Origin of the sequence: Acetatifactor muris (assembly GCF_024623325.1) — a bacterium.
Taxonomy (GTDB): domain Bacteria; phylum Bacillota; class Clostridia; order Lachnospirales; family Lachnospiraceae; genus Acetatifactor; species Acetatifactor muris.
The window spans coordinates 1-42,253 of record NZ_JANJZD010000039.1; the positions used below are offsets into that span (position 1 = coordinate 1).

Here is a 42,253-nt window from a genome sequence, read left to right on the forward strand (position 1 = left end):
AGAAATACCGGAAGTCCCCCTGGAGAGTACAGGGTAGATAGGGGTAAGGTGAAGGTACAGTAATGTACAGAGCTGATACTTACTAATCGGACGAAAGCTTAACCAGGAAGGTAAGAAGAGAGTTTTGGGTGTTTGGATACAGTGTTCGGTTTTGAGGGTACAAAAATTTATTTCGTAGTAAATGAAATTTTATAGAAGACCGGAGAGAAGAGTAGATTTTCTACTCTTTTTTTACATTATAGAAGGGCTGCGGAAAGGCAGGGATTATATCATGCGTATTATGCTGGTGGAAGATAATGAAGCTATCATTATGGGACTGGAATATCTGCTTTCTCAGGAAGGATATCAGGTGTTGACTGCCAGAACAGTGGCGCAGGCTTCGGACTTTTTAAACAGGGAAAACTGTGAGCTTGTGCTGCTTGACATCGGACTTCCCGACGGGGACGGACTTGCATTGTGCAGACGAATCCGACAGGAATGGCAGGTTCCCGTAATCTTTCTGACAGCCAGAGATGAGGAAGACGATGTGGTGCGGGGACTGGACATTGGTGCGGAAGATTATGTGATCAAACCTTTCCGCAACAGAGAGCTGGTATCTCGTATTAAGAGAGTATTGAGCAGAAGCGGGAAAGGAAGCAGAACTTTTTCCTGCAGAGATATTCTTCTGAATCCGGAGACAGGGAGGGTGTATCGCAATGACAGAGAAATATCGCTGACAAGGCTGGAATATAAAATTCTTTACAGCATGATGTCCTGTCCGGGAAAACTTTTTACCAGGGATGAAATACTGGCTGATATATGGGATGTATCCGGTAATTTTGTAAATGATAATACACTGTCGGTTACCATGAAGAGGCTTCGGGAGAAGCTGGGAGATACCGACGGCCAGATTATCAGGACAGTGCGGGGGATGGGATACAGGCTGGAAAGATAATGAAACAGGTAAAAGGTAAGGATAAAGCAGGAATGAAGATTATCTGGAACAGAGAATTAAAAAAGATTGTCCTGGCAGCTGCCGCGGCATTTCTATTCAGCAGCTTTCTGGTCAATTTTCTTGTGGGAAAGTATGTTGCCGACGCCAGAACAGAATACAATGAAATGCTGGCTGCCCTGTTCGGAAGTGTGATGCAGGCATACCCTGATGTGAAAGAGGAAGAAGTGATAGAAGTTTTAAACGAAACCGGAAATGGAAACCGAGGGGCAGATATTCTTGCACGGTACGGCGTCTATGAGGACTATGGTGCTTCTTCCTTTGCAGAAAAAGAGGGGCAATTTCTTTTTGTGACGGTATGGGCGAATGGTATTCTGATTTTAGTCTATCTGCTGGTGGGCGTATTGTTTTTTCTCTATCTCGGAAAACGCCAGCAGGAAATCGCTCATCTGACGGAGTATATGATTGCTCTGAACAGAGACCGCTATGAACTGGAGATGGAAAACAATGAGGACGACGAGCTGAGTGGTCTCCGAAATGAACTGTATAAGCTGACCGTCTTACTGAAGGAGCAGACACAGGAAGCCCTGGAGCAGAGGCAGGCACTGGCGGATACCATGGTGAATATTTCTCATCAGCTGAAAACGCCGCTTACCTCGGTAACGGTTCTTGCAGATAATCTGTCTGATAATCCGGATATGGACAGAGAGACAAGACAACATTTTCTGGCGGAGATTACCCGTCAGATCACCGGTATGTCCTGGCTGATCACCGCAATGTTAAAAAGGGCCCGGCTGGATGCCGACGTTGTGGAGCTGGAGAATACGAGACTTGGCGTAAAGGAATTGGTGGAGGAGGTGATTGAGCGGCTGGAACTTGCGACAGAGTGGAAAAATCTTACCATATCGGTGAACATTTCCGAGGATGCGCAGTTTATGGCAGACAGGAAATGGATGTCGGAAGCATTGATGAATATTGTGAAAAATGCGCTGGAGCATAGTCCTGTGGGCGGCAGAGTGGAAATAACAGGGGAAGAAAATGAGATTTATACGCAGATATTCATCAGAGATTACGGTAAGGGGATTACAGAAGAAGAAAGGAAGAAGCTTTTTCAACGCTTTTATAACGGAAGTTCTGTCAGGGAAGACAGTGTGGGTATCGGCCTGGCGCTGGCGAAGGAAATTGTGGAAAAAGAGGGTGGAAGTATTTTCGTGGATTCCAGCCCCAACCGTGGGACTACTTTTACTCTGAGATTTATGAAGTCTTAACTTAAAATTCTTTTGAAATGTCACGGAAATGTCATTTAAGTTTTTTATACTGATAGCAGATTTGATTTCGTGACAGGAGAAAGGAGAGATGAAAGAATGGAACGGAGCAATTCTCTGGAAATTCTGAGGACAGAACACTTATTTAAACGGTATGGAAAGGGGAATAATGAGGTCATTGCGGTAAATGATGTATGCATTTCTGTGGCCCAGGGAGAATTTGTGGCAATTGTGGGAAGCTCGGGCAGCGGAAAGTCCACACTGATGCACATGCTGGGAGGAGTGGACAGACCTACCTCCGGAAGAGTGCTGATAGAAGATAACGACATTTACAGAATGAATGACGATAAGCTTGCCGTGTTCCGCAGGAGACAGGTGGGTTTGATTTATCAGTTCTATAATCTGATTCCCGTGCTTACGGTGGAGGAAAATCTGACTTTGCCCTGTGAATTGGATGGGAGAAAGCCTGATTCGGAGATGGTGCAGGATCTGGCAGGACTTCTGGGACTGAAAAAACGGCTGAATCACCTTCCAAATGAGCTTTCCGGCGGTCAGCAGCAACGTGTGGCCATTGGCAGAGCTCTGATTACCAGGCCCGCCATTTTGCTGGCGGATGAACCTACAGGTAATCTGGATACCCGCGCAGGTAACGAAATTATGGAGCTTTTAAAAGTATCCAACCGAAGATACCGGCAGACGGTGATTATGATTACCCATAATCCGGAGCTGGCAAAACAGGCAGACAGGATTCTGCGTATTGAGGATGGGTATGTGTCCGAAGGACGGAGAGGAGCGGGAGCATGAGAAGCAAAGGAAATGTGCTGAAACAATGTTGTTACCGCTCACTGAGAGAGAATCGGAAACGCACTGCTGTGACGATTGTGGGCATTGTCATGGCGGCCGCACTGATAACGGCAGTGGCCTGTATGGTGGTAAGTTTCCGGGCAAGTATGATAGCCTATGAACGGCTGAAGAACGGAGATTTTCATTATTGCTTTCAGGAAGTGCCGCAGGAATATCTGAAATATTTTCCAAACAATCAGTATATCCGGAAATACGGACTGACAGAGGAAATCGGATATGCAGTGCTGGAAGGGAGTCAGAATCCCGATAAGCCTTACCTTTATCTGTCAGCCATAGACGAGACGGCGGAGGGCACACTGGCATTGCAGCTCACAGAGGGAAGAATGCCGGAGAACGCTTCCGAGCTTGTAGTGGGCAGGCATATTCGCAGCAATGGTATGGTAGATATGGAAGTGGGAGACACGGTGAAGCTTTCCGTTGGAGACAGAGTGTCGGAAGGACACAGGATGCCCCAGGAGACTCCCTATCTGGAAGGGGAGGAAGCGCTGGAAAACGTCAGAGAACAGACTTATACTGTTGTTGGCATTGTGGAACGACCCAATACGGAAGTGGAGCCCAGAATTGCGCCGGGGTATTCCGCATTTACCTGTCTGGAGGAACCTGAGAAAGCGAAAGTACTGAATGTATATGCAACTTATACCAGGCGGGGACTGAAGCAGGCAGACCAGGTGACAGCGGGAATTCTCGGTGTCCCGGTGGAGCTGTATCAGAACTACTATAATGGCAGACTGGAATTATGCACAGAGGAAGAGATTCTGCAGATTCAGAAGGCTGCAAAGCGTGTATTCGAAAATTACTGGCTGCTGAAGTGGGAGCTTCTGATTTTTTCCTCCACCACCATGAATCTGCTATACGGAATGTCGGCAATTGCCATTTCGATTATCATTGTTACCAGTGTCTTCTGCATTCATAACAGTTTTACCATATCTCTGACAGAGAAGACAAAGCTTTATGGCAGACTTGCTTCCGTGGGCACTACTTCGGGACAGAGGCGGAAAATTGTCTATTATGAGGCGTGTTTTCTGGGAATTGCAGGTATTCCACTGGGAGTGTTGAGCGGGATAGCTGCTGCTGCGATTCTGGTGAAGGCAGTGGGAGGACTTGTGGAGGATGCGCTGGGCTTTCCTCTGGTATTCGCACTCTCCTGGTCTATGATTCTGCTGGCTGTGGCGCTGTCAGCGGTCACCATATTTTTCTCTGCATCCAGATCCGCCAAAAGAGCCGGAAAAATCTCGCCAATCAGCGCCATACGGGCAAATGATATGGTGAAGATACAGAGAAAAGAGATGCGCTGCCCTGGATTCATCGGGAAACTATTTGGTATCGGCGGCAAGATTGCATACAGGAACCTGAAACGTGCAAGGGTAAAATACCGCACTACCATAATCTCCATTGTAATCAGCGTGGCTGTCTTTATCGGTATGTCCACTTTTGTGGAACTGATGGAGCGTGCTTCTGATATTTACTATGAAAATATGACCTATCAGCTGCGGGTCAGTATTTATGACTGGAAATTTTATAACCAGGCTCTGGCTGTCACAAAGATAGACGGTGTGCAGGAGGCCGAAATAGTGCGGTCAGCATATTTTCAGGCACAGCCCGGGGATATCGCATACAGGGAAGAATACCGGAAAGCTTTCGACGAGAAGGAAGAGACAGAGGATGAAACGATAGTTGTGTGGTCGCTGGGAGAGGAAGCCTATAAGCGATATTGTGACAGAATCGGGGTCTCCGTGGAAGAGGCGGAAGACAGGGCAATCGTCATAGCGGAGTATTATTGGGAGACACTGGATGAGGACGGCACACGTTATGTGGAGGAAGGTAAGATCGCCGAATTCCGAAAAGGAGATATCATCCGGGGAAGCGGGCAGATGGAGGATGTGGCCATAGAGGTACTGGCACAGACAGAGGAAGAGATTCTGTATCAGGGCAACAGGAGCATCAATAATATTGTATTGATTGTCAGTGATCAGTGGATGGACGCACATCCGCAGCTTGACCGATATGATAATATAGAAATCTGCATCAAATGCGATGACGCATACAAAGTGGAGGAGAGCGTGCGGGATATGAAGCTGCAGCATTTTACCCTCACAAATTACGAGACGCAGTATAGAGCCGACCGGAGTATGCATCTGGTGGTGGCGATTTTCCTGTACGGCTTCATCACAGTGGTGGCCCTGATCGGGATTACCAATATTTTCAATACCATAACCACCAATCTGGACCTGCGGGCACCGGAGTTTGCCATGCTGAAATCCGTGGGAATGACCGGACGGGAATTCAGGCGCATGATTTGGCTGGAGGGCGTGTTCTATGGAGGAGGGGCCCTTTTGATCGGAATCCCCCTTGGAATTCTGCTGTCTGTCTGCTTTAACCGGGTCTTCGGAAGAGGCATTGTCATGGAGAAGCTCCATTTACCATGGATGGGAACGGGTGTCTCCATTGTGGCGGTGATTTTGCTGCTGTATGTTATTATGCATTATTCCATGAGAAAGATAAACCGGAAAAATATTATTGAGACCATTCAGAACGAGAATATTTGACAAGATTTGAAGATTATAGTTTCATTTTTCTTTCAAGTATGGTAGAATGGGTGTACAGAGTTTTTCGATTTGCTCTGAATGGCGGGGAACTGTTCCTACTTGGAAAGGTTCCGGGCAGGAAAGGATATGGTTAGAGATGGATAGTAAAATTTTGTTGGAAAACGGGACCAATGAATTAATGATTTTGGAATTTCAACTGGGGGATAATTGCTATGGCATCAATGTGGCAAAGATCAGGGAGATCACGAAATATGTGCCGGTGACTCCTGTTCCGAACGCACATCCCAGCATCGAAGGTGTCTTCATGCCCAGAGACGTGATGATTACCGCAATTGATCTGAAAAACTGCCTTGGACGCGGCCAGTCTGACCCGAAAGGATTGTTCATTATCACGAATTTTAATAAACTTGATATTGCTTTCCATGTGGATAATGTACTGGGAATTCACACTGTATCATGGACTGAAATCATTAAGCCGGAGGTTACCATTTCCAGTGCGGAAGAGGGGGTAGCCATCGGTATTGTCAAGAAGGAAGACAGATTGATTATCATTCTGGACTTCGAGAAGATTGTTACTGATATTAATCCCGAGACCGGACTGAAGGTTTCTGATATCAACGATCTGGGAGACCGTGAGAGAAGCCAGGTACCTATCCTGATTGCGGAGGATTCGGCTCTGCTGAACAAGCTGATTGTGGACTGCCTGAAGAAAGCGGGTTATGAGAATCTGACGCATACGGAGAACGGAAGGCAGGCTTATGATATTATCAGTCGGTACAAGGCTTACGGCACCCTGCGTGACCATGTACGGCTGGTTATTTCCGATATAGAGATGCCGGAGATGGATGGGCACAGACTCACCAAGCTGATCAAGTCGGATGAGGCCACCGCGCACATTCCTGTGGTTCTGTTCTCCTCTCTTGTAAATGATGAGATGAGAAGAAAAGGAGAATCCCTGGGGGCAGATGCACAGTTATCCAAGCCTGAAATTGGGAATCTGGTAAAAATAATAGATCAGCTTGTTGCGGAAAGACATTTGAATATGTAAAGGTCTTAAAAGCTGGGAGAAAATATCCCGGCTTTTTCTCTGTGTATGCAGGTGACAGCTCAGACAGCCGGGTTTTGTCTGACTGGAAAAGTGTGTGGAAATGGATGTGGATGAGCTGGAATGGAAAGGGAAAATATTCTGGAAAAGCTGGAACAGTCCGATATGATTCTGGTAGGGCTGGGAGAAGATTTTGATAATACACAATTTCTCTGTCAAAGGGAACCATACCGAAACGGAGTCGAAATCCTGACCAGGGCCGGTGCCGCCTGGCTGCTTCCGGCCTGGAATGAGTTTTGCGGTGAGGAGACAGGGGACAGAAGGGTTTCTGAAGCAATTGAGAAGGCAGCCGGCCTTCTGGAGGGAAAGAATTATTTCTGTGTTTCCGTGTCTACCAACAGTGGGATTCCTCACTTTTTTCAGAGGGAGGAAAGTGAATCACCGATGGGCGGCAGAGTGGTAATGCCATGCGGCTCCATTTTGAAGAAGCAGTGTTCGAAATGTTGCGCGGAGGCGCCGGTTCCGGTGACGGAGGAAGATAAGAGCATACTGGGGAGATTTTTCAGGGATTTATGGGAAGGAAATTTTTCGGGAGAGGTGCCTTTTTTGACGGGGGTATGCCCCGGATGCGGCGAACCTTTTATCCTGAATACCGTATATGCGGAAAAGTATAATGAAAAGGGCTATCTGGAGCAGTGGCAGCGATACATGAAATGGCTGCAGGGGACATTGAACCACAGGCTGGTGATCCTGGAGCTGGGGGTGGGAATGCAGTTTCCCACGGTAATACGATGGCCCTTTGAAAAGGCTGCTTTTTTTAACAAAAAGGCATATTTTTACAGAATCAATGAAAAGCTGTATCATCTGACAAAAGAACTGTCGGAAAAAGGATGCGGAATTGCTGAGAATGCGATTGATTGGCTGAGACAGCTGTGTTAATATATAGAGAGAATGACAGCAGGCGGCGGACAGACGGCTGCGGAACTGAAATGGAGGAGAAAGTATGCCTTCGCAGGAGGATTATTTTGATAAGCTTTTAAAGGAACTGCCGGAAGAGGAAGATTCGGATGCCCGGGAGGGAGATGCGGACGAAGAGAGAGACACGCTGGATGACTTCCTGGATGATTTACCCGGGGATGACAGCCGGAGTGCTGATCTGGATATGGTCAGCGGACTGTCGGAAGAGGATATTGCGGCGCGTCTGTCCGCTGCGGCACAGAATGCCGAAGGACAGGGCGGAGAACGTCAGGACCTGCCGCCGGAAGACAATCTGTCAGGCGATGTGCTGGATATCCCGGAAGGCGCCGGTGACAGTGAGGTGCGGGAGATTCAGGATCTGCTGAAAAAATCCGACAGGAACGAAGCTATAGACAGCCGGGCAGATCACATGGGGGATGAAGACAGTCCGGTGGAGAAGCTGCTGGCGGATATTGAAAAGGGAGAAACGGAGGCCGGGGAAGCCCCCGTCAACAGGAAAGAAATGAAGGCTTTGGAGAAAAAGCGGCTGAAAGAAGAAAAAGCTGCCGCAAAAAAAGCTGCAAAAGAGGCGGCAAAAGCAAAGAAAGAAGAAAAGCGCAGGCAGAAGAAGCGCAGAGGCGCAGCGCAGGAACCGGAAGAGATCTCGGGGCAGAAGGATGGGGCGGGCATAGAGGAATATGATCTGCTTGCAGATAAGGATTTGCTCGACAGTATTGTATCCGGTGCAGAACATCTGGAGGAGGAAGCAGATGGTGCGACTGGAAGCGGAAGGCCGCTGATGCCTGATGAAGATACAGAGAGTTATCCGGAAGCGCAGCCGGACTCGCTGGAGGAGGCGGCTCCTGATATTATCGCGCTTGATATGGATGAGATAGACAATTATCTTCCCGATGTGTCCAAAGAGGTGCCGGAGAAGGAGGAAGCGCAGAAAAAAGGGCTGATGTCGAAATTTGTCAGCTTCCTGATGGAAGAAGACGAGGAGCCGGAAAATGAAGACGTCAGGATGTCCGAGGAGAATCAGGAAATCCTTGACGAGCTGGACAGGGAACAGGCAGGTAAAAACAAAAAGCCTAAAAAGGCGAAAAAGAAAAAAGAGAAGAAAAAGAAGGAACAGAAGCCCAAAAAAGTAAAGCCACCGAAACCGAAAAAGGTGAAGAAACCCAAAGAACCAGAGGAGTATCTCCCGGGCAGGAGGCTTACGTTTAAGAAAATGCTTCCCATATTTTTACTGGGGGCCACTGTGGGTGCGGTTGTCTTTATTTTTGTGAATCTGTCGGTGGGTTACACCATAAAGCGTGAGGCGGAAGCAGCCTTTGAAGCGGGAGATTACCAGACCTGCTATCTGAAATTGTTTGGCAGGAAGCTGAATGAAGAGGAAGCTGCGATGCTCGGAAAGTCGGAATGTATTCTCCATATGAGAATGAGATATCAGGAGTATCTGGCGGTTGCAAAGGAGGGATCGGACGCGGAGATACTGGACAGTCTGATTCAGATTGTAAATGATTATCCTGCATTGTATGAATATGCGCTGCAGTATAATGCGGCACCGGAAATTTATGAGATTTATACCGGAATATTAAATATTCTTAATGAGAGATACGGAGTCACGGAGGAGCAGGCCAGGGCAATTGCAGCTATCGATGGGAATATTACCTATACGAAAGCCATTTATGCCGTGGTGGAAGGCCGGGGATATGGCGCGGATACAGTGCCGGATGCACAATTGCCGCAGAATCCCACAGATGACATTCTGCAGCCGGGAGAAAGTGACATTTCCGGTGAGGTTTCAGATTTGCTGCCTGAGGAATCGGAGATAGGGTCAGGTGATTTTATGGACAGTGGGTCAGGAGAACTATGATTGGAATAATTGATTATGATGCCGGAAATATAAAAAGTGTGGAGAGGGCGCTGGCCTGGCTGAACCAGGAGACCGTGGTCTCCAGGGATGCGGAGACGCTTCTGCGCGCGGACAGGGTCATTCTGCCGGGAGTGGGGTCTTTCGGAGACGCCATGGAGAAGCTGCGGGCTTACGGTCTGGTGGAGGTGATACGGGAGTGCGTGGACAGAGGAACTCCTCTGCTGGGAATCTGTCTTGGGCTGCAGCTTCTGTTCGGAAGCAGTGAGGAAAGTCCGGGGGTGGAGGGACTTCATCTTCTGGATGGCAGAATTGTTCGGATTCCTTCTGCAGAGAGCCTGAAGGTACCCCATATCGGATGGAACAATCTGAGCTTTCCACGTGAAGGACGTCTCTTTACGGGGGTTGGTGCGGAAAGCGCTTATGTTTACTTTGTACATTCCTATTATCTTCAGGCCGACGACCGGGACATTGTGACAGCAACTACGGAATATGGAGTGAAGATGGATGTCTCGGTGGAAAAAGGGAATCTGTTTGCGTGCCAGTTTCATCCGGAGAAAAGCTCTGATCCGGGGATGCAGATACTTCGTAATTTTATTGCGGTGCCTTCACCGTGCAAATGAACAGGGCAGAATGATATATAGCCGGGGGTAAGAATGCATACGAAGAGAATTATTCCCTGTCTGGACATTAAGGACGGGAGAGTCGTAAAAGGAATCAATTTTGTGAATCTGAGGGATGCGGGGGACCCGGCGGATGTGGCGGCTGCTTATACGCAGGCAGGAGCAGATGAAGTGGTCTTCCTGGATATTACAGCTTCTTCAGACAGCAGAGCCACGCAGCTGGAATGGGTCAGAGCGGTGGCATCCAGACTGTTTATTCCGTTTACCGTGGGAGGAGGTATCCGTACTGTAGAGGATTTCAGAGAGATCCTGCGGGAGGGGGCCGACAAGATTTCGGTGAATTCTGCTGCAATTATGAATCCGGGTCTGATATCGGAGGCGGCGGAGAAGTTCGGAAGTCAGTGCGTGGTAGTGGCCATTGACGCAAAAAGGCGTGACGACGGGAACGGCTGGAATATTTATAAAAACGGCGGGCGCGTGGATATGGGAATGGACGCGGTGGAGTGGGCCGTGAAAGCGGAGCAGCTGGGGGCCGGTGAAATCCTTCTGACCAGTATGGACAGAGACGGCACCAAAAATGGATATGATCTGGATTTGACGGCTGCAGTTGCGGGGGCGGTGAGCATTCCAGTGATTGCTTCCGGCGGAGCAGGGAAACCGGAGCACTTTTATGAAGCTCTGACATCTGCCGGGGCCGAAGCCGTGCTGGCGGCCTCTCTTTTTCATTATAAGGAACTGGAGATTCGGACGCTGAAAGAATATCTCAGAAGCAGGGACGTCAGTGTCAGACTGTAGGAGGAAGACCAGGGCTTCCGCGAAAGGACTGAGATTTGGAGAGCAGGCTGTACAGTGAGGGAAAGGCAGTAAATGACCTGCGTGAAATTGGAAACGAAAGATAAGAAAGGATGGACAGGAAAATGGGAATGATTGAAAATGACTGGCTGGCAGAGATTGGGGCAGAATTTCAGAAACCATATTACAGGAAACTGTATGAATTTGTGAAAACAGAGTATAATACAACCCAGGTTTTTCCCCCGGCAGATGATATTTTCAATGCTTTTCACCTGACGCCGCTGAGCCAGGTGAAAGTGGTTATTATCGGACAGGATCCCTATCATGATGTGGGACAGGCTCACGGACTGTGTTTTTCTGTGAAGCCGGAGGTAAAGATTCCACCCTCTCTTGTGAATATTTATAAAGAGCTTCACGATGACCTGGGCTGTTATATCCCCAATAACGGTTATCTGGTCAAATGGGCCAGGCAGGGAATCCTGATGCTGAATACCGTCCTGACGGTACGTGCCCATATGGCAAATTCTCACAGGGGAAAAGGATGGGAGGAATTTACCGATGCGGCAATCCGGGCTCTGAATAAGCAGGACAGGCCTGTTGTCTTTATCCTCTGGGGACGTCCTGCCCAGATGAAGAAGAAAATGCTGGATAATCCGAAGCATCTGATTCTGCAGGCTGCTCATCCGAGTCCGCTGTCGGCGCATAACGGATTCTTCGGCAGCAGGCCTTTCAGTCAGACCAATCAGTTCCTGCAGGAGAACGGACTGGACCCCATCGACTGGCAGATAGAGAATATATAGGGCCATAACGGCAAATGTGCAGAACTTAAAGTGAGGAGAATACAATAACAAAATGAAAAAGAGCGCTTTTGTAACCAGAGAACAGGCAGAAGAAATTACAAAGGCATATCCGACCCCCTTTCATATTTATGATGAGAGGGGGATTCGTGAAAATGCAAGAAGACTGAAGAAGGCTTTTTCCTGGAATCAGGGATATAAGGAATTTTTTGCGGTAAAGGCTGCGCCCAATCCTTTTTTGATGGGGATACTGAAGGAAGAGGGCTGCGGGTGTGACTGCTCTTCTTATACGGAGCTGATGCTGAGTGACGCCGCAGGCGTGCAGGGAGAGAATATAATGTTTTCCTCCAATGAGACACCGGCGGAGGAGTATGCTTTGGCGGCAGCCCTGGGGGCCACCATCAATCTGGACGATATAACGCATATTGATTTCCTGGAACAGACGTTGGGCAGCCTGCCGAAGACTTTGAGCTGCCGCTTCAATCCGGGAGGATATTTCGCCATGGGAACGGAGATTATGGATAATCCGGGAGATGCGAAATATGGTTTTACCAGGGAACAGATGTTTGAGGGATTTCGGATTCTGAAGGCAAAGGGTGTGGAGAATTTCGGCATTCATGCGTTTCTGGCCAGCAACACTGTCTCCAATGAATATTACCCCACGCTGGCCAGACAGCTTTTTGAACTGGCAGTGGAACTGCAGCGGGATACGGGAGCACATGTTGCCTTTATCAATCTCTCCGGAGGAATCGGGATTCCCTATAAACCGGACCAGGAGGCCAATGATATCCAGGTGATAGGCGAGGGTGTCAGGAAAGTATATGAGGAACTGCTTGTGCCTGCGGGCATGGGGGATGTGGCAATTTATACGGAGCTGGGCCGTTTTATGACAGGGCCTTACGGACACCTGATTACAAAAGTTATCCATGAGAAGCATACACACAAGGAATATCTGGGGGTGGATGCCTGTGCGGTGAACCTGATGCGGCCGGCCATGTATGGGGCATATCACCACATTACTGTGCTGGGAAAGGAGGAGGAAGCCTGTGACCATCAATATGATGTGGTGGGTTCCCTCTGTGAGAACAATGACAAGTTTGCCATTGACAGAATGCTTCCCAAAACGGAAATCGGAGATTATCTTGCCATTCACGACACCGGTGCACACGGCTTTTCCATGGGATATAATTACAATGGAAAACTGCGTTCGGCGGAGCTTCTGCTTAGAGAGGATGGAAGCGTGGAGCTGATTCGCCGTGCGGAGACACCGAGGGACTATTTTGCCACATTTGACGGGTTTGAGGTCTATGACAGGCTGTTTCCTGGAGAGAGACGTGAAGCGGAACGGGAAAATCAGGGATAAAAGCAAATAAATTGTGGTCGGAATTTGGCAGACTGCGGAGAGGAAAGAATATGAGATATCCGAAATTTTTGCCGGAGGGCGGTACCATCGGCTATCTGGCGCCTTCTTTTGGCTGTAATACAGAGCCCTATCTGTCAGCATTCAGGCACGCGGCGGAGAAATGGGAGAGTATGGGATACCGGCAGGTATTCGGTCCCAACTGCTACGAGGGAGAAGGTGTGGGCATCAGTAATACACCGGAAAAGTGCGGGCAGGAGGTCATGGATATGTTCCTGTCCGGGGAAGCGGACTGCCTGATTTCCTGTGGAGGCGGGGAGCTGATGTGTGAGATTCTGCCTTTTGTGGACTTTGAAAAGCTGGCGCAGGCCGAGCCCAGGTGGTTTATGGGATATTCTGACAATACAAATCTCACCTTTCTGCTGGCCACGCTGGCGGATACGGCTTCCATTTACGGCCCCTGTGCAAACAGCTTCGGCATGGAGCCTTGGCACAGAGCTTTGTCAGATGCCTTCGAAATACTGAGAGGGCAGCGCAAGGTGGTGGAAGGCTATGACCTGTGGGAAAAAGAAGCGCTGAAATGTCCCGAGAATCCGCTGATACCCTACAATGTGACGGAGCCCAGAGCCATTCGGACTTTTTATGGAAGAGAGCGGACAGCGGAAGAAATTGTCTTCACAGGGCGGCTTCTGGGCGGCTGTCTGGACTGCCTGGTAAATCTGACGGGAACCCGTTTTGACAGGGTGGCAGAGTTTGCAGAGCGGTATCAGAGGGACGGAATTATCTGGTTCCTGGAAGCCTGCGATCTGAATGTATTTGCCATCCGCCGTGCCATGTGGCAGATGGAGGAGGCCGGCTGGCTGAAATATGTGAAAGGATTTCTGATCGGCAGACCTGCAAACGGGGAGCCGATGATGAATCTGAATGCTTATGACGCCGTGCTGGAAGTGGCCGGCCGCAAAAATGTTCCTGTGGTGATGGATGTGGACCTGGGACACCTGCCGCCCATGATGCCCTTGGTGGTGGGAAGCATGGGAGAAGTCACTGTGCGTGGGAACGATATTCGGATTGGTTTCCTGGATTTGGAATGATGTCGGAGAAGAATACGGGAATCAAAAGAGATGGTGGGTTTGAACCCGAACAGAAAACTAAAAGTGCTGAAACACCTGATTTTAAGGGTGTTTCAGCACTTTTTAATACTGCCGGCAGCGGGACTTGAACCCGCACGATATATTAAAAACCTTGATTTTATGCGGGTTCTGCAGATGATAATTTAAAAGGTAATCAAAAAGGTAATCAGACATATGTTCGATTAAAAAATTGCAGGAAAGGAGTATCTTGCACGTATGACAAAAATATTACTCCAATTTAAGTATTTCTCTTTGTACTTGATATTTAAAATGATTAAATTTTTATAAAATGTAATGATTCTAGGTGTCAATTATAATTCTAATAAATCGATTTATATTTCAATATTAGCCTAATTCGAGGCAAAAACTTCTAACATATAGAAAAGATCTCATGAACAACTCAATTATAGTCTTAATAAGGCGTATACGCATCTATAATCATATCTTTTGGTTTATGACTATGTTAAACACGGGAACAAATGCTATTGCTGCCCGCCTCGGTGATGATTATGGGCCATTTGCCATTATTCCAACTGTTGATGAAACAGTATTTAAAAATGATAGTTCATGGGTCCAAAAGAAAAATGGGATTGTTATAGTACATATATATGGCATGGTGAATGTAAATGCTCCATTTGAACTACTAACATTACCAAAAGGGTTGCGGCCATGGTCGCATGTACGTGCAGATGGCGCAATTATTTATAATGATGATGGTAAAGTGACATCAAGCGGAACCATTCTGGATAACGGAATAATCAGGATAAGCGGGCAAGCTGGGAAGTGGGTTTCTTTTACCATTGCCTATCCTGCAGCTAATTAAGCCTTTACTTATACCATGAAAGTAGTGTCAAACATTGCATGTTCACCAGCCCTTAGCCGTGCTCTAATATATCCTTCAACTGTTACGACGCAATAAGGATAAACGCGTCCTTCCGGCGCTCCAATATATATAACTCCACCAGAATAATATCTGTATTTTGGCCTCCACCCTTCTGGTAAAAGGAATATATTGTTAACCTCGCCTATGTCTTTTGTTGTAGTGAAATATATCCACAAGTGGACAGTATTTCTGTCCTTTGAAGCACCACTGTCAATCACTGTAATGGCGGAATCTAGCGAGGTAAGACTTGTAAGATATTCTGTTCCCGTGTTTAATGAATTTGAAGTGCTGGGAAATGTCGGTTGAAATCGAATTTTGGATATGGTATAGTTGAAGGCATAGGAGTAACCGTGTTACAAGGTGGTAGCCTCCCTAACTTGCAAGAGAAGGGAGGTGGTGCGGATGGAAATGTTTTCATTTCAGGATTTAATCTTGTTTGCGACATTTTTAATTACACTGCTTGCCTACATAGATAGGAACAACAAGCGAAAATAAACAAGCCTACCTTGTCACTTGGCCGGTGAAGGTAGGCTTTTAAGCTGAACGGAGGTCAACCACTTTGTGGGCGGTTACTCCTTTTATGTTTACATAATAACATGTTACGAACATATTTGCAACATTTTTCAAATAACTGAGATTAACTAAAATTAAGTTAAAAATATTTACAAGTTTTGGTTGACAAAAGGAAAATTATGGATTATAATGCAACATATAGTGAAGAGGGAAAATGGAGGGAAATGTTATGCTGACAAGATTTGGTAAGTTTTGCCGTAAGTTGCGAATTGAAAATGGCGAATTACTATTTGACATGGCACAGCGTTTAGGCGTTTCATCAGCTTTTCTGTCAAAAGTGGAAAATGGTAAATCTAAACCACCTGTGGAATGGAAAGAGGAAATTGCTTCCATGTATAATTTGTCAACAGAACAGGTAGAGGAATTAGGTGCAAGCATAAAGGAGGCCAGAGTGAAGAGGGCGATTGATATTAGTATGATGAGCTCAGACGAAAAGGATATGATGTTTGCATTTGCGAGAAAGCTGGATTCAATGGATGAAATTGATAAGAATAAATGGAAAAAGTTATTAAATATGTAGCAGTAGGGGGGATTATGCAAAAAGTTGTTGTTGAACCGATGTCAAGGAACCAAATTCGTGATTTTACAAAAGCATTTAGAAAAATAATTGGAATGGAAAATGCTCTTTATTTTCCTATTGTACAGTTTATTGAGTGGGTTTTACCACAAATGGGATTGGATTATGAGTATGTATCAGAACAAGAAATGGGAAATGCATACGGGATTACTCACACTGGAAAAGGTATAATGAAAATCCGAGAGGATGTATATGAACGAGCTATAAAAGGTAATCCAAGAGATAGATTCACATTATGCCATGAATTAGGGCATTTTCTGATGCATTCGCCTGAAAGAGTTGGTTTTGCTCGCGGAGATGCGCCAGCTTATATGGATCCTGAATGGCAAGCAAATGTTTTTGCAGGAGAATTGATGGCGCCCTTTGATCTTGTAAAAAATATGAGCGTTAGTGAAATATCGCAGAAATGCGGAATGTCCATGCAGGCAGCTCAAGTGCAATATAGTACTTATCATAATGCTATGTAAATGGTGAAAGCCAGTTTTATGCATAGAAAAAACCAAGCACACAAGATGCTTGGTTTTTGTTGAAAAGTATTGCTGCAGTGCAGCTGGTTATACTTTTGCCTGAACAACTTTAGTATAACACTGTGGCATTCTTTTCGCAAGAGAAATTTGCGAAAGGAGGACGTGTTATGTATATTTTTCGTGCCAGTATTACTACAAAAGATGGTATAAAAATTTATGCTAAAGACTATGGAAAGCGTGCATTTCGCATCTGGATAGGCGCTAGATCGAAAACGGATAAGAGTAACTAATTAACTGAAGTAGCATTTTGCCAGCTGAAATGTTACTATTTCTTAATATTTTGGAGGAATAGACATGGCAAAAACAAAATCCAGTATTAGAGGCACTCAGAATAAAAAGATTGTCCCGGTGAAATCCTATGTGAAAAGAGATGGTACTCGAGTAAATGGACACAGAAGATCAACTCCTAATTAGGACACTGATTAGGGAAATGTCAATAAAAAATCCTTCAGCATATGCTGAGGGATTTTTCATTAATTGTGAAGATATGATATGCTTGTCTTACCAATAATGCAGATCGGAGGCAAGACTATGAATATCAGGACAAACTTAATTCAAAGCGTGATTGGCGCGCTCAGTGGCAAGGCAGATGACAAAATCATTGATCTGGTACAGGATGTGCTTATCATTCAGCTCAATCGATATGAGCTGAATGAACGGTGCACAGAGGTAGCAATCCGGGATGATACCGCGGAAGGAATACTGGGCAAGTACATAGCCACAAAGCGTATAGAGGGTAAGGCAGAAACCACCCTGCGGCGATACCGGGAACAGAATCTTGCATTGATAACTTATCTGGGGAAGCATCTGAATAAGATTACCACCAATGATATACGCTTTTACTTATCTGTTAAGCGTCAGCGGGATAAAGTCAGCAACCGGACTCTGGACGGCATGAGACGGTGTTATGCAAGCTTTTTTAAGTGGCGGCATAATCAGCCGTAATCCATGCGCCACATTGGCCCAGATAAAAAGCCGTAAGGTGGTAAAAAAGCCGTATTCCGCCGCGGAGATGGAACGGATCCGCAAGGCCTGCAGAAATGCCTGGAATCTGGCACTGGTGGACTTTATGTATTGTACTGGTTGCTGTGTGTCGGAAGTGGCAGGACTGGACATATCGGATGTAGATTTCGAGCGGATGGAATGTGTCGTGCTGGGGAAGGGAAACAAGGAACGGAAGGTGTATCTGACAGAAGTAGCAGCCATGCACCTGCAGGAGTACCTTAATAGCCGTTAGGATTCCTGCGAAGCACTGTTTGCAGGAAGAGGGAAGCGGCTGGGGAAAATGGAATCGAAGCTATTGTAAAGAATCTGGGAAGGATGTCAGGGGTAGAAAAATACACATCCGCATCGATACCGCAGGACTTTGGCCACAAATCTGCTAGACAGGGGGATGAATATACAGGACGTGGCTGCCATACTGGGCCATGCAGACCTTAAAACCACACAGATTTACTGTTATATCAGTTAAAGGCAGCTTATTGTAAGTTTGCGGCATAAATAAGGTAATAAATAGGGTGGTGATGACTCCGGGGAAGCTCCGGAGCTTTTAGTATGCAAAGGTTTTAGAGCTTTGTTACACCGGTGCAACTGCAGGCCAGCAGACAGGCATCAATTAAACACGGGAAGAAATTATGTCAGACTTCCACTTTCCTGGTATAATGAGGAATTCATCGAATTAATTTCAGATAGTTTCTGTGAAAAAACAAACAATATAGTTCATATTTATATTCATTTCAGAACAAAATCAGGTTTTGATATGACTTCAACTGCATTTTTATTACCAGAAGGATTTCGGCCTAAAACTGATTTTTATCAAGCAGGAATTATTTTTTCAAGTGCTTCCACATGTGGCAATAGACAAAGTGTTCCATTTTGCAAAATTATGAATACAGGTCACATTGCGATTTTAGCGGAAAACGGAGATTGGATTTTCATAAATACAAATTATATATGTGAATGATTTAAATAAGTTAACATATAGCATTCCGATCTTGTCATTCGTATTTTACTTGGTAGGAAAATGAAATTATGCACGTTTGATTAGGCGGCGCCCACAATCTAATTTTTCCACTTTCATCTATATATATGTAACATAAGTTCCCTGTAATTTGGGGTCCTAAAGCACTAGAATCATAAGCAATTCCTGGAAAATATAATGATGCATTAGGTAATAATGGCTTAAAAGGTGGGAATAAAAAGATATTATTTCCGTCCAAAAATTCATTAACGCTTATCACAAAATTTCCATAGCAAATTTTGTCTCTCTCAATTAAAGAGCCGGTTAAAAATACTATATTATTTTTAATTGTACTGTTATACCACGGTAATGTGTCACTTTCTGAACTGTTGGTCAATCTTTGATAAATGACAGGTGCTTTTCCCGTGTTTAACATAGTTGCAAATGAATTTATAAATTGATAATGTAAAATTTATAAAAATTTTATAGATTATTTCATCATTTACATCCAGATTTCCCATATTTCAATTGTACATGAAAAAATATAAAACAGAAAGAGAAGTATGCTATGCATGGCATACGAACGTACATTCGATTTTTGCGTTTCCATGCAAATTAACGGAAGACATAGGCAATCTTCTAAATTTTACTAATTTCATGGGAAGGAGCGTTGAGTGCCTATCTCAACAAAAATAAAAATGGATATTAGATTAAACATCATTCAAGCAATTGTAAATCATCTTGTAAAAAGGGTGGACAATGAAACTATAAACATAATACAAGATATTTTAACAATTGAACTTAATAATTATGAACTACAGGAAAGATGTACCCAAATTATTGTACGTGATAATAGTAATGAAAACTTATTAAAGAAATATATTGCGACAAAAAGAGTTGAAGGTGCTTCGGATGCTACCCTTAAAAGATACAAAGAACAAAATATTGCACTTTTAAATTATATTGGAAAACCAATCAAAGAGATAACTACATATGACATTAGATTTTATCTTTCTATTAAAAGAGATAGAGATAAAGTTAGTAATAGAACTTTAGATGGAATGAGAAGATGCTATAATAGCTTTTTTAAATGGTTGACCACTGAAGAATTTATATCTAAAAACCCATGTGCTTCGTTATCACAAATTAAATATAAGAAAACTGTTAAAAAACCGTATTCTGCAACTGAAATGGAAAAATTACGAAATGCATGTGAAAATGCTAGGGATCTCGCATTAGTAGAATTTTTGTATTCGACGGGATGCCGTGTAAGTGAAGTGGCACAACTTGATATTATGGATATTGATTTTGAAAATATGCAATGTACAGTACTCGGGAAAGGTAATAAAGAACGAATTGTATACATGACTGAGGTTGCAAATATGTATTTACAAGAATATATATGTGGAAGAAAGGATTTTTCTGAGGCTTTATTTATCGGTAAAGGTGGTAAACGATTAAGTAAAAATGGTATAGAAGTACTATTAAAAAGATTGGGTAAAAAAGCTAATGTTGAAAATGTCCATCCGCATAGGTATAGAAGAACTTTAGCAACGAATTTACTTGACCATGGAATGAATATTCAGGATGTTGCCACAATATTAGGACATGCAGATTTGAAAACCACTCAGGTATATTGTTATATTAGCCAAAAGAACGTACAAAATTCATATCGAAAATTTGCTTCTTAAAATTTTGATAAATAAAAATCGTAAAAAATAGGTTACCACATTTTATGTTTTTCTATAATGTAAATGTGATAACCTAATTGTGGTGCTATTTATTATTTAATGGCATTCGTAAAAATTCTTTCCTAAATAATTTGTAAAATCCCATTTTTACATTTACTACCAAGTCTGTAATACATTCACCAATTGTGCATAAAATCGTAGATATTAGTACTTGAACTGAGTAATCTAAATCTTATCCCAATACATTATTTTGAGTATCAATACACAAAATACTTAATGTTTCCACCAGTAAAAACATAGAAATATGAGCCCATTGCCTGTAAACATATTCTATACCATAGTATATAGCCCCACATAATATAATTAATACAGATTTTCGGATTAAGTGTTTTATTATACTATTTTTATTCGTTTAACTATTCTGTCCTTAATAATGTATTCATACCAACTTTAACTTGCTCCATAGCCGAATTATAAGTATCCAGATATTCACCAGTTAAATCAATACCATATTCAATGGCATCAATATCTTCTGCTTTATCTAAAGTACTAATATACATTTTAAGTTGATTAAAATAAGTAATATGATGCATTTTATTTATGGTAGCTGTAGTATATAATTCGATAATCTGTTCCATAGTATACAATTTACAGCTATTCCCATCTGAATGATAATACATAGGAACATTTGCTTGTATAACCAAATCAAATATTTCTTTAAGATTCATCTGATCTTCTTCAGTATAACTGAAATGTTCTATAGTTCCATCAATATTTATGTCCACACCACTAGTAATATTAGTATTACATATTTTAGAAAATTTTGATATTTTTAATAACTTTAACTCATCAACAGTAGGGACATAAGGTTCGGGGAGAAAATCAATATAATTTTCATCAGATATTTCAGGTATTTGAGATTCAATATATATGTCATTAGAGTTATTAGTTAAAATGTATGTTAACTCATCTATTTTTCTATATAGATACTTCATTTCACTAAAATCAGATTGTTCTATATAATTATGTTCATTTAATTCTCTAAAACCACTTAATAGAATTGAAACGTGTGGAACTTCAACCTTATTTTTAAATTGTATTTTTATATGGTTTGATTCTTCAAATGATAAATTAGCATTTACATGATTTTCAGTTCCGATAAATCTTATAATTGACATTATAGTAATTTCCTTTCTTTATTTTGAAAGAATATTACAAAAATATTACATTTTTTCTTTATAAATGGATAAAACACGGGAATGAAATATACCGTATACGGCGGTAGCGATGGCGATGTACAAAAGGCTATCAAAGACAACTGGGACACTATGCCTACAGGTACATATAATGCACTTGTAATGTGCGGAAATTCATGGTGTGCGACTGTTGTAAAAAACTCAAACAAATATGGCTCGGTTCTTCTTCATTCATATGCGCTTTCTACTGTAATAAGAATGCGCATCCTGAATGGAACATGGAGTGTCGATACTTTAGCAAATGATGATCGTCTGGGGGATGATTACGGGCCTATTGCTATTACTCCAGACGTTGATGCAACAGTATTTGAGAGTAGCGATTCGTGGCTACAGAAGAAAAACGGTATTGTTGTAGTCCATGTATATGGACGAGTTAACACAAACACTGTATTTACTTTATTAACATTGCCCAAAGGCTTACGCCCATGGGCACATGTACATGCAGATGGAGCAATTATTTATAATGACATTGGCAACGTTTCGTCAAGTGGAACTATACAGGATAATGGCTTGATCAGGATAAGTGGTCAGGCCGGAAAATGGATCTCTTTTACAATTACCTATCCTGCATATAATAGTTAATTAGAAATTTTATACCAGTCATACCACTTACCTTCTGCATCTCGAAATCTTATCCAAGACTGCATGTACGAGGTCTGACGTTGCAAAATATAACTTCCACTGTTGATTACTTCAAACACGCAGGCTTGCCTAAATGCAAAATTTGTTGATGATTGAACATTCGCGGAATAAAATGAGTATATGCCGGGTGTAAGTAAAGTATTTGCATCTGCATTCGCGGGAATGAAGCGTTGTCTTCCTCCAACAGCAAAATCTTCCCATCCACTCCATGTAATGTTATAAAGATAATTAATCCATATTTTACGGTCTGCCGGACAGATCACCAATATAAATTCTTCATCTGAAACATTTGATTTTATAACATATAAACGTCCACCTCGAGTAATAATTGGAGGCGCATCAGGCAATTTGTTCGCATTTTCCGAAGTAATAGCATAAAATCCAGTAGGCGCGGAGGCTAAAGATGGATATTTTGCTATATCATACTTCGTAAAATTTTTAAAGGTTCCCATTCCCGTGTTTTGTACAGTATATTATTTATGGTAAATAATATGTAATGTAATATTATTGTAATATTTATACGACTATTAATAATAAAGTTAAACTTTAAAATGATATTTGTAAATTTATTTATGTGTTTTTTTATTTGGAATTAAGGCGCAAAATAATTTCCCAAAATTTAGATAAAAAATATAATTTGTGTATGGTTATTTTTTACTATATTAATTTTATATATTTAATTATAAAAGCTTATATCCCAATAAGATATAGTTGCAAACAACATTTTGACAGATTAAAAGTATAAGTGTTTCAATAAATCAAAAACAAACATATGTTCATTAAACACGGGAACTATTTACCTCGGAACAATAGACCATGTATTAACAGATTCAGAAATAGGAAATATAGCCAAAATATATAATATACCGGACTTTAAAGCATATATCGCAGTTATGCTTCCAATAGTGGAAGAGCCATTTTTGCAAGCAGGTGGCTCACATGTAGTGTTTGGAATGGAATATGGTATTCATAAATGGGGCTTTCAGATGTCGTTTGGCTATCTTATAAAGCATCGAATCCTCAGTAATGGAGTATGGGGAGGCTGGAAAAACGTAACAATGAGTTAATAATGCTACAGATAAGGGAGCCTATTATTGTACTCTTACCCTATCTGATACCAATCGTACCAGACCTTATGTGAATCACGGAATCTTACCCAGCATTGTTCAATTCCGGTCTGTCGCTGTATAACGTATCCAGCCGCCCCAACAATAACTTCTAATACAGAGGAATTTTTGAATGCAAAATTTATCGAAGATTGTGAATTAGCATTATAAAGTTCATATGTTCCCGTTGAAACTATTGTATTCGCATCTGCTTTTTCTCCAATTGCTCCTCGATAAATAAGACTTCCCGTGTTTAATGTAGTAACTTGATCCTGTAAACTCTTACCAGCTTTCGCACTTAATGCAACATTTGAACTGGTAGCGGTGAGAGAATCTGTAATACCATCTATTGCCCCCAATTTTGTTTGCGCTGTTTTATTGTCATCAAAATGCACTGTGTTTGAACTTGTCCATTGTGAACATAATTTGTAGCCATTATCAGATAGGATATACCTTTTATATTTACCATATCCGCTTAAAATACTCATCTTGTTTCCTCCTCATTACATGGTTGTATCCAAAATTTTTTGTTATGTAGAGTCATCCATTCTGGTGATGGCTTCACAAAACCATAATATTCGTCTTCTTTTGCAATAAAATTATTTAAGCTCCATAAAAATAATTTGCCTTTTACGTTGAAAAAAGCATCCTTCAGTGAGGGATGCTCTGACTCGTTATGTCTCATTTATTTCTCCTATTTTTAATTAAGTGTATTCTTGAACCCAGAAATCGCCAACTTTTTGGGTGGATGGTTCTGTAGATTGCACAAGTTCTGTATTAAGTCTATTATTATTGCTGTATAAACAACCATCACTACCAATGTAAGTAGAATTTCTGGAATATGTTTGTGTATTTGAAGATTGTACAGTTGCACCAATTATAAATAATTTGGAATTATTGTTTGTAGAACCTGTGGTATTCTTAGTATCTGTATTAAGATCACCGACAAGTTCATATTGGGCACCATTATACACAAATTCATAAATCCGATTTGCTTCAAGATATCCCGGAGAGATTGCAGAACCACAATAATATATAGGTACAGCACCTGTACTATTAACATTTAGTGTTGGATTTGTGGCTGTGTTAGTTACAGTAAATTTAACTTTAACAGTTGCGCCCACAGATAATACAAAACCTGTAAGACTAATGGTCTTTGCTACAGTTGCAGCGGCAGTAGAGCAGGTTGCATAATGAATAACATTTGACTCTCCATTAAATTTTATTCCATCGATAGTTCTTTCTGAGGATAATTTAGCAGCAAATGCTGCTGTTTCTGTTTTCCCCAGTTTACCATCTACTACGTCTTTAATATTGTTGGTATCTTCTTCATTAGCATAAGGGATATTTGCTCCAGAAATATTAGTAATAGACCCTGTGTCCCCTTTAGGAATACTAAGATTGATAATTGGATTTTCTGGTGTTCCTGTTATCGTTACACTTGCTTGTGTACCAGGAGCACCTGTAACAACAGTACCAACAGTTAAATTTGGAGTTAATCCAGTATCACCTTTCACACCCTGAATACCCTGCACGCCAGATAAATCTGTGATAAAAACCATACCAGATGCATCTTTCATAAAAAGTTTTCCAGTATCTTCATCTTCAACACTACCTGTGTGTATCATAATAAAGTCATAAAGATTAATATTATCAGAATCATCGTTCATTGCTGCAATAGAAGAGTATGTTCCGCTTATCTTAAAAGGTTTCCCAGATGGAAGACGAAGATTTAATTTTTGATTCCCAAAGTCACCTGTAATTGAAGCTGTCGGATTTTCCTCAGAATCACCAGTTTCCACTATACCAATTTGAATAGTATTTAGAAGATTAGGAGAAGTGGAAGATTGTCCTTCGCGATTAGTTACTTTGACTTTAAAGGAGTTAGATTCTTCAAGTGCTTCAATGTTAGCAGTTTCTAATTTAGCAAGTTCAGAATCTATGTCATTTGTAAGTGCTTCAAATGTTTCTGCACGTTCAATTTCTGCAGTTTCTCTGGCTATTTCATTTTGTAATCGTTCGTCTTCATTTTCATTTCTAGTATTTTCAGCTGTCTCACGGTTGTTTTCATTACTATTTCGTTCTGCTTCAGCAGCATTTCGTTCTTCCTCTGCTGTACACCTTATGAGTTCAGTTGCGGCTCTATTAGATTCAGCATCCTGTCTTTTTTTTTCATTATCAATTCTTATAGTTTCATTATTCTGGCGTTCATTTTCTTTAGAACTTCTTGTTTCTTCCGCAGTTATTCTGGAAGCTTCATTATCAAGACGCTGATTTTCAGAATTAATCCTGATTGTTTCATTTTCTCTTCTGTTATTTTCTGCTGTATTTCTAGCGGATTCTTCAGAATCACGTTTTTTCTCAGCTTCATCTCTACTGAGTTCAGCATTTTCTCGTGAGATTTCATTGGCAATTCTGATTAATTCTTGTTCTTCGACATTAGTCTCTAAGGTTCTTATGTCAGAGATTGCTTTGTTTGCTATGTCGATAACAGTATCTGTTTTCAGTATATTGTGAGTTAACAATTGAAATTCATCAGAAGAAATAATGTGTTCAATATCAAATGTAGCAGGAGTAGTTATAATATAGAAAGGGAATGATTTTAATTGACTATTTGTACGTTTACTCATAAGTACAATCTGATAGTCACCACGCCCCTTAACAGCACTCATTTGGGATGTAATGTCAATTTGTATGTAACCTTCATCTGTAATGTGACACTCATTTACTATATGATGAGTATCAGGTTTAGTGCCCATTATTGCGATAACACAATCATCTTTATCTATAACATATTGTGTCCCATTTTGAATTAATTCAACTTCAAATCCTCTGATATTATTACCATCACCTTGCATAGTTGGGATCTGTACAAAGTTATTGTTTGATGATAAGTCTATTATGTAATGTTGAAATACACTATTCATTTATTTGATCACCCTCTTTTTATTATACTCTTGTAAGAACAAAAACCTCATCTCCTTGATAAATAATTTTTTTGATACCATACATTGTCCCATTTAATTTTATATGCCCGCTTTGTACAGATATCATATTACATGAAATAATTGCTGATCCAGTAGTTTTTGCAACAATTTTATCAGCATCCAATTGTTCTACATTAATTTTATCAGCTCTGATATATCCAGCGGATACCCAGTTTTTAACTTCCATAAAATTAGTATATACTTCATTGGAAGAAATTGTACTTGTTTCCAATGTACCAATTCTGGCAACAGCAGCATTTAATTCTGTAATACTTGCTTTTTCAGCAATTAAGCTTCCAAGTGCTGCTTCATTTGCAAATAAATTTCTAATATCTACGTTTATTGCGTCGATATAGTTAGCTTTTATGTAATTTGCAGACAAGGATTCGATATGTGTTACACATGTGCCGGAAAATGGTGATGATACGTTACTGCCATAATAAGAAGAACCATTAAAATTGCCCCAAGTTACTCCATTATTGTAATTTAAACTACCAAAATTACTCCCATTTTGTACCCCAGTCACATAAATGTTTTTAAATGATGCAGATCCATTGCTGTATATATACCAGTTACCATTAGATGCATATATTGCATTATTACTTATTTTTGCACCACCAATAGTTCCTGAGGCTGCAGTAATAACACCGTTTTGAGTGACACTAAAAACATTATTTGCACCTAATGCAATACCACCTTTTCCTATATATACCCCATTTTCGGCGGAGGTAGGACTTGTTTTTCCATTATAAATAGCATTATTGATTGTAAAATCACCAATGGTTCCGGATTTCGCGGTTAATACTCCTTGAACAGTAATCTTGAAAATACTATTTGCGCCAAGAGCAATTCCATCAGTTCCAATATAAATTCCATTAGAAGCATTAGAAATAGAAGACTTGCCATTATAAATTTTATTTGTTTCAAGTACAAACCCATTTGTTCCACCAAGAAAACCTTTTTCTGCGTATAGTGTACCATCAGATAAAGCTTTAAACTTACTATTTGCGCCAAGAGCAATTCCATCAGTTCCAATATAAATTCCGTCAATATTTGATATTAATGAATCCTTTTTGCTATAAAGCTTTCCATTTTTTATAATAAATGCATCTTTACCACCGATCCATCCCTCTTCAGCTTTTATAATGCCTTTAACTGTAAGCAAACCATTTTCATCAAGAGTTAATTTCTGCTCATTACTTGCATTAAATTCAAAAGTACCAGTACTTAAATTTATAAATGAACCAGATTTACTTGGAACATAATTGGAAGATTTTATTATACCTCCAATGATTTCATCTCCTTCAAGGACAGAACCACCTATATAACCAGCAATTACAAAATCAGCAAAAGTACCAAAACGAGATTCTGTTACACCTTTTATAGTCACAGTAGTTCGTCCTACACTCATTGAAACAGTTTTCCAATTATCTGAGGTAAATAAAATTCTGCCACCACCGACAAAAATGGAATCTTTATAAGCATAATCCCCTGAAATGGTATTAACAAAGATTCCTCTTGTATCAATAATCATTTCAGAATCATCACCATTTTTAAGATATTTACCTGCCGCAATTAATCCTTCATCAAGAATTTTACCTATAAGAGAAGTATCTTTCGCTGATTGGCTCCAATAAGACGAATTAAATGACACAGATGTTGCCACATCAGAAGTTGTTCTTATAATTTCTGCAATATCTAAGTACCGATCTTTTGTGTTTCGTACAATATTACCGAAGGTAACAGAAAAATCAGCAGGATTGTAAAAGTTAATATGTGTCGAAAGTAATTTTGCTTTTATTGAAAAATCATCCCGTAATGTTACCCATATGTAGTTTCCTGGTTCAAATTCGTCACAGAATTCTTCAAATTCCGGGATGGCAAATAAATTTATTATGTCTGAGCTAAATAAAAGTTGCGGAATTGATGCTTTAGCAAGTTCCCTTTCGCCAAATTCTAGCAAACTATGAAGCATTTCAAACTTTTCATCATTTGTCATTGTATCTGTTACAATATAATTTGAGCTGTTTAGATCATCTTCTCGGATAAAAGAACATAACTCCTTTAATTCCTCTTGAGAAAAGTTATTTTGTATATCCACATCAGATATAATAGTATTCATTTCATTCGATATAGATATTTGATTATTTTTCAATGAATTAATTTGATTTTCTACTTTTTTTATTTGAGAAGTGATATCTTGAATGGTATTGTAAATGGGCAAATATTCAGAATTATAAAACGAGCTTGAGGGATCTCCATGACCAGACTTCATAGAAACGGATTGTTTTTGTTCATATGCTGATAATTGTTCTTTTAATGGTTGTAAGCCATATTCTTCCCAGTTTGTACTGCCTGATGTAGATGGCATTTTTTCATGTTCTAAGAAATTTATTTGTGTAAGATAATTTTGATATTGAGATAGAAGAGAAGTGTATATAGGTAATTTTAACTTTCTTAAAGCAACCCAGGAATTATATGCATTATAAAGCTTTGCGCTCATATATTCTGTAGAGTTATAATATCCGAAGTTATATATTTTATCATATCCCATATTAATTTCACGAACTGTCAAATCATCAGATCCGGTTATTGTCAAACATGTTTTTATATTATCCATATTACAAGATATATTTGTATTTTTTAAAAGGTTTATATATGATACACAAATATTTGTATCTTTGCCTATGTTATCTTCTTTATATATATTAATAGTATTATTTAATGTATCAAATAAAAAGTAACATTCGAAAGCACTTGCAACATCATTGTTAAGGAAAGAATATATATCTTGTTTGGTTATTTCAAAACTTCTCTGCATCGTTATGAGAGATGTATCTATATGGCCAATTTCCCAGTCAGGACATTTTTCCAATATAAGATGTAAAAGACTTTTGCTTTTATCTCTAAGATTATAAAATTGAACCCCATCAATACTTTCAACAGTCCCCATATTTATTACAAATTCTTCAAGATTTTTATTAGCTAATAAACACTCATAACTTTTTGCTGTTACAGATTTAGATTCAAGTTTGCTTCCCTCAGATGTTATATTTATAGATGTAATACTGAAAAATCCAACATCTGGCAGTAATATATATTTCATATCATTTACTAAATCATAATATGGGTTTTTAATGCCATCTATATAAAGATATGTAGTAAAATTTATTTCATCTAAGTTATTAAAATTGAAATCTATAGTTTTATTTGTGCATTGTAATATTCCGATTCTTTCTTTATTTGATTTGCATAATACATAGTCTGGTATAATGGGATTATCAAAAAAATCCCTAGTTATTCTCATACAACAAAACCTACCTTTCTTGGGACTCGAAATATCATTGAAATTTTTGCATCGACATTTGATACATATTCATTTTTGTTTGGTATTAATCGAAACCATTTAAGATTAAAATCATTGAGCAATAAATCGTGAGATTTATTAGACGTTATAATTTGACATTTTGAGTTAACAGTTATTTTTTCATTAGATTTTACGTTTTTAATTTCAGTATCCCAATTATCATTAATATTTGTAATCGTAATATGACCAGCATAAGAAGGCACAATAGACACTATTGGATAAATATAATTATTTAAATCATCTGTATTATTATAAATATAAAAATGTTGATTTGCCTTTGCATTTATTGTAATAGAATATTCTTTTGACCAGGCAAAATGAGAATCACATTCCAAATCAAGAATTATTCCAGCAATATGTCCACCAATTCTTTTATAAGAAACATTATTCACTCTAGCTCTATACCAAAGATCTTCATCTAATTCATATGTAATTAGCTTTGTCCATTGATATCCATTAATGCCTGTTAATATACGTAGCACACTACGACAATCTTTTTCATTAAAATATAACTTATTATATAATGGATAAGGATTTTTTATTAAAGTAATCTGTAAATGCAATTTATCTGTAAAGTTTTGCCCTATATATGTTGGGACTGGGTTGTTTCCTATAAATTCTTCTATTGTAGAAACGTTCATACCTATTTCATCAACAAATTGTTCATTATAAGAAAATGATGCTATTATTAACCCATAGTCAGATGCTCTAAAATTTCCAATAATCAAATCTTTATTTACAATTTCTATTTTCCTCACCAACTTTCTTTAATATATTTTTGATAATATCATATAAAAATAAAAATAGAACATACGTTCATTAAACACGGGAATGCTAAAATGTATAAAAACACAAGCGACAAGCATGGAAAATGGATGGATTGAAATTCCGAAAGAGGCTCTTGGAATAAATCCTCAAAGGATCGTATCAGTTGTTGGCAATAGCTATGTTATTCCTTATTCTATTAGAACTAATTCGCTTGTTGCAATGATTTTGTCTATAATAGATGGAAATATTGTAGTAGTTCCCAATAGCACTACATATTTACGTATATATTATATCTAAGTATAAACAGTATTTTGGCATACATGCAAGAGCGATTAATAATGGTACTTGGTATGACTGGAATTTGATATACAAAAATTAATTATATAATGCGTTCCAACTCATCCATTCGCCATTCATGAAGTCACATTTTATTATTTTATTTATGCTATAACCAAAATAAGCAACACACCCATATTTATCATCTACCATATAGCTTAACGCTAATCCAGCACCTCCGCCCGTTTTATTAATAGCTGTGTAGATCGGATTGTTAAAATAGGCTACATTCAATATTGTCAATTTTATTGATAAAGTGTTTTCGGTTAAATAAGATAGGAAATTCTGAAGTTCACCGTTATTATTTACATTAACGTATTTTACTTTTAATATGCCGTTCCCAGTTCCCGTGTTTAATTTATTTAAAGAACTTTGTGATACATATTTTTCAAAAAATGTTGACATTTAAAAACTGTCAATTATACTTCTAAAAAGAAAGCTGAAAACTTATTTTTAAGCTTTCAGCTTTTTAAAATATGATAATATTACATCATATAATTATCTTCTGTATGTAATACCATCATGCATTTTATTTACAAAATCATTTACAGCTTCTTTTGCAATAACCTTCATCTGCTTAATATTTGAACTATCAATACTTCCCTCAACATTAATAAGACTTCCTATTTCTATAGGATTATTATTTATATTCTTATCAATTACAGGTTTAGGAACACGGGCATATTTCCATAAATCTTCCATAAAATTAACTGGTAACATCTTATCAGGATCAAATTGTGCCCATTTATAAATATTATCAGTTTCAGATTTAGTAAGTATCTGGTCTCCTTCATTACCAATAGCATAATTCCCAGATTTCAGTTTAGGAAGTGTAAGCTCTGGACCTTCTTCATTTTTAACTCTTAGACCACCTTTTGCATTACGCGTCCCAGATGCATATTTCTTTACCAATGTAGTATTTATATCTGTGACATGATCCTTTTTGTATTCCATTGCTTCTGCATATGATAGATTATCTTTCCATATTCTTCCAGTCATTTTATCTATCAACTGATATTTACCAGTATTCATGTCATTCGCTTTGCCTGTGCTTCCACCATTATATCCACCAGTAGAAGATGCATTATTCATATTATCAATAGCCCGCTTTGCACTGTTTGCAGCATTTTCAATGCTTGCCAGTGAATTCACAATACTGCTGACATTGTATCCGCGTTCCAAAGCATTAACCAGGCTCTGTTGCAGGGCATTTGTCATATTAGCCAGATTGGCCTCAGCATAATATGATGTGGTTAGCTCATTAACAAGATTATCTGCTTTCGATGAGAACATCCATGCAAGTGAATTCGCAGTGTTATTTGCTTGTGTCTGGAGATTCCATACTTCATTTTCCACACCCATGATATTTCCAATGAATGCAGATGTATTCTGAGACAGTACTTCACCATAGCCTGCGATTGCGTTTCCACCAGACTGCCAGGAAGAGATAAGAGCAGCAGATATTGTGATTCCATGCTCTACAGCGATTTGGGCAATTTCCTGTCCAATTAAAGATGCATTTTCTTTTACTGTGTTGAATGACTGATTCAGGATTGCTTCTTTGTTATTCAAAGATTCTCTGAGGGATTCAATTTCTTTATTCTGTGCTGCCTCATATTGCTCAAACTGATTATTTAAAGCCTCTTCCTGCGCTTCGATGCTATGCAGATATTCCTCCTCAGATAATGCTTTCTTTGCTTCTGCAAGCTGTTCTTCAAGTTTCTTACGTTTTGCAACTCCGGATGCTGATGTGTCATATTGCAGTGCGGCTATTTGACGTTTCAGATCTGTAACGGCTTTCGTTTTATCTGCAATACTGTTTTTATAATCATGTAAATCTTTCTCTGATTTCAATGCTTTTATCTGGGATTGTATAAGTTCGTCATAAGCATCAATTTCTTTTTCAATCCCCTTAATCTGGTTCTCGACTCTGGCTTTGTTTAACTCTAAAATGGCATTTTTTGCTGATTCAGTAGCATTTACAGTATCCCACTGTTTTTCATTCAAACTAGCTAACTTATCAGCATACTCAGTTGCAGTATAATTTCCGGCCATGTATTGAGCATTCAATTCATCAATCTCATTGCCATACTGCTTGATCTGATACTGTGCCAGTTCATATTGCTGTGATAACAGTCCCAGCTGTGTAATGCCTTCTTTTGACCACATCCCCTTTTCATCTGATACATCAAACCCATCAAATAAATCAATGATATTTGAGAGTTCAGAGTCAAGATTGGAAAACTGTTCTTGGATTCTGTTGAAAACTTCCGTATGGAGATTGAGTAGTTCATTGTCAAATTGTTCGATGGACTTCTTGCAGTCTAAGATGTTGCCGTCCACTTCGCTGAGTGCATTGACCATTTCAATCCATTCGTCGGTTCCTTTTTGTCATTCTGTTACTTTCGGTTTATCAAACCTACTGACCATATACAATATATGGCGGTTAGCCATTTCTGGCTAACTCTCACATTTCTTTTTTGATTGGGATTATCGTGTGAGATCGGACTGAATCTTCATCCTCTCAGGACAGGAGAGGAGAGTAACGGAACCTCATATGTTACCATATAAGGTATTACAGTCTCTACGGATTCTGATTTTAGATAAATAAAGAGCAGGTGTGTACATCACCTGCTCTGAATGCTGATACAAGCTGGTCGAAATAAGCTTGCACGATTCGTAGGAAAAACCTCTTTAACTGACGGAGATAAGCATTTCATACCTCCTGATTATATAATCAATTGGTAACGGCTTCTCTCCTATATTTATATTATATAGATTCTATTCTTTTATGTCAATATTATTCTCAAATTTTCTTGATTTCATGCGCAAGGTATTATTTTCCTGCTTTAAACGGCTGACTAGTTCTTTCTGATCGGAAATCTGCTTTTCATATTTATCAATCTTCTTTAAAGAATTATAAAATTTTTGATATAATTCTGGAAATTGAATACCAAATACTTGTTCTTGTATCTGTTCTACGATATCAGAGTTTATAGAAACAGTCTCTTTATCAATTCTGCCTGGTGATATAAATTTAGTATCATTTAGCTTGAGAATACAATCTTTTTCAAAACCTTCTGACATTAGTGCTTGTCTATATTTTTTGCTTGCAGTAGGATTATTTATAGGATGATAACAGCTCGAAAAATATTTAGTACCAGAAGTCATTGGGACAATGAGTATTTTCCCATCTTTCTTGCCAATGCATAATCCATGATGAAAGTATGCCAATTCATCAGAAAATGTTTTCCCGAAATCAATATAATAAATAGACCCAATCTTTGCAGAGACTACATTACCATAACCATCCGTAAAATCTGTTTTTTCATTATTTCGAATCCAATTAGCATCACTTAATATTATAGAAGAAGCATCATATGCACTTAGATTTTTTAAACCTTTGATATAATTTTCCATTAATTGAACACCTGCTAATATTATAGAAGCTGTTTTTTTGGTCCGTTTATTCTTATTATCTTCTGTATTTTCACTAAACCGCTTAATGTCATTTATATCACTCCAAAACATATTTGCAGTACTCTTCATCATAATCGTTATTCTCCTAATCATCAGTATTATAATATTCCATTATATACCAATAATCGACAGAGTACTATTCAGAACATACATTTGTAGCCAAATCATAAAAATCAATATAATCAAATAAATCCAAATTTTCTATCTAAAATCAGTCTTTCCTCGGTCTTAACGTTCCCATACGCCTTTAACCGATATAGTTACTTTGTTCATCCTACATTACTGTAGGAGAGGGCAACAATTTACCCTTCCAGAACTAATAGCATTGCTCATATGGTTTATAAGCTGTGCTTTTTCAGCTTCTAATAATTGTAATTGTTTCTGTGACTGGTCAATCTGTGCTTTAAAGAAAGATTCTCCGATTAATTCCCCAGCTTCTTTTAACAGGTCAACCTGTTTAGAGATCAAATCTTTACTGTTATCACGAAGATCAAACTGATTACTGAAATCCTCCATGATATTGTTGAACTTCGTTAATTCCAGCTGACGAATCTCTTTTTGTAATTCAGCCAGGTTCTGCTGACAGTCTGCAATTTCATCAGCCCAGGATTCATACTCCTTAATGGCTTCTACGACATTTTTATTACCTTCTCCGATAAAGTCAATGAGAGCAACAGCACCATTTCTAACCTGGTGCGCTATATCAGCAGGCAGTTTTGACAATGCTTCATTTGCTTTCTGGGTATACATAGAAAGAGCATCTGTGTAGTTGTTGAATTTCTCTTCTGTAATACCTAATTCAGCATCAATCAGGTTGTTTTTGGCGAATGATCCAGACACATTATCGAGAGAAGTGCTTAAGAAAGACAGAACATCGTTTAGTACTTCAACTCTTCGTTTGAAAAAATCAATAGTTTCGGAGAATTCAGATTTAGCTGAGGAAGAAGAGTCTTTTATGGAATCATTTATTTTACTCCTTTCCTTTTCAAGCTGTTGAATCTGATCTGCATAGCCGTGACCGCCGATTCCGCCATTATTGTCAAAAGTAGCCTGTAAATTTTTCAGTATTTCTATCTGTGAATCAATATTTGAGATTGCATCGGCATAACCTTTAATATCAATTTCAAGCTGTGACTGGAAATTATCCAGGTTAAATTCTTTCGGGCTGTATTCGGAGAGTGTGGTATTAAAATCTCCGGAATGTGTCTCTACTTTGATACCACCTTTAGAGGTAGAACCTCCGCCGCGTTTTCCTTTTCCTAATTTCCCACCACGTTCACCTTTTGGAGCTGCTTCGATTGCATCTGCAACATCCCATACTTTTTCCTGGAGATATTCAAAAGATGTCTGTGCATTTATGGAATTGATGTCTATGGAATCTGCCATGGATACAGCAGCATTATCCATATTTACAGCGATATCCTGTGCAACAGCTCCCACAATACGGTTAAATTCATCTGTGTTACCTGCCATGTTAGCGGCTACAGCGGCATATGCCCTATCTTCTTCGAGGCCTGCTTCGATCAGTGCTTTCAATAAGCTATTTGCTGCATCTATGCGGTACTGGGCAATTTCTTTTGTGATATTCAATCTATTACTTTCACCATCACTGGCTACTGACCATACTCATCATTGTGATATGGCGACATGTCATTTCTGGCATGTTCTCGCATTTCATTTATTTGGGATTATTGTGCGACAATCATGTATTTCAACATGAAGGAGCCTTCCGGCTGTTTGGACTGGATCTTCATCCTGCCTTAGATGGGTAGGAGAGTAACGGAGGTTGTATAGTTGCCTATATAACCATTACAGTCTCTAGGGATTCTGATTTTAGATTTTAGAATTAGAAATCTGCAACAAAAAGAGATGATATAAATAGCTGGGTGGCACTCCAGCATCTCTTTAAGTCCATAAAAGGAGTGACGGCTGCCTGTTCCGTCCTTATTTATATCATCTCTCTATAGTATGTATTCATTTTTCTATACTTATATTACATCATCGAAGGAAATTTGTCAACAATATTTCCAAGCACGATTATTTTTTATATATTCATTCAATTGTGCTTTTACATTATCGAGATTAAATCCATATATTTTTGTAATCTAAAATCAGTCTTTCCACGGTCTGACCCGTCCCATCGGGCTTTAACCGTTATAGTTACTTTTTATAATCCACATTACTGTGGAAGAGGGCAATATCGTTTACCCTCGCCTTCGGCAACCTGCTTCGCTATATTAAGCTGTGCCTGGGCATAATCCTTCTTTATGATTAATCCTGCTTTGTCAGCTTCCAGCTTAGTTATCTGGGCTTCAATGATGGATTTATCGCCATCAAGAATACTATTTACAACTTCTTCATTTAGAGTGATCTGACCATTTGCGGTTACCTGTGCATGGTCAAGAATTTCAGGATACATCTTTGCTAATTCTGCAGCTGCATTTGTTGATATGGTTAATCCATCTGCAACTGTTTCCTGAACTTTGGCCAGATTCTCAAATTGTGTGATTACACCTTCAATTACATTTGCCGTATCATCCCATGTAGAACCAATAGAAGTTGCATAAGACTCAATACCCGAATCCCCATAAGAGCTGAGGCGTTGTAGAGAATCTATAAGCAGATCTACCTGTTCGCGCTCTGCATCTGTGGTGAGAGAATCTTTTAAGGTTTGGAGATTCTGTATTAATGAATCAGGCTGTTGTGCTATAAGTACGCTTAATCCTTCAGATAAGTTCCCGAATCCTTCTGCTGTTAAATCTATGTAGGGTACAAGCTCGGGGAACTGTTGCATTAGATCTAATACTGCTGATTCATCTAAGGTACCACTGTTGAATGATTCCAGGGCGGAGCGGAGTGTGGTTAGAGAAGATTGGATGTCAGAGAGTGCGTCCTTGTAGGTGGAAATGTCGAAGGAAGTGGTGGGGGCATTCAATGTTGAACCTTGAATATATTCCTTTTCAGCTTCCGCAGCATCCCTAGCCCTTTGTGCGATTTTCTGCCAAGTGTCAATTTCTTCCTGTGTGTTGATAGAATGTTCCTTGAAAAAAGCAGTAGGGTCGTAACCGTCAAATTTATCTTTTGCAAAATCTACTGCACGTTGGTACTGTGCTTCGAGGTCGTTAATTGTTTGTTCACTGTCAGTGATAGCAATAGGAATTTCAATACCGTTTTCTTGACAATATGCTTTTATAATTTCTAAAGCATTTCTGAATTGTTCTACAAACTCACGAATAGATTGCTCATCTGTAGGAATAGCATATAAGTCTGCCAAAGCAGTTTTTGTTGTTTCATCTTGTGAAAGTGCTTCAACAAAATCAGTTATTTGACGTTTTACTGACTTCATTTTATCTTCGTCATAAGTTAAATTACCGAACCAATCACGAGATACAATATCGTCAATATTAAATCCTTTTAAGAATTCATTTACAAATTTTTGTTGCTCGGTTGTTAAATTAGAATAACCATCTGCATACTCAGCAATATATTGTAAATCTCTTTGAATAGATTCATTTGCTATAGACATAGAATCTTTCATATCTAAGTATGCTTGTGCACAATCTTTTACAGTAAGAATTCTATTTTCAAATTCATCCTCTTCTAATCCAACGTTTTCATAAGATAAAGCATTAGTAATTGCGTCAATATTTTTAGCTATTTCGTCAACATATTCGTCAAAGAACCAATTAGGCTGATAATATCCATTTTCATTAAAAAATTTCTCCATTTCTTTATCAATATTATCTATACCTAATGATTTCAATATTTCTCTTGCAAGGTCTTCACTACTATAACCATTATTATATCTTTCGCTATAATTAAATGCTTTATATAACGCATTAGAAAAATCAGTTGCTTTTACTGTACTTGCTGCAGACATGTCTTCAGTCACCCAACCACCTTCAAAAGCATCTTTATATTCTGCAATATATCCTGACATTGAAGTTTTTAGATTTTGAAGATTTGTAATTTTTCTTAGTTCATTACGATATTCCTGTTCCTGCAATTCGATAGCACGTTCTAATAGTCCGTTTTTATCAGCAATATATCCGTTTTCTGTGCTATAACCTTCAGCAAGAGAGGGTGACATACCAACGATCTGCTGAATGATTTCTTTATATCTTTCATATTGCTCAGTAGTTAGAGATACATTATCTCCATACTGGCTTACACCTTTTGATAATTCCTCAAATTCTTTCTTCAACCCATTAAGCGTTGATATATTACTTTCATTGGTTGATTTGAATTCTTCATATTTTCTTCTTAATTCTTCTGCCTTTTCAATTGCTTCTTCATTTGCATGGACTAACTTATCTATTCCTTTTACAACTAAGCTAATAAGTAATCCGATTCCCATACCGATAGCTGCATTTAAGGCTGTTTGTGCTATGGTTAATCCAATAGTTGATGCCTTCGCCGCATTTTGTGCAGTAGCCATACCTTGTGCTGAAACTTTTCCTCCATTGTATGAGGCTACCAAGTTCTGTGCCGCAGGACTTGCATTTAACATAGTCCTATTAAATGCTGTTTGCGAAGTTACACATGAATCAATCTGGGAGTTATATGCTTTGATTGCTTCTATATCACTTTTTGTAATAGCATTAGCAGGAGTAAATACACTTCCTATTTTACCAAATACACCATTAGCATTTTGCCAGTTTCTTTTATAAGTGTTCCAATCTTTATTAAAAAGTGCTAAAGTTTTTCTCGTTTCATCTACAGAACTTGTGATTGTTTTGAATATCATACTATTAGAATTTGTAACTTGTGGAGAGTTACATGAGCGTTGTGGATACGCCCAATTGAGTATTTGTGGAGAATACTCTTTTGGCAATGTGGAGTTGCCGTTTGTTGTATTTTGTGATAAAATGAGAGTCACTTAAACTTATTTTAATAAAGGGGTTGTTATAAATGAAAAAGAAAAAATGTTTATTAGTCATTGTGTTAATTTTAGTTTGCGTAATTACTTCTATATGTGCTAATTTTTTTATAAATAACAAAAATGATGAAAAAATTCCATTAAACCATTTAATTAATGCTATAAACAATCGTGATGTGTCTGAAATACCAAAAGCATTTCACGAATATTGTTCATTGTCAGTTGAACAAAATATTTCAGAAGAAAAATTTGAAAATTACATAAATGGCATTTCTGAAGATTTTGGTGGTGATTTTCAAATCTCATACAAAATTATTCATATGAGCAGTATGTCAAAAGAAGATATTGAAATGTATGAAGATAATGCAAGAAATATATACTCTAATTATCCCTATTTTTCAAATGGTGGTACAATTAAATTTGATAATATCTATAACATTACAACCGAGATGACGATAAAAGGTAAATACCAAGAGGGAAAAGGTAATGTCGAATTTACTGTAGTAAAAATTGATAACAAATATTATTTTCTACATATACCCAATCAAATGATGAGCGTATTTATAGATTATTAAGTCATATAACCACATCCTTTCACTTTATTTCAGAGCAAGATTGCTCTATAAATTATGCCAATTCAAACTATTAGTATAATTTATACAGCAGTCTTATTTCTGTTACATAAAAACGCTGACTTGAAATTTTAAATTCCAGTGCAGAAGTAAATTCCACTGAACTGTCTAAAGGTGGAATTTAAAATTTCAATTTTCGGTTACATAAAAACATACATTCAACTCTATACATATTCGACATTTTATGGTATAATTATTCGAATATAACAAATAAAGTCAAACAGAACAGAGGAATTCTTTATGGAATTGAGGATTGAATCATATTGCCACAAAAAATCATGTTTTATAAATACAGATGAACCATTTACAGAGTCCTTTGATTATGAAACTACTATCAGCACTTGTTATTTTAAGGCTGGGTTTAATCTATTCCTAATAGACGAAGATTGTGATGAGGAAAATATTGTTGCAACTGTTGAAGGTTATTTTTTTAACTATAACTACATAGAGGCTTATGATATAAACATTATTGATAGTGCTGACACCATATCCAATGATGCATACAATGCGATTGTAACATTAAAAAATAACAATTTTTTACTTGCAGAAGTAGATATAGGATGTAGACCTTTAATTTGTTATCTCAGTAGATTCTTTATTTATCCTAATTATAGAAATAACGGCATTGCAACTTACATACATGAAAATCTTCAAGAAATATTTGAATACGTTACAAGCGACTTGACAAGTTTATTTATTACATTGCCTTGTCCGCAAATTCCAACTTTAGATGGGAGTTGGGAAAACATCAGGGATGATAATATGTTTGAAAAAATGATTAGATTACTCAACAAACATGGATTCAAACCTATTGGCAAAGAATTTTATTACAAATCATATACATAATTAAACAGGATGTAATATACCATGATTCAAAGTGAAAAGGAACAACGTGCAAAAGAAAAGGTTTTATCTCAAATAAACAATCTTCCTCGATTTTCGCATATGTTCTTTACTGAAAATGAGACTACTACATTTACAACAAAACGTAATTACTATATTATTTTCTATGACTTTTTAAGCTATATAAAAGACATATATAAAATTTCTGATACTAAATCAATACCGCCTTATGTATTAGAAAACTTAACAATAGATAATATCGAATCTTATAAAAATATATTACTTGAAAAATATAGTCCCAACACAGTTAATTCAAAAATTAATAGTATTAAAGGAATATTTAAGTTTTTGTATCATAATCATGCTATCAGTAAAAATATCATGTCACAAGTAATCATTAAAGATATAGAAATAGATAAGACCTCAATAGGTCAAACGGATATAGATCATTTCTTTCAAGCAATTGCCAGTAAAAATGATGAATTTATTAGAAAAAGAAATTTATCCATTGCGTCACTAATTATTGATACAGGTTTAAGTGTGCAGGATATTATTGAACTTAATATTTGTAATGTGTCTGATGATAAAATTATTTATCAAGACAGTGGTGGGAATATCATACAATACATACTTGGACAACAAACAAACACATATTTGAAACAATATATGGATATTATTAACAGCGAAAATGTGAATCAACCTTTATTTACTTCTGCTCAAAAAGGCAGAATATCAAGTGAGGTCATACAGAATCTTTTTAAAAGATATAGCAATGGTATAAATCCATTAGATTTTCAAGCAAAACCTTATGTAAAAATCAAAGATTCACATAATTATATTTTAACAATTAATCCGAAAGATTATAAAGTAAAGGAGAGCAAAACAATGAAAGACAAAATCAAAGCAAGTGAACTATTTGTAAAATTGGTAGTTAATTCCCAACACTCTATGAAATCAGAAGATCAGCAGCTTATAAAAAGAATAGCTGAAAATCACAGAAGTATAGAGGGCGATATTGAGAAAATATTAAATGATATTAGCATGAGTAACGAATATATGCGAATCTCCATAATTAGAACCACAGTTATAACTCTTATTGAATTAGGTATAATAGAAAAGGATGTAGATATACTTAATTCAGATATTTCAAATCAGTTAATATCAAAAGCAATGGATATTTTTGAAAATTCTAAACATTAATAAGAAAATGCATAATGTTGAATCATGAAAGACTCATCAACACAGGTGAGTCTTTTTATATCCAAAACAAATCAATTTTACTGTCAAATGTTTTGAATATCATACTATGATTTATTATAGGTTGTGGACACCTATTTATTCTGCATGTTGTGGAGACACGCATAAGTAGTTGTGGAGACTACTTGTTTTATATGGATAAATATGATAAAATGACTTTCATAATAAGTTATTTAGTAAACGGTAGATAGTGAGTACCTATACAAAACAAGAGCAAACCTGTATGATAGAAACAGATTTGCTCCAGTCTTTATTTCACTTCACCTTTATCAGGCTTGCGGCAATTCGCTGGCAGGCCTGGTG

The 42,253-nt window shown here is 38.5% G+C and carries 35 protein-coding genes, 1 rRNA gene and 1 pseudogene; 25 read left to right on the forward strand and 12 right to left on the reverse strand.

The features are described 5' to 3' along the window. From NSB25_RS24240 to xerA, 20 genes and pseudogenes are all read left to right on the forward strand, one after another. A 23S ribosomal RNA gene (locus tag NSB25_RS24240) occupies nucleotides 1–106 on the forward strand; the annotation flags it as partial. Nucleotides 107–271: 165 nt separating this feature from the next. Next, entirely contained in the window at nucleotides 272–934 is a 663-nt protein-coding gene (locus NSB25_RS24245; protein ID WP_103242030.1) for a response regulator transcription factor, read from the forward strand. Then, nucleotides 934–2,199 carry a sensor histidine kinase gene (locus tag NSB25_RS24250; protein ID WP_103241997.1) on the forward strand — a complete coding sequence of 422 codons (1,266 nt, stop codon included), beginning with the start codon at nucleotides 934–936 and terminating at the stop codon, nucleotides 2,197–2,199. The genes NSB25_RS24245 and NSB25_RS24250 overlap by 1 nt, the downstream gene beginning before the upstream one ends. Nucleotides 2,200–2,313: 114 nt before the next feature. Then, nucleotides 2,314–3,000 carry an ABC transporter ATP-binding protein gene (locus NSB25_RS24255; protein WP_103242031.1) on the forward strand — a complete coding sequence of 229 codons (687 nt, stop codon included), beginning with the start codon at nucleotides 2,314–2,316 and terminating at the stop codon, nucleotides 2,998–3,000. After that, entirely contained in the window at nucleotides 2,997–5,606 is a 2,610-nt protein-coding gene (locus tag NSB25_RS24260; RefSeq protein ID WP_103241998.1) for an ABC transporter permease, read from the forward strand. The genes NSB25_RS24255 and NSB25_RS24260 overlap by 4 nt, the downstream gene beginning before the upstream one ends. 136 nt (nucleotides 5,607–5,742) lie before the next feature. Then, the gene (locus NSB25_RS24265) at nucleotides 5,743–6,654 is read left to right on the forward strand and encodes a chemotaxis protein (protein WP_103241999.1); all 912 of its coding nucleotides are present in this window, start codon (nucleotides 5,743–5,745) and stop codon (nucleotides 6,652–6,654) included. Between the two features lie 120 nt (nucleotides 6,655–6,774). Beyond that, nucleotides 6,775–7,590, forward strand: coding sequence for an SIR2 family NAD-dependent protein deacylase (locus tag NSB25_RS24270; RefSeq protein ID WP_103242000.1), 816 nt, complete (start codon nucleotides 6,775–6,777; stop codon nucleotides 7,588–7,590). A gap of 64 nt (nucleotides 7,591–7,654) precedes the next feature. Beyond that, a complete protein-coding gene (locus NSB25_RS24275; protein WP_103242001.1) occupies nucleotides 7,655–9,487 on the forward strand; it encodes a hypothetical protein in 1,833 nt (610 codons plus the stop codon). Further along, the gene (gene hisH, locus NSB25_RS24280; RefSeq protein WP_103242002.1) at nucleotides 9,484–10,107 is read left to right on the forward strand and encodes an imidazole glycerol phosphate synthase subunit HisH; all 624 of its coding nucleotides are present in this window, start codon (nucleotides 9,484–9,486) and stop codon (nucleotides 10,105–10,107) included. The genes NSB25_RS24275 and hisH overlap by 4 nt, the downstream gene beginning before the upstream one ends. Nucleotides 10,108–10,140: 33 nt before the next feature. After that, the gene (gene hisF / locus NSB25_RS24285) at nucleotides 10,141–10,902 is read left to right on the forward strand and encodes an imidazole glycerol phosphate synthase subunit HisF (protein WP_103242003.1); all 762 of its coding nucleotides are present in this window, start codon (nucleotides 10,141–10,143) and stop codon (nucleotides 10,900–10,902) included. Between the two features lie 122 nt (nucleotides 10,903–11,024). Beyond that, entirely contained in the window at nucleotides 11,025–11,699 is a 675-nt protein-coding gene (locus NSB25_RS24290) for a uracil-DNA glycosylase (RefSeq protein WP_103242004.1), read from the forward strand. 52 nt (nucleotides 11,700–11,751) lie between these two features. Then, nucleotides 11,752–13,059 carry a diaminopimelate decarboxylase gene (locus NSB25_RS24295; RefSeq protein ID WP_103242005.1) on the forward strand — a complete coding sequence of 436 codons (1,308 nt, stop codon included), beginning with the start codon at nucleotides 11,752–11,754 and terminating at the stop codon, nucleotides 13,057–13,059. 50 nt (nucleotides 13,060–13,109) lie between these two features. Then, entirely contained in the window at nucleotides 13,110–14,147 is a 1,038-nt protein-coding gene (locus NSB25_RS24300; RefSeq protein ID WP_103242006.1) for a S66 family peptidase, read from the forward strand. Nucleotides 14,148–14,646: 499 nt separating this feature from the next. Continuing rightward, nucleotides 14,647–15,009, forward strand: coding sequence for a hypothetical protein (locus NSB25_RS24305; protein WP_146040175.1), 363 nt, complete (start codon nucleotides 14,647–14,649; stop codon nucleotides 15,007–15,009). Between the two features lie 802 nt (nucleotides 15,010–15,811). Then, nucleotides 15,812–16,162, forward strand: a complete 351-nt coding sequence (locus NSB25_RS24310; protein ID WP_172455269.1) for a helix-turn-helix domain-containing protein — start codon at nucleotides 15,812–15,814, stop codon at nucleotides 16,160–16,162. Further along, a complete protein-coding gene (locus NSB25_RS24315) occupies nucleotides 16,138–16,686 on the forward strand; it encodes an ImmA/IrrE family metallo-endopeptidase (RefSeq protein WP_103242009.1) in 549 nt (182 codons plus the stop codon). Before NSB25_RS24310 ends, NSB25_RS24315 begins: the two co-directional genes overlap by 25 nt. 591 nt (nucleotides 16,687–17,277) lie before the next feature. Next, nucleotides 17,278–17,691, forward strand: a complete 414-nt coding sequence (locus NSB25_RS24320; RefSeq protein WP_103242010.1) for a phage integrase N-terminal SAM-like domain-containing protein — start codon at nucleotides 17,278–17,280, stop codon at nucleotides 17,689–17,691. Between the two features lie 67 nt (nucleotides 17,692–17,758). Continuing rightward, nucleotides 17,759–18,217, forward strand: a pseudogene (locus tag NSB25_RS24325) (tyrosine-type recombinase/integrase). 288 nt (nucleotides 18,218–18,505) lie between these two features. After that, nucleotides 18,506–18,709 carry a hypothetical protein gene (locus NSB25_RS24330; RefSeq protein WP_257479323.1) on the forward strand — a complete coding sequence of 68 codons (204 nt, stop codon included), beginning with the start codon at nucleotides 18,506–18,508 and terminating at the stop codon, nucleotides 18,707–18,709. Between the two features lie 671 nt (nucleotides 18,710–19,380). Then, on the forward strand, nucleotides 19,381–20,397 hold the full coding sequence (gene xerA / locus NSB25_RS24335) for a site-specific tyrosine recombinase/integron integrase (RefSeq protein WP_242982594.1): 1,017 nt from the start codon (nucleotides 19,381–19,383) through the stop codon (nucleotides 20,395–20,397). A gap of 416 nt (nucleotides 20,398–20,813) precedes the next feature. Here the strand turns inward: xerA and NSB25_RS24340 are convergent, their stop codons facing one another. Further along, the gene (locus NSB25_RS24340) at nucleotides 20,814–21,575 is read right to left on the reverse strand and encodes a DUF4376 domain-containing protein (RefSeq protein ID WP_103242014.1); all 762 of its coding nucleotides are present in this window, start codon (nucleotides 21,573–21,575) and stop codon (nucleotides 20,814–20,816) included. Nucleotides 21,576–21,656: 81 nt separating this feature from the next. Here NSB25_RS24340 and NSB25_RS24345 point away from each other — a divergent pair, with 81 nt between their 5' ends. Beyond that, the gene (locus tag NSB25_RS24345) at nucleotides 21,657–22,235 is read left to right on the forward strand and encodes a hypothetical protein (RefSeq protein ID WP_103242015.1); all 579 of its coding nucleotides are present in this window, start codon (nucleotides 21,657–21,659) and stop codon (nucleotides 22,233–22,235) included. Here NSB25_RS24345 and NSB25_RS24350 read toward each other — a convergent pair. The 6 genes from NSB25_RS24350 to NSB25_RS24375 form a co-directional block, all read right to left on the reverse strand. Beyond that, entirely contained in the window at nucleotides 22,232–22,747 is a 516-nt protein-coding gene (locus NSB25_RS24350; protein ID WP_103242016.1) for a pyocin knob domain-containing protein, read from the reverse strand. The genes NSB25_RS24345 and NSB25_RS24350 overlap by 4 nt on opposite strands. A gap of 650 nt (nucleotides 22,748–23,397) precedes the next feature. After that, a complete protein-coding gene (locus NSB25_RS24355) occupies nucleotides 23,398–23,889 on the reverse strand; it encodes a pyocin knob domain-containing protein (RefSeq protein ID WP_103242017.1) in 492 nt (163 codons plus the stop codon). Beyond that, nucleotides 23,886–24,086 (reverse strand): hypothetical protein, encoded by a 201-nt coding sequence (locus tag NSB25_RS24360; protein WP_103242018.1) that lies wholly within the window; start codon nucleotides 24,084–24,086, stop codon nucleotides 23,886–23,888. The genes NSB25_RS24355 and NSB25_RS24360 overlap by 4 nt, the downstream gene beginning before the upstream one ends. Before the next feature lie 19 nt (nucleotides 24,087–24,105). Then, on the reverse strand, nucleotides 24,106–26,328 hold the full coding sequence (locus NSB25_RS24365) for a cell envelope integrity protein TolA (RefSeq protein ID WP_103242019.1): 2,223 nt from the start codon (nucleotides 26,326–26,328) through the stop codon (nucleotides 24,106–24,108). A 22-nt stretch (nucleotides 26,329–26,350) separates the two neighbouring features. Further along, nucleotides 26,351–29,695 (reverse strand): autotransporter outer membrane beta-barrel domain-containing protein, encoded by a 3,345-nt coding sequence (locus tag NSB25_RS24370; protein WP_103242020.1) that lies wholly within the window; start codon nucleotides 29,693–29,695, stop codon nucleotides 26,351–26,353. Next, nucleotides 29,692–30,513 (reverse strand): phage tail domain-containing protein, encoded by an 822-nt coding sequence (locus NSB25_RS24375; protein WP_103242021.1) that lies wholly within the window; start codon nucleotides 30,511–30,513, stop codon nucleotides 29,692–29,694. The genes NSB25_RS24370 and NSB25_RS24375 overlap by 4 nt, the downstream gene beginning before the upstream one ends. Before the next feature lie 106 nt (nucleotides 30,514–30,619). Here NSB25_RS24375 and NSB25_RS24380 point away from each other — a divergent pair, with 106 nt between their 5' ends. Continuing rightward, complete coding sequence (locus tag NSB25_RS24380) at nucleotides 30,620–30,820, forward strand: hypothetical protein (protein WP_146040177.1); 201 nt, start codon at nucleotides 30,620–30,622, stop codon at nucleotides 30,818–30,820. Between the two features lie 78 nt (nucleotides 30,821–30,898). On the opposite strand, the gene NSB25_RS24385 is transcribed toward NSB25_RS24380, so the two are convergent. The 5 genes from NSB25_RS24385 to NSB25_RS24405 form a co-directional block, all read right to left on the reverse strand. Beyond that, nucleotides 30,899–31,264, reverse strand: a complete 366-nt coding sequence (locus NSB25_RS24385) for a hypothetical protein (protein ID WP_103242022.1) — start codon at nucleotides 31,262–31,264, stop codon at nucleotides 30,899–30,901. A gap of 93 nt (nucleotides 31,265–31,357) precedes the next feature. Further along, nucleotides 31,358–33,223 carry a hypothetical protein gene (locus NSB25_RS24390; RefSeq protein WP_103242023.1) on the reverse strand — a complete coding sequence of 622 codons (1,866 nt, stop codon included), beginning with the start codon at nucleotides 33,221–33,223 and terminating at the stop codon, nucleotides 31,358–31,360. A gap of 417 nt (nucleotides 33,224–33,640) precedes the next feature. Next, nucleotides 33,641–34,411, reverse strand: a complete 771-nt coding sequence (locus NSB25_RS24395) for a hypothetical protein (RefSeq protein WP_103242024.1) — start codon at nucleotides 34,409–34,411, stop codon at nucleotides 33,641–33,643. 207 nt (nucleotides 34,412–34,618) lie between these two features. Then, nucleotides 34,619–35,929: a hypothetical protein gene (locus NSB25_RS24400; protein ID WP_103242025.1), complete on the reverse strand. Its 1,311-nt coding sequence runs from the start codon at nucleotides 35,927–35,929 to the stop codon at nucleotides 34,619–34,621. Between the two features lie 589 nt (nucleotides 35,930–36,518). Beyond that, on the reverse strand, nucleotides 36,519–39,173 hold the full coding sequence (locus NSB25_RS24405; protein WP_146040178.1) for a hypothetical protein: 2,655 nt from the start codon (nucleotides 39,171–39,173) through the stop codon (nucleotides 36,519–36,521). Nucleotides 39,174–39,250: 77 nt separating this feature from the next. Between NSB25_RS24405 and NSB25_RS24410 the strand changes: the two genes are divergently transcribed. From NSB25_RS24410 to NSB25_RS24420, 3 genes are all read left to right on the forward strand, one after another. Continuing rightward, nucleotides 39,251–39,793: a hypothetical protein gene (locus NSB25_RS24410; protein WP_103242027.1), complete on the forward strand. Its 543-nt coding sequence runs from the start codon at nucleotides 39,251–39,253 to the stop codon at nucleotides 39,791–39,793. A 297-nt stretch (nucleotides 39,794–40,090) separates the two neighbouring features. After that, the gene (locus NSB25_RS24415; RefSeq protein WP_103242028.1) at nucleotides 40,091–40,696 is read left to right on the forward strand and encodes a hypothetical protein; all 606 of its coding nucleotides are present in this window, start codon (nucleotides 40,091–40,093) and stop codon (nucleotides 40,694–40,696) included. A 21-nt stretch (nucleotides 40,697–40,717) separates the two neighbouring features. Then, nucleotides 40,718–41,893 carry a tyrosine-type recombinase/integrase gene (locus NSB25_RS24420; protein WP_103242029.1) on the forward strand — a complete coding sequence of 392 codons (1,176 nt, stop codon included), beginning with the start codon at nucleotides 40,718–40,720 and terminating at the stop codon, nucleotides 41,891–41,893. Nucleotides 41,894–42,253: the final 360 nt, after the last annotated feature.

What these genes read in the sequence shown, in the direction of transcription:
- NSB25_RS24250 (WP_103241997.1), top strand. Translation starts at nt 934, where the DNA reads ATGAAACAGGTAAAAGGTAAGGATAAAGCAGGAATGAAGATTATCTGG.
- hisH (WP_103242002.1), top strand. Translation starts at nt 9,484, where the DNA reads ATGATTGGAATAATTGATTATGATGCCGGAAATATAAAAAGTGTGGAG.
- NSB25_RS24310 (WP_172455269.1), top strand. Translation starts at nt 15,812, where the DNA reads ATGCTGACAAGATTTGGTAAGTTTTGCCGTAAGTTGCGAATTGAAAAT.
- NSB25_RS24415 (WP_103242028.1), top strand. Translation starts at nt 40,091, where the DNA reads ATGGAATTGAGGATTGAATCATATTGCCACAAAAAATCATGTTTTATA.
- NSB25_RS24245 (WP_103242030.1), top strand. Translation starts at nt 272, where the DNA reads ATGCGTATTATGCTGGTGGAAGATAATGAAGCTATCATTATGGGACTG.
- NSB25_RS24290 (WP_103242004.1), top strand. Translation starts at nt 11,025, where the DNA reads ATGGGAATGATTGAAAATGACTGGCTGGCAGAGATTGGGGCAGAATTT.
- NSB25_RS24360 (WP_103242018.1), bottom strand. Translation starts at nt 24,086, where the DNA reads ATGAGACATAACGAGTCAGAGCATCCCTCACTGAAGGATGCTTTTTTC.
- NSB25_RS24410 (WP_103242027.1), top strand. Translation starts at nt 39,251, where the DNA reads ATGAAAAAGAAAAAATGTTTATTAGTCATTGTGTTAATTTTAGTTTGC.
- NSB25_RS24345 (WP_103242015.1), top strand. Translation starts at nt 21,657, where the DNA reads ATGAAATATACCGTATACGGCGGTAGCGATGGCGATGTACAAAAGGCT.
- NSB25_RS24395 (WP_103242024.1), bottom strand. Translation starts at nt 34,411, where the DNA reads ATGATGAAGAGTACTGCAAATATGTTTTGGAGTGATATAAATGACATT.
- NSB25_RS24350 (WP_103242016.1), bottom strand. Translation starts at nt 22,747, where the DNA reads ATGGGAACCTTTAAAAATTTTACGAAGTATGATATAGCAAAATATCCA.
- NSB25_RS24300 (WP_103242006.1), top strand. Translation starts at nt 13,110, where the DNA reads ATGAGATATCCGAAATTTTTGCCGGAGGGCGGTACCATCGGCTATCTG.
- NSB25_RS24385 (WP_103242022.1), bottom strand. Translation starts at nt 31,264, where the DNA reads ATGTCAACATTTTTTGAAAAATATGTATCACAAAGTTCTTTAAATAAA.
- NSB25_RS24275 (WP_103242001.1), top strand. Translation starts at nt 7,655, where the DNA reads ATGCCTTCGCAGGAGGATTATTTTGATAAGCTTTTAAAGGAACTGCCG.
- NSB25_RS24340 (WP_103242014.1), bottom strand. Translation starts at nt 21,575, where the DNA reads ATGTCAATTATAAGATTTATCGGAACTGAAAATCATGTAAATGCTAAT.
- NSB25_RS24380 (WP_146040177.1), top strand. Translation starts at nt 30,620, where the DNA reads ATGGAAAATGGATGGATTGAAATTCCGAAAGAGGCTCTTGGAATAAAT.
- NSB25_RS24420 (WP_103242029.1), top strand. Translation starts at nt 40,718, where the DNA reads ATGATTCAAAGTGAAAAGGAACAACGTGCAAAAGAAAAGGTTTTATCT.
- NSB25_RS24305 (WP_146040175.1), top strand. Translation starts at nt 14,647, where the DNA reads ATGTTAAACACGGGAACAAATGCTATTGCTGCCCGCCTCGGTGATGAT.
- NSB25_RS24315 (WP_103242009.1), top strand. Translation starts at nt 16,138, where the DNA reads ATGGAAAAAGTTATTAAATATGTAGCAGTAGGGGGGATTATGCAAAAA.
- NSB25_RS24390 (WP_103242023.1), bottom strand. Translation starts at nt 33,223, where the DNA reads ATGGTCAATGCACTCAGCGAAGTGGACGGCAACATCTTAGACTGCAAG.
- NSB25_RS24330 (WP_257479323.1), top strand. Translation starts at nt 18,506, where the DNA reads ATGACTTCAACTGCATTTTTATTACCAGAAGGATTTCGGCCTAAAACT.
- NSB25_RS24295 (WP_103242005.1), top strand. Translation starts at nt 11,752, where the DNA reads ATGAAAAAGAGCGCTTTTGTAACCAGAGAACAGGCAGAAGAAATTACA.
- NSB25_RS24355 (WP_103242017.1), bottom strand. Translation starts at nt 23,889, where the DNA reads ATGAGTATTTTAAGCGGATATGGTAAATATAAAAGGTATATCCTATCT.
- NSB25_RS24320 (WP_103242010.1), top strand. Translation starts at nt 17,278, where the DNA reads ATGAATATCAGGACAAACTTAATTCAAAGCGTGATTGGCGCGCTCAGT.
- NSB25_RS24260 (WP_103241998.1), top strand. Translation starts at nt 2,997, where the DNA reads ATGAGAAGCAAAGGAAATGTGCTGAAACAATGTTGTTACCGCTCACTG.
- NSB25_RS24365 (WP_103242019.1), bottom strand. Translation starts at nt 26,328, where the DNA reads ATGAATAGTGTATTTCAACATTACATAATAGACTTATCATCAAACAAT.
- hisF (WP_103242003.1), top strand. Translation starts at nt 10,141, where the DNA reads ATGCATACGAAGAGAATTATTCCCTGTCTGGACATTAAGGACGGGAGA.
- NSB25_RS24270 (WP_103242000.1), top strand. Translation starts at nt 6,775, where the DNA reads ATGGAAAGGGAAAATATTCTGGAAAAGCTGGAACAGTCCGATATGATT.
- NSB25_RS24370 (WP_103242020.1), bottom strand. Translation starts at nt 29,695, where the DNA reads ATGAGAATAACTAGGGATTTTTTTGATAATCCCATTATACCAGACTAT.
- NSB25_RS24265 (WP_103241999.1), top strand. Translation starts at nt 5,743, where the DNA reads ATGGATAGTAAAATTTTGTTGGAAAACGGGACCAATGAATTAATGATT.